Annotated in this window: 48 protein-coding genes and 2 tRNA genes; 29 read left to right on the top strand and 21 right to left on the bottom strand. The window is 60.5% G+C overall.

What is annotated here, in order from left to right; translation table 11 throughout:
* The coding region (locus tag D0T11_RS16235) for an MFS transporter (protein ID WP_245990938.1) at positions 1-404 on the bottom strand (404 nt) is incomplete at its 3' end.
* A gap of 442 nt (positions 405-846) precedes the next feature.
* Here D0T11_RS16235 and D0T11_RS16230 point away from each other — a divergent pair.
* The 3 genes from D0T11_RS16230 to D0T11_RS16220 all read left to right on the top strand — a co-directional run bounded on the left by D0T11_RS16230 (position 847) and on the right by D0T11_RS16220 (position 3,450).
* Complete coding sequence (locus D0T11_RS16230) at positions 847-1,974, top strand: hypothetical protein (protein ID WP_119656853.1); 1,128 nt, start codon at positions 847-849, stop codon at positions 1,972-1,974.
* 2 nt (positions 1,975-1,976) lie between these two features.
* Complete coding sequence (locus tag D0T11_RS16225; RefSeq protein ID WP_119656852.1) at positions 1,977-2,666, top strand: hypothetical protein; 690 nt, start codon at positions 1,977-1,979, stop codon at positions 2,664-2,666.
* 100 nt (positions 2,667-2,766) lie between these two features.
* On the top strand, positions 2,767-3,450 hold the full coding sequence (locus D0T11_RS16220) for a hypothetical protein (RefSeq protein ID WP_147374694.1): 684 nt from the start codon (positions 2,767-2,769) through the stop codon (positions 3,448-3,450).
* 21 nt (positions 3,451-3,471) lie between these two features.
* Here the strand turns inward: D0T11_RS16220 and D0T11_RS22630 are convergent, their stop codons facing one another.
* The 3 genes from D0T11_RS22630 to D0T11_RS16210 form a co-directional block, all read right to left on the bottom strand.
* Positions 3,472-3,624 carry a hypothetical protein gene (locus tag D0T11_RS22630; protein ID WP_182888453.1) on the bottom strand — a complete coding sequence of 51 codons (153 nt, stop codon included), beginning with the start codon at positions 3,622-3,624 and terminating at the stop codon, positions 3,472-3,474.
* A 55-nt stretch (positions 3,625-3,679) separates the two neighbouring features.
* Complete coding sequence (locus D0T11_RS16215) at positions 3,680-5,059, bottom strand: hypothetical protein (RefSeq protein ID WP_119656850.1); 1,380 nt, start codon at positions 5,057-5,059, stop codon at positions 3,680-3,682.
* Between the two features lie 96 nt (positions 5,060-5,155).
* Positions 5,156-5,743: a helix-turn-helix domain-containing protein gene (locus tag D0T11_RS16210; protein WP_147374693.1), complete on the bottom strand. Its 588-nt coding sequence runs from the start codon at positions 5,741-5,743 to the stop codon at positions 5,156-5,158.
* Between the two features lie 343 nt (positions 5,744-6,086).
* Between D0T11_RS16210 and D0T11_RS16205 the strand changes: the two genes are divergently transcribed.
* The 10 genes from D0T11_RS16205 to D0T11_RS16170 all read left to right on the top strand — a co-directional run bounded on the left by D0T11_RS16205 (position 6,087) and on the right by D0T11_RS16170 (position 13,772).
* Positions 6,087-7,964, top strand: coding sequence for an ABC transporter ATP-binding protein (locus D0T11_RS16205; protein WP_119656855.1), 1,878 nt, complete (start codon positions 6,087-6,089; stop codon positions 7,962-7,964).
* Positions 7,965-8,041: 77 nt separating this feature from the next.
* Positions 8,042-8,494, top strand: a complete 453-nt coding sequence (locus D0T11_RS16200) for a DUF4262 domain-containing protein (protein WP_119656848.1) — start codon at positions 8,042-8,044, stop codon at positions 8,492-8,494.
* Positions 8,495-8,595: 101 nt separating this feature from the next.
* Positions 8,596-8,823: a DUF433 domain-containing protein gene (locus tag D0T11_RS16195; protein ID WP_119656847.1), complete on the top strand. Its 228-nt coding sequence runs from the start codon at positions 8,596-8,598 to the stop codon at positions 8,821-8,823.
* Positions 8,820-9,173, top strand: coding sequence for a DUF5615 family PIN-like protein (locus tag D0T11_RS16190; protein ID WP_119656846.1), 354 nt, complete (start codon positions 8,820-8,822; stop codon positions 9,171-9,173). The genes D0T11_RS16195 and D0T11_RS16190 overlap by 4 nt, the downstream gene beginning before the upstream one ends.
* Before the next feature lie 179 nt (positions 9,174-9,352).
* Positions 9,353-9,994, top strand: a complete 642-nt coding sequence (locus D0T11_RS16185; protein ID WP_119656845.1) for a histidine phosphatase family protein — start codon at positions 9,353-9,355, stop codon at positions 9,992-9,994.
* Positions 9,995-10,419: 425 nt separating this feature from the next.
* A complete protein-coding gene (locus D0T11_RS22190) occupies positions 10,420-10,818 on the top strand; it encodes a hypothetical protein (protein ID WP_147374692.1) in 399 nt (132 codons plus the stop codon).
* Between the two features lie 858 nt (positions 10,819-11,676).
* Complete coding sequence (locus D0T11_RS22625) at positions 11,677-11,826, top strand: hypothetical protein (RefSeq protein ID WP_182888452.1); 150 nt, start codon at positions 11,677-11,679, stop codon at positions 11,824-11,826.
* Positions 11,827-11,906: 80 nt separating this feature from the next.
* On the top strand, positions 11,907-12,512 hold the full coding sequence (locus D0T11_RS16180; RefSeq protein ID WP_147374691.1) for a hypothetical protein: 606 nt from the start codon (positions 11,907-11,909) through the stop codon (positions 12,510-12,512).
* A gap of 36 nt (positions 12,513-12,548) precedes the next feature.
* Positions 12,549-13,007, top strand: a complete 459-nt coding sequence (locus D0T11_RS16175; protein WP_119656843.1) for a GNAT family N-acetyltransferase — start codon at positions 12,549-12,551, stop codon at positions 13,005-13,007.
* Between the two features lie 156 nt (positions 13,008-13,163).
* Positions 13,164-13,772: a DUF4136 domain-containing protein gene (locus D0T11_RS16170; protein WP_119656842.1), complete on the top strand. Its 609-nt coding sequence runs from the start codon at positions 13,164-13,166 to the stop codon at positions 13,770-13,772.
* Between the two features lie 209 nt (positions 13,773-13,981).
* Here D0T11_RS16170 and D0T11_RS16165 read toward each other — a convergent pair whose 3' ends face one another.
* Both D0T11_RS16165 and D0T11_RS16160 read right to left on the bottom strand, forming a co-directional pair.
* The gene (locus tag D0T11_RS16165) at positions 13,982-14,968 is read right to left on the bottom strand and encodes an XdhC family protein (protein ID WP_245990937.1); all 987 of its coding nucleotides are present in this window, start codon (positions 14,966-14,968) and stop codon (positions 13,982-13,984) included.
* Between the two features lie 118 nt (positions 14,969-15,086).
* Positions 15,087-15,584 carry a hypothetical protein gene (locus D0T11_RS16160; protein WP_119656840.1) on the bottom strand — a complete coding sequence of 166 codons (498 nt, stop codon included), beginning with the start codon at positions 15,582-15,584 and terminating at the stop codon, positions 15,087-15,089.
* Positions 15,585-15,829: 245 nt separating this feature from the next.
* Here D0T11_RS16160 and D0T11_RS16155 point away from each other — a divergent pair, with 245 nt between their 5' ends.
* Positions 15,830-16,222 carry a HEPN domain-containing protein gene (locus tag D0T11_RS16155; RefSeq protein WP_119656839.1) on the top strand — a complete coding sequence of 131 codons (393 nt, stop codon included), beginning with the start codon at positions 15,830-15,832 and terminating at the stop codon, positions 16,220-16,222.
* Positions 16,198-16,557: a nucleotidyltransferase domain-containing protein gene (locus D0T11_RS16150; protein ID WP_119656838.1), complete on the top strand. Its 360-nt coding sequence runs from the start codon at positions 16,198-16,200 to the stop codon at positions 16,555-16,557. The genes D0T11_RS16155 and D0T11_RS16150 overlap by 25 nt, the downstream gene beginning before the upstream one ends.
* 73 nt (positions 16,558-16,630) lie before the next feature.
* On the opposite strand, the gene D0T11_RS16145 is transcribed toward D0T11_RS16150, so the two are convergent.
* From D0T11_RS16145 to D0T11_RS16135, 3 genes are all read right to left on the bottom strand, one after another.
* Positions 16,631-18,115, bottom strand: a complete 1,485-nt coding sequence (locus tag D0T11_RS16145) for a DUF262 domain-containing protein (RefSeq protein WP_119656837.1) — start codon at positions 18,113-18,115, stop codon at positions 16,631-16,633.
* Between the two features lie 173 nt (positions 18,116-18,288).
* Complete coding sequence (locus D0T11_RS16140; RefSeq protein ID WP_119656836.1) at positions 18,289-20,580, bottom strand: xanthine dehydrogenase molybdopterin binding subunit; 2,292 nt, start codon at positions 20,578-20,580, stop codon at positions 18,289-18,291.
* A 147-nt stretch (positions 20,581-20,727) separates the two neighbouring features.
* Positions 20,728-22,197, bottom strand: coding sequence for an FAD binding domain-containing protein (locus D0T11_RS16135; protein WP_119656835.1), 1,470 nt, complete (start codon positions 22,195-22,197; stop codon positions 20,728-20,730).
* 580 nt (positions 22,198-22,777) lie between these two features.
* Here D0T11_RS16135 and D0T11_RS16130 point away from each other — a divergent pair.
* Both D0T11_RS16130 and D0T11_RS16125 read left to right on the top strand, forming a co-directional pair.
* Complete coding sequence (locus D0T11_RS16130) at positions 22,778-23,896, top strand: fatty acid desaturase family protein (protein WP_119656834.1); 1,119 nt, start codon at positions 22,778-22,780, stop codon at positions 23,894-23,896.
* A 245-nt stretch (positions 23,897-24,141) separates the two neighbouring features.
* On the top strand, positions 24,142-25,095 hold the full coding sequence (locus D0T11_RS16125) for a hypothetical protein (RefSeq protein WP_119656833.1): 954 nt from the start codon (positions 24,142-24,144) through the stop codon (positions 25,093-25,095).
* A 14-nt stretch (positions 25,096-25,109) separates the two neighbouring features.
* Here the strand turns inward: D0T11_RS16125 and D0T11_RS16120 are convergent, their stop codons facing one another.
* A complete protein-coding gene (locus D0T11_RS16120; RefSeq protein ID WP_119656832.1) occupies positions 25,110-25,706 on the bottom strand; it encodes an HD domain-containing protein in 597 nt (198 codons plus the stop codon).
* A gap of 150 nt (positions 25,707-25,856) precedes the next feature.
* On the opposite strand from D0T11_RS16120, the gene D0T11_RS16115 reads away from it, so the two are divergent.
* A complete protein-coding gene (locus tag D0T11_RS16115) occupies positions 25,857-28,562 on the top strand; it encodes a cyclic nucleotide-binding domain-containing protein (protein ID WP_119656831.1) in 2,706 nt (901 codons plus the stop codon).
* Positions 28,563-28,714: 152 nt separating this feature from the next.
* On the opposite strand, the gene D0T11_RS16110 is transcribed toward D0T11_RS16115, so the two are convergent.
* The 4 genes from D0T11_RS16110 to D0T11_RS16095 all read right to left on the bottom strand — a co-directional run bounded on the left by D0T11_RS16110 (position 28,715) and on the right by D0T11_RS16095 (position 32,085).
* A complete protein-coding gene (locus D0T11_RS16110) occupies positions 28,715-29,761 on the bottom strand; it encodes an adenylate/guanylate cyclase domain-containing protein (RefSeq protein ID WP_119656830.1) in 1,047 nt (348 codons plus the stop codon).
* The gene (locus D0T11_RS16105) at positions 29,751-30,149 is read right to left on the bottom strand and encodes a response regulator (protein WP_119656829.1); all 399 of its coding nucleotides are present in this window, start codon (positions 30,147-30,149) and stop codon (positions 29,751-29,753) included. The genes D0T11_RS16110 and D0T11_RS16105 overlap by 11 nt, the downstream gene beginning before the upstream one ends.
* A 184-nt stretch (positions 30,150-30,333) precedes the next feature.
* Positions 30,334-31,710: a sensor histidine kinase gene (locus D0T11_RS16100; protein WP_119656828.1), complete on the bottom strand. Its 1,377-nt coding sequence runs from the start codon at positions 31,708-31,710 to the stop codon at positions 30,334-30,336.
* A gap of 75 nt (positions 31,711-31,785) precedes the next feature.
* On the bottom strand, positions 31,786-32,085 hold the full coding sequence (locus D0T11_RS16095; RefSeq protein ID WP_119656827.1) for a hypothetical protein: 300 nt from the start codon (positions 32,083-32,085) through the stop codon (positions 31,786-31,788).
* Positions 32,086-32,240: 155 nt separating this feature from the next.
* Here D0T11_RS16095 and D0T11_RS16090 point away from each other — a divergent pair, with 155 nt between their 5' ends.
* The gene (locus D0T11_RS16090; protein ID WP_119656826.1) at positions 32,241-34,238 is read left to right on the top strand and encodes a peptidylprolyl isomerase; all 1,998 of its coding nucleotides are present in this window, start codon (positions 32,241-32,243) and stop codon (positions 34,236-34,238) included.
* A 185-nt stretch (positions 34,239-34,423) separates the two neighbouring features.
* Here D0T11_RS16090 and D0T11_RS16085 read toward each other — a convergent pair whose 3' ends face one another.
* Positions 34,424-34,765, bottom strand: a complete 342-nt coding sequence (locus tag D0T11_RS16085; RefSeq protein ID WP_119656825.1) for a cupin domain-containing protein — start codon at positions 34,763-34,765, stop codon at positions 34,424-34,426.
* 180 nt (positions 34,766-34,945) lie between these two features.
* On the opposite strand from D0T11_RS16085, the gene D0T11_RS16080 reads away from it, so the two are divergent.
* Entirely contained in the window at positions 34,946-35,782 is an 837-nt protein-coding gene (locus D0T11_RS16080; protein ID WP_119656824.1) for a serine O-acetyltransferase, read from the top strand.
* A 34-nt stretch (positions 35,783-35,816) separates the two neighbouring features.
* Positions 35,817-36,737, top strand: a complete 921-nt coding sequence (cysK, locus tag D0T11_RS16075; protein ID WP_119656823.1) for a cysteine synthase A — start codon at positions 35,817-35,819, stop codon at positions 36,735-36,737.
* A gap of 207 nt (positions 36,738-36,944) precedes the next feature.
* Here cysK and D0T11_RS16070 read toward each other — a convergent pair.
* The 5 genes from D0T11_RS16070 to D0T11_RS16050 form a co-directional block, all read right to left on the bottom strand.
* A tRNA-Ala gene (locus tag D0T11_RS16070) sits at positions 36,945-37,018 on the bottom strand.
* Positions 37,019-37,059: 41 nt separating this feature from the next.
* Positions 37,060-37,133: transfer RNA gene (locus D0T11_RS16065), tRNA-Ala, on the bottom strand.
* Positions 37,134-37,500: 367 nt separating this feature from the next.
* Positions 37,501-38,352, bottom strand: a complete 852-nt coding sequence (locus tag D0T11_RS16060) for a DUF4397 domain-containing protein (RefSeq protein WP_119656822.1) — start codon at positions 38,350-38,352, stop codon at positions 37,501-37,503.
* Positions 38,353-38,385: 33 nt separating this feature from the next.
* Positions 38,386-41,640 carry a TonB-dependent receptor gene (locus D0T11_RS16055; protein ID WP_119656821.1) on the bottom strand — a complete coding sequence of 1,085 codons (3,255 nt, stop codon included), beginning with the start codon at positions 41,638-41,640 and terminating at the stop codon, positions 38,386-38,388.
* Positions 41,641-41,791: 151 nt separating this feature from the next.
* Positions 41,792-42,517, bottom strand: coding sequence for a C40 family peptidase (locus D0T11_RS16050; protein WP_245990933.1), 726 nt, complete (start codon positions 42,515-42,517; stop codon positions 41,792-41,794).
* Between D0T11_RS16050 and D0T11_RS16045 the strand changes: the two genes are divergently transcribed.
* Positions 42,516-43,934 (top strand): FAD-binding oxidoreductase, encoded by a 1,419-nt coding sequence (locus D0T11_RS16045; protein ID WP_119656820.1) that lies wholly within the window; start codon positions 42,516-42,518, stop codon positions 43,932-43,934. The two genes, D0T11_RS16050 and D0T11_RS16045, sit on opposite strands and share 2 nt — an antisense overlap.
* 140 nt (positions 43,935-44,074) lie before the next feature.
* Here the strand turns inward: D0T11_RS16045 and D0T11_RS16040 are convergent, their stop codons facing one another.
* On the bottom strand, positions 44,075-44,554 hold the full coding sequence (locus D0T11_RS16040) for an acyl-CoA-binding protein (protein WP_119656819.1): 480 nt from the start codon (positions 44,552-44,554) through the stop codon (positions 44,075-44,077).
* 145 nt (positions 44,555-44,699) lie between these two features.
* On the opposite strand from D0T11_RS16040, the gene asnB reads away from it, so the two are divergent.
* The 7 genes from asnB (at position 44,700) to D0T11_RS23610 (ending at position 52,099) form a co-directional block, all read left to right on the top strand.
* Positions 44,700-46,604 (top strand): asparagine synthase (glutamine-hydrolyzing), encoded by a 1,905-nt coding sequence (gene asnB / locus D0T11_RS16035; RefSeq protein WP_119656818.1) that lies wholly within the window; start codon positions 44,700-44,702, stop codon positions 46,602-46,604.
* Positions 46,605-46,707: 103 nt separating this feature from the next.
* A complete protein-coding gene (locus D0T11_RS16030; protein WP_119656817.1) occupies positions 46,708-47,421 on the top strand; it encodes a glycosyltransferase family 2 protein in 714 nt (237 codons plus the stop codon).
* Positions 47,422-47,472: 51 nt separating this feature from the next.
* Positions 47,473-48,810: a UDP-glucose dehydrogenase family protein gene (locus D0T11_RS16025; protein WP_119656816.1), complete on the top strand. Its 1,338-nt coding sequence runs from the start codon at positions 47,473-47,475 to the stop codon at positions 48,808-48,810.
* A gap of 129 nt (positions 48,811-48,939) precedes the next feature.
* Positions 48,940-49,935, top strand: coding sequence for a UDP-glucuronic acid decarboxylase family protein (locus tag D0T11_RS16020; protein WP_119656815.1), 996 nt, complete (start codon positions 48,940-48,942; stop codon positions 49,933-49,935).
* A gap of 20 nt (positions 49,936-49,955) precedes the next feature.
* Entirely contained in the window at positions 49,956-50,366 is a 411-nt protein-coding gene (locus tag D0T11_RS16015; RefSeq protein ID WP_119656814.1) for a sugar 3,4-ketoisomerase, read from the top strand.
* A 206-nt stretch (positions 50,367-50,572) separates the two neighbouring features.
* Positions 50,573-51,691, top strand: a complete 1,119-nt coding sequence (locus D0T11_RS16010) for an acyltransferase family protein (protein ID WP_147374690.1) — start codon at positions 50,573-50,575, stop codon at positions 51,689-51,691.
* Between the two features lie 33 nt (positions 51,692-51,724).
* Complete coding sequence (locus tag D0T11_RS23610) at positions 51,725-52,099, top strand: transposase (protein WP_449547818.1); 375 nt, start codon at positions 51,725-51,727, stop codon at positions 52,097-52,099.
* Positions 52,100-52,155: the final 56 nt, after the last annotated feature.

Below are 52,155 nucleotides of genomic sequence, written 5' to 3'. Positions count from 1 at the left end.
ATATCGGCGATGAAGGCGGCCGTGCCGGTGGGCTTGAAGCCGGTGCTGAAGCCGTGGAGCAGGCGCAGGCCCAGGAAGCCGGCGACGGTGACGGTGAACGGGTAGAAGAAGCCGCAGATAAAGCAGATCAGCGAGCCGAAGACCATGACGGGGATGCGGCCCACGGTGTCGGCGAGCTTGCCCGAGAAGGGGCGCGCCAGGCCGGCCGTGAGCATGAACAGGGCAATGATGTAGCCCTTGTACTCGCCCCCGCCCAGGCGGGTGAGGTAGTCGGGCAGCTCGGGCAGCAACATGTTGAAGCTCATCGAAAAGAGCAGCGACGAGAGGCACATCAGCCAGAAGCCGGCCGTGTGGGTGTACACGCGGGCGGAAGTAGGAGCGGGGGCGGTGGTAACGAGGGGCATGGGGGCCGCGAATGTACGGCGGCGGCGGCCCCGGCCCCCAGGAAACGGCCCGACCGGGCGGATGCGCCCGCCGCCGCCACTGCCTGCTACGGCTGGCAACTGTTTCGCCGGGCAACGCGGCCTTTTCGTCGGGCGAAAGACGGGCCTCAACGGTGGGTAGAGCGGAAAATATTTTTTCTGCCAGCTTGAGAATCTACGGGCAAGTGCGTACTTGGAGCGCCTTAGCCCGCCGCGTAGCCGGCGGCAGCACCGCTATCCTATCCGATTAGCCGGGCGCGATCCACCTCCGCTCCCCGGAACTGCTCCCGCCGTTCCTTTCATCCTTTCCTTTTTATTCTATGAAACAACTTTCCCGCCTCCTGGCCGTGCCCTTGCTGGTGCTACTCGCGGCGGCACCGTGACGGTGGAAGAGCGCACCCGGCCAGCAATCGGAGGTAGAGCCGTGCCGCTGCGCAACGTGGAGGTGAAGTCGCGGCGCTGGTTTACGCTGGGCCAGGCCCGCACCGACGGCAACGGGCGCTTTAGCATCGGGCAGGGCTACCGCAGGGAGGCCAAGGTGTTCGTGGAGTTCAAAACCGAGCGGGCCACCACCCGGGGCATTACGTTCGGGACGCTGGCCCGGCCCTGGGAGCTGGTGCTGCCCATCCGCCACCAGCTGGGCTCCTACACCGGCAGCCAGATGCAGGGCCTGCGCTACCACTTCAGCTACCAGGCCGACGCCACCACCAAAGGCGCTTTGAGCTGGACGGCGGCCACCCTCTTCAATACCGTGGACGATATGTACGCCTACTGCGCGGCCAGCGGTATTCCGACCCCGCCGGCCAACCTGAACATCATGCTCTTTTCCCGCCTGACGAGCAGCGCCGCCACGCCCATGCTGCGCTACCTGACCGAAACCTCCCTGGTCTCGCAGATGATTAGCCAGACCCTGACGCCCGCCGGCCAGGTGCTCAAAGCCGTTGTTCAGCGCCAGCTGCCCGACATTACGTGCCGCTACGAAGGCAATGGCGAAGCCCTGCTGACGGACGAGCTGGATGAGACGTTTTTCCACGAGCTGGGCCACAGCGTGCACTACCGGCAGGCGGGCAACCTGTACTGGACGGGCTACATCACCCTGATCGTGGAGGCCGCCGCGAAAAGGCTGCTCGACAACTCCCGCACCAGCATCTACGGCCGCAAAACCGATAACGGGGCGGGTCTGATTGCCGTGAGCGAAGCGTGGGGAAACTACGTTGGAAACACCTTTGCCGCGCGGAAATACGATGCTATCAACTTGAATATCGCAAGGTTCAACCGTGACAGATTAGAATTTCAGACTCCGAATGACGACCCGGATGATGATGACAGATGGATCGTGTACGGTATGTTTCACGACATGACAGATAATACCACAGAGCCACCTGCTACCGGGGTCACGGATAACGTGAATTCGTATACGACGATCCAGCTCTATCGGGCCATGCAACCTGATGTGATGGGCGTGCGGAAGTACCAGCAACGCGTGCTGTCCCAGAATAATAACCGGCAGGCCTCGGAGATGGAGCAACTCGTTACTTCTTACCGCTGGTAGCCATGCGATACTTCCTGTTAACTCTGCTCTTACTGGCCGGCTGCGGAGAAAAGCCCGAGAACGAGTACACCGACTTCATCTTCCAACTGCCCTTCCAGATAACGGCTCGGGATACGGTGGCTGTGGGCGACACGCTCTGGCTCACGGCCGACTTTTCCGACCAGCTGCGCGAGTTCTACAGTGGCAACACCTACCCTGTCACCCCGCAAAATTTTGAATTGCGCAGTAAGTTAGGCTTGTATAGGCTGGCTATTACAGAGAAGAATCTGGCAAATCAACCCTCTGCTACAGGGGATTTTACTTTCATAAATAAAATAGGACAACTGGTAGACAGAGGTACAACCAACAGCCCTATTATTTATAGTTATATAAATGGCCGTTACTACCTCAGAGTTGGCTTAGTTCCAAAAAACAAAGGAGTCTTTTGCGCCAGCTTCTTGGATGGATGGGGGAGTCGTAACCGCGATGAATCTCCGCCTGACTTATCTTATTTGGTGCCAGGCCGCACGGCTGATGGTGGCAAGCGATATGCGAACTTCAACACCTTTTACTATTATATCAACGAGGGAAAAACGAACTTCTATTTGTTTAGGCAGCATTGCTTAGCTCTCTCGCTCAGTCCTGACCCGGCTATTAGAAAGGGCAATATCAACGCCGAGCAGGAGGCTTCGTTTACGTTCGTGGTCAAATGAGCGAGTCGTTGCAACCGGCCCCACTACGTGCCGTCGGGGGCGTAGCGGGGCACGGGGGCAGGACAATGGAGCAACTCGTTACTTCTTACTTATGGTAGCCATGCGATACTTCCTGTTAACTCTGCTCTTACTGTCCGGCTGCGGAGAAAAGCCGGAGAACGAGTACACCGACTTCATCTTCCAACTGCCCTTTCAGATGACGGCCCGCGACACGGTGGCTGTGGGTGATACGCTCTGGCTCACGGCCGACTTCTCGGACCAGTTGCGCGAGTTCTACAGTGGCAACACCTACCCCGTCACTCCGCAGAATTTTGAGCTAAAAACGCTGTTAGGGCTATTTGAGTTAACTTTGCCCGATAGAAGCATAGGAAATCAACCTTCAGCGACGGAGTATTTCACTTTCATCAACAAAACGGGCAGTCTGACCAATCTTGGCACCACGTTCAGCCCCGTCAGCTATGTTTATACGAGCGGACGTTACCAACTGAGGGTGGGCTTGGTAGCCCAACGGCGGGGTGTGTTCTGCGCTAACTTTCTGGATGATTGGGCAGGTCGAAGAGGCAAAGAAGCCGTGCCTGATCTTACTTATTTAGTACCGGGTCGTACACCAGATGGTGGTAAACGCTACGCTAGATTCGACGGGTTCTACTACTATATAAATGAGGGAAATACAAATTTTTACTTATTTAAACAACATTGCTTAGCTATTTCAGTCGTCAATAATCCCTCGGTAGGTAATATCAATGCTGAGCAGGAGGCTTCGTTTACGTTCGTGGTCAAATGAGGTAGTCGTTGCAACCCCCCGCTACGTGCCGTCGGGGGCGTAGCGGGGCGCGGGGGGCGGCACTACCGATACGGGGAATGACCCGCTGCTACCTGCTGGTTGGACGTGGCGCGGGCTCCAGGCGGCAACGTCCGGAGCCCGCGCCGTGTAGGGGGGCGCTACCGTTTCGCGCATCGGGAAACGGTAGTGTCCGTCCCGGGGCGGGCAGCAGCAGGGCTACGGCACCTGCTCAGATGCCTTCCTCGGGCGCTACCACCGAGTCCATCATCTCGCCCGGATTCGCAGCGGCTGGCTCCGGCGTTACTCCGGCCGGGTCGGCAGAGTCCTGCTCGTCCAGCTGCACCGTATCGGGCTGAATATCGAAGAGGGTGGGGGCGGCGGCTTCCAGGTTTTGGTCGGTGTTCTCGTCGGTGGCGGTAGCGGATTGCTGGGGGCGTACCGGCGGCTCTCCGAACCACTGCCGGGAGTAGCGCTGCACGGCCACCGCCCCCATCCCCACCAGGGCCAGCACCAGCAGCACCAGCGCCACCCGGGGCCACTGGAGCCGCCACGCGGCGGCCGGGGGCGTGGGCCGGAGCCGCGKGGTGGCGGGCCGGGTGGCGGGCGCGGCGGCGAAAACCGGGGCCGTAGTGGACCGCACCGGAGCAGGTGGAAGGGCGGGCGGCGCAACGGGCACAAGGGCGGGCGCGGCGGCCACGGGTGGCGCCTGGAGCTGCTGCACCTGCCGGCCCAGCTGCTGCATCCGGGCCTCCAGCTCCCGGTTGCGCGCTTCGGCCTCGGTCCGGGCGGCGTCGATGGCGGCGGCCAGCGCGTTTTTCTCCTGCGTTTCAGCGCTTAGCCGGGCTTGCAGGGCCACTACTTCGGCGGCGGCCGAAGGCGTGGCGGCCAGCTGCTGGCGGAGCTGGGCAATGCTCTGCTCCCGGGCCACTTCGCGGACTTCCATCTGCTGGCGCTGCTGCTGCAATTCGCCCAGCACCTGCCGCCGCAGCTGCTCCAGCCGTAGCTGCTCGGCCGCCTGGTTCGCGGGCGGCGGAGTGGGGCCGTAGGGCGGGTCGGCGGGTACGTCTTCGGCCCCCAGCCAGGCCCAGAGCTGCCGGCCTTTCTGCTCCCAGAAACCCGATGGAGCCTGCTCATAACCAGTTTCGAGCTCTGGGTCTTCCTCAGTCAGGCTATCGGCCCAGCGTTGCAGCACGGGCGCGGTCAGCGGTGCCTGGGCCGGCAACGCCCGCAGCGCTTCGGCCAGTTCCGGGGCCGGCACCACTGCCCAGCCAGCCGCATCAGCAACTACTAGCGCAGCGTTGGGCGGCACGAGGAAGCTGGCAATGGTGGCTCCTGCCACGGCTGGCAGCTCGGGCCACGTGCCCAGCCACTGAGCCAGCGCCGCTTGCTGGGCCGGCCGCGCCGCCGGAGCAGCTGCCGTGGGCCGCAGCACAGCCACCCGGCCCGGCAGCACCACTACGGCCGGCAGCAGAGCGGCCGTTTCCCCCACCGTCAGGTTAGCCAGCAGCAGACCTTCGGTTCCCGCCGCCTCCAGGGCGTCGCCCACGGCCGCAAACCAGTGGGCGGCGGCAGTATCGGGGAAGGGCGCAAAGGAGAGGCGGTGGAGCATGGGCAGGAGGGCGAAGCGTTGCTGCGCCCCCGAAAGAAGACAACCAACAAGGCCGGCAAAGTACGAACCCCAGGCCGAAGCCGCCCCCGGCCCGCGCTATTGCGCGCCGCTGAGAGCGGCCTGCTCGGCGGCCAGGGCGGCGGCCCTGGCCCGCAGCAGATGCCAGCGGGTGGCGGCTGCTGCCGGCAGGGGGCGGGCCTGCCGGGTCAGCCAGCCCAGCAGCCAGGCCGCGTGGTCGGGGTTGTCGGGGTCGGGGGGCACGGCGGCGGCGGCCTCGCGCAGGGCGGGCAGGGCCTCGGCCCAGTGGGCGGCCACCCGGGCGCGGGCTTCCAGGGCGGCCAGTTCCCGCGCCACTTTCGCCGCCTGCTGCCGGCACACCCGCCGCCGGAAGTCCAGCTCCGCCGCCTCGGGCGCGGGCAGGCCGGGCGGCGGGGCCGCCGATATTGGGGTCACCGGAGTCGGAGATGAGGGAGCCGCGTCGGCCGTGTCGGCGGGGGGCAGATGCCGCAGCAGCGGCAACAGCGGCAGCAGTGAAGTAGCCGTCAGCTTCCGCCGGCCGATTTCAACGGAATGGACGAAAGCGGGACTCACGCCCAGGTACAGGGCCATTTTGGATTGAGTAAGCCCAAACCAGGCCCGCACGCGGACTACCAGGTTGGTCGAGGACTGGGAACGACGGGGCATAGCAGCTTGTACAAGTATTTTATGATTTCCGAAAATACTTGTACAGTAACGATGGACTGGGTGTACAAGTATTTTTTGTTTTTGGAAAATACTTGTACAGGATTGGGCGGAGGTGGCGGGGTACGAAGAAGCCCCAGCGGCTGGGGCAGTAGGGTGCGGGGCTTGCCCCCGCCCGGCTTCGGACCAGACATTCGCGGCATTCTTCGCTCAACGACGGGCAGGGGCAAACTCCGCACCCTACAACCGGCAGCACAGCGGTAAGCGGGCCATGCGGCTTTCTGCGGCCGCCTGCCAAAACGGCCGCCCCCGCACCCCGGCCCGAAGTGTGCCGTACACGGGGCCTATGGCTCGTTCCGATTCGTTTCTCTCCACCATCTCCGCCAAAAAGCCCCGCGCCGACGGCAAACCCGGCCTCTCGGTGCGGGAGCGGTTTTCGGCCCTCAAAAACCTGCCGGCCTTCCTGCGTCTGATCTGGCAGACCAGCCCGGCCCTCACGCTGGGCAACGTGGGCCTGCGCCTGCTGCGCGCGGCCCTGCCCGTGGCCATGCTCTACGTGGGTCAGCTCATCATCGACTCCGTCATCGGCCTCAGCCGTCTGCCGGCCCCCGAGCGCGTGCTCACGCCGGTGCTTACGCTCATTGCGTTGGAGTTCGGCCTGGCCATTCTCTCCGATGCCCTGGGCCGGGGCGTGGCCCTGCTCGACTCCCTGCTCGGCGACCTGTTCGCCAACCAGACCTCCATCCGGCTCATGGAGCACGCCGCCGAGCTCGACCTCGACCAGTTCGAGGACAGCACGTTTTACGACAAGCTGGAGCGGGCCCGCCGCCAGACGCTTTCCCGCACCGTGCTCATGTCGCAGGTGCTCAGCCAGGCCCAGGATGCCATCACGATGGGGTTTCTGGCCGTGGGTTTGGTCGCGTTCAACCCCTGGCTGCTGCTGCTGTTGCTGGTGGCCGTGGTGCCGGCCTTCCTGGGCGAGTCGCACTTCAATGAGCGCAGCTACTCGCTGGTGCACGGCTGGACGCCCGAGCGCCGGGAGCTGGACTACCTGCGCCAGACCGGGGCCTCCGACGATACGGCCAAAGAGGTCAAAATCTTCGGCCTCGCGGGCTTCCTCACCGACCGTTTTCGCACGCTTTCCGACGATTTCTACGCCAAGAACAAGGCCCTGGTGGTGAAGCGCGCCGGCTGGGGTGCGTTCTTCGCGGCCGTGGGCGCGGCGGGCTACTACGCGGCCTACGTCTACATCATCCTGCAAACCGTGTACGGTCGCGTCAGCATCGGCCAGCTCACGTTTCTGGCCGGCTCGTTTGCCCGCATGCGGGGCCTGCTCGAAGGGATACTGAGCCGGTTCAGCTCGGTGGCCGAGGGCGCGCTCTACCTCCAGGATTTCTTCGACTTCTTCCGCCTCCAGCCCCGCATCCGCCGCGACGATGCCCGGCCGGTGCGCCCCTTCCCCAACCCCATTCAGGAGGGCTTCCGGTTCGAGGACGTGGGCTTCCAGTACCGCAACGCCGAAAAGTGGGCGTTGCGCCACCTGAACTTCACGCTGCAAGCCGGCGAAAAGCTGGCGCTGGTGGGCGAGAACGGGGCCGGCAAAACCACGCTCGTCAAGCTGCTCTCCCGCCTCTACGACCCCACCGAGGGCCGCATCCTGCTCGACGGCCACGACCTGCGCGAGTACGACCCGGCCGAGTTGCGCCGGGAAATCGGGGTCATCTTCCAGGATTTCGTGCGCTTCCAGCTCCCGGCCGCCCAGAACCTGGCCGTGGGCCGCATTGAGGAGCAGCACAACCGCCCCCGCATCGAACAGGCCGCCGCCCAGAGCCTGGCCGACTCGGTTATTGCCAAGCTGCCCGAGGGCTACGACCAGATGATTGGCCGCCGCTTCAACGGGGGCGTGGACCTGAGCGGGGGCGAGTGGCAGAAAATTGCCCTCGGCCGCGCTTACATGCGCGACGCCCAGCTCCTGATTCTCGACGAGCCCACCGCCGCCCTCGACGCCCGCGCCGAGTACGAGGTGTTCCAGCGCTTCAAGGACCTCACGCTGGGCAAAACGGCCATCCTCATCAGCCACCGCTTCAGCACCGTGCGCATGGCCGACCGCATCCTGGTCATCGAGAACGGCCAGTTCCAGGAAATCGGCAGCCACGAACAGCTGCTGGCCAAAGGCGGCCGCTACGCCGAGCTGTTCCACTTGCAGGCCGCCGGGTATCGGTAACGGGCTGGTTGGTAGAGTCGGGAAATGTGGGTAAGTTTCGGTAGGATAGGTACTGGGCAGTGAATCAAACAAAAACTATGACTGACGAACAAATAAGACAACACCACAACAATATTGATGAGAACATCAGAAAGTTTGGTTATAACTCAACTTTCGTATTTACCGACGATGGGCCTTCCTTTTGTTATTCGACTGGTGTTTATAGAAATTTTGCTATACCAGAAATATTTATTTCGTCTCTACCTAAAAACTTGTCACATGAACTCATTGAAAATTATGTGAACAAGTTTAAAAATAGGAAATGTATTCCACTGAATGAAAAAATGCATGACATAACTGATAGGTTCCCAATTTACTTGATAGAAGTGTCAAAAGAAAAATTGGCAGAATACACTCTTTCAAGTGCTAGATTTTATGGAAATGAGAAATTTGAATATGTACAATTAATCTATCCAGATGCAAAGGGGTATTTCCCCAATGACATCGGATACGATTATGACCAAATGATAATGGGGGAGTTTGAAAATTGAAAATTTGTTAACTGCTACGCCGAGCTATTCCACCTCCAGACCACCGGATGCCATTAGACAATTCGTGTTTTAGCCGTCGTCATTTAGTCACTCTCACGCGTATGGAAACTTCCCGCATCACCGTTCAGGCCGATATCTGCCACGGCAAGCCCTGCATTCGCGGGATGCGCTACCCGGTGTCGCTGGTGCTGGAGCTACTGGCTGCCGGCATGAGCCACACCGAAATTCTGACTGATTATCCGGCCCTGGAAGAGGCCGATATCCGGGCCTGCCTCACGTATGGGGCGCGGCTGAGCAATCTGAAAACGTTGCCCTACGCCTCCTCGTGAAGTTTCTGGTGGATGCGCAGTTGCCGGTGCGGGTGGCACACCTGCTGCGCTACCGCGGCCTCGACTGTCTCCACACCGACGACCTGCCCCACGGCGACCGGACCACCGATTCCGAGATTCGCCAGCTGGCTGCCGAAACCGGGCGCATCGTCATCACCAAGGATGCCGATTTTCTGCACAGTTACCTGACCAACCGCCAGCCCCGGCAGTTGCTGCTCATCACCACTGGCAACATCAGCAACGCCGAATTACTACAGTTGCTTGCTGACCGCCTGCCGATTATTCTGACGCTCTTTGCGGAGTCCAGCTTGATTGAGCTAAATCAACATCTGCTGATTCCCCGCGAATAAACCGTTCGGAAAATCAGCAGCCCCTCGTGGCTACTGGCCAAAGGCGGCCGCTACGCCGAGCTGTTCCAGTTGCAGGCCGCCGGGTATCGGTAGGCGCCGGTAGGCCGAACACGCGCCGGGGCGTTGCGTATGCAGCTTGCGCCGGGCCGAATGGCTGGCAGTATTTCCCCGCTTTCTTCATGGCTGCCACTCCCGAAGCTGACCCGACCGAAGTCGTGAAGGCCACTGCCCCGCTGCTGTTGCTGCCCCAGCACCTGCCGGCCCCCACTGCTGCGCCGGCCCCCGAGCCGCCGCTGCGCGTGGTCATCATCCGTCACGGCGAGAAGCCGGAGCAGGGCGACAACCTGTCGGTAGCGGGCCTTAACCGGGCGCTGGCCCTGCCCACCGTTCTGGCCAGGGTGTTTTCCACCCCGCCCCGCCACACCTTCGTGCCGGAAATCGGGATTGGGGGCAAGCGCACCACCCGCATGCGGATGCTCCAGACCGTAATGCCCTACGCCGTACAGCACAACCTCACCATCGATACGAACTACGAGGTGGAAAGCTCCCGGCAGTTTGCCAAACGCCTGCGTCGGCTGCGGGGTAATGTGCTGGTGGTATGGGAGCACCACAACATCGTGGAAATTGCCCGCGACCTGGGCCTGAAGGACGCGCAGGAATGGGACAGCGACGACTTCGACAGCATCTGGACCATCACCTTTGAACGGCTGGGCCGCGTGAAGGACCAGCGCCCCGCCAAAGCCAAGAAGCCCCGGCTGACCATCAGCCGCCAGGGCCTGAACCCCTCCGGCGAATTTCTGGACCACCGGGCGGGGGAGTAGCGCCTCTTTGCCGGTCGGCGCACCAGCTATTCGCTGGAATACGCGGTGTTTTCTGGTCATCAAAAGCGGCCAGTGCCAGGAAACCGGCAGCCACGAGGAGTTGCTGGCCTAAGGCGGCCGCTACGCCGAGCTGTTCCACCTGCCGGCCACCGGGTATCGGTAACGGGTTGGCGAAGTCGGGGAATGTGGGTAAGTTTCGGCAAGCGTACCAACGGTGGTGTGCTTGCCGAAACTGGGGTGGCGCTGAGTTGCGGGAATACAGATATTATACGTAAGCCTAAAAGACGGCACAACGACAAATGAATATAGACTTTAATAATATATTTCAACACGTAATTCCAATAGATGACTTTGGACTGAAATAGCGTTTTACAGAAGAGGGATATGACAAGTTGCCCGGCCAACATCTTGACCAATTAAAGCCCTTGGACAACGAAGCTGCTAAATTTTTGTGGGACTATATTGCAAAAGCAAACTTGCACAAAGATGCTCCATTTAAAAAAGATTTTTTTCGAACAATTGACAAGGCAATAATTTTAGAAGATAACGAAAAAGAAATTAAGAAATGGCTTTATCAAAGAGGACTTGCGTTTGATAAACCCGTTTTCCTTTCTTGGCAACCGACAGATGCAATGATAGTTCCTTGGAAACTTTTAATAAAATACTTCGACAGCTTTTATTATGGTTCATCGGATGATCTAACTGTAATTGACCAAAGTTTAAACTGGGCATTGCTGTTTTACCACGAAGATGAAATTTATTTTGGAGCTAACAAGGACTTTAAACCAAGCGAAGCATTTGCAAATATTGATTTCATCTGGTAACTACAACGCCACGTTGGACAAAAAGTCTACCTATAACAGGGGTTTGATAAAAAAAGCGAGTTCAGTGCTGGTAGACAGTTTTGTGCTTCGAAATACGCTTCTTCGCCAAGTTTCAAAACGTTGTATGCGATTTGGACGTTTAGCTCTGAAATTTAAGCAGATGAATAAAAAAGATTTTACATAGAAAAAATCCTTGTATAGTTATCAAATTAGATTATGAGCACAGATCAAATTTCTAACATTTTTGATAGCCCGAAAGAGTTTCCAACAACCTTGATTGAGAAATTTTCGATTGAAAATACTTTAAAATATTGGAGGCAATAACTTAGTTACAAGGCCGCTGATTGCATTATGAATAATATTATCAATTTTGGGTAACCGATAATTATTTCGTTAAAACGTATCCATTCACAGATGCGGCGTGGGAATGTTTTGAAGCTTTTGATGCTGGGAAATACTATAGAACCAGTGATGATAGAAATATTAGTCCTGAAGTAAAATACACAAGGCCGCTTGTTGAAGAATTGTTGAGGAAAAGAATGTTGATAGAATAAACTGCATACAACACGAGTCTTGCGTCAGGAGGGCCGATGTGCACACCCGAAGTTCTGTGCTACTGTCAAATAGTAGTAATAAATTGACGCTTTGTGCTCCGAAACCCGCCCGAGCGCAGAGTCCTAAACCATTGGCGGCGATATTTAAAATAATTATAGCAGTTTCGTGAACGGTGCCCCCGGTTGTAGAGACGCATATTTGCGTCTCGTTGTCCACGCCGTTGTTACGTCGTCGTTCAACGCCGAGACGCAAATATGCTGCACCGTTCACGAAACCGCTATAAGTGCATCACGCCCGCCGCGCATGAAGCCCACGTTCCGCTTCCTCCCCAGTCTCGCGGCCGCAACCGACCATCAGTTGCTGGCGCCGCTGCGGCATCAGCTGTTTCTCAAATTCCCCAAACACGCCCTTATAGCCGAGCTGTTCCAGTTGCAGGTCGTCGGGTACCGATAGAAAATTACCGTAGCCTGTGTGCAACCAGACGCCGAGAGTAGTGCTCCGGAAGAAGAACTCGCAATCAATCTATTGGTACTATGAAAAGACTGCTTCTCTTTACTTCTTTGGTGCTGGGCCTGCCCGCGTGTGGTGACCTGCTTTGTTCCGATTCCTGCGGGTGTAACCCGCCGCCAAAATCCTCCAATTACGATATCACGGGCACTACGGTGGTAGCCATTGCGAATGCCGGCGGTTCGGTGGCCGTATTGGGAGCAGCCGAATCGGTTTCCCGCGGCCAGTTTGCCTTGCGTTTGGGGCTCGAAACCCGCCTGGTGGCCGCTCAGGAGTATCGGGCCGGCTGGGGAGCCGCGGCCTACGCGTGTTCTCCGGTTGGGCCGGCATTCACGGAGCGGGTCACGGCCATCACCGTCACGAGCAGCAATGCATTGGATGCCCAGCACCCCGCCGGCAGTGCGCTCAACGACGTTTTGAGTGTGTATGACCTGTCGGGAAACGGAGGGACTTACAGTCTGCTCAGCGACTATGTGCAGCAACGGGCGCAACAACCGGAGCTGTTGCTGGAATTGCGGCTGGCCAATGCCGCCACCGCCAGTACGGGGCCGCAGCAGTTTACGGTGGTTTATCAGCTCAGCAACGGCGAACAATACACCGCCCAAACCGTACCGTTGATGCTCACCCAATAAAGCGACGAATCGGGTGTCGGCACTTTATAAAAACAAATGGATTTCACGTTCCGCTTCCTGCCTGATATCGTGCCTGCCCAAAGCAAGCTGCTAACTACCCTGCTCGCCGCTGCCCTCGAAACAGACGAAGTTGAACTCCTGGCCGACCTGCGCTACCAGCAGCAGCGCCAGCCAGTGCAGGCGTGGCTGGTGGAGCACGCGGGCCAAGTGGTGGGCGGCGAGCTGGGCTACGAGCGGAAGCCGGGGCACTACTACAGTTGGCTGGGCGGCGTGCTCCCGGCGTTCCGGGGGCAGGGGCTGGCGGCGGAGCTGCTGCGCCGCCAGCACGCCTGGGGCCGTGCGCAGGGCTACCGTGCCGTGCGCACCCACACTTACAACCACTGGCGCGGAATGCTGCTGCTGAACCTGCGCCACGGCTTTGATATCATGGGCACCACGCAAAGCGCGCGTGGGCTGACCATCGTGCTGGAAAAGGACCTGACGGCAGCCGAATAACCCCGCCAGGAGCCAGGCTGCCGGTTCCGCTGGAGTCGCGGATTTGGATAGCACTTCAGGTTGAAAAAAACAGCATTTTTTACCCTGACAATCAATCGACAAGCGCCCTGAGTTTCGTAGTTTAGTGAGTACGACTCACTTAGTTTCTCAGGGCTTATGAAATGGACGTTTACGCTAGCGGCGGGGCTTAGCCTGCTGCTCTCGGGTTGCCTGATGTCGCGGGAGGCGCGGGTGGAATCGGATTACAGCTACGCCGGCCAGTTCCGGCGCTACCGCACCTACGAATTCATCAGCGGCGACGGCCTCAACTCCGATACCAGCCGCCTGGGCGGGGCCGTGCGCGACGCTATCCGCACGCGCATGAAGGTGCAGGGCTACCACGCCTCCCGCCGCCGCCCCGATTTACTGGTCAACTTCCGCCTCTTCGAGGGCGACATGCACTTCCGGGGGTACGCCCAGGACGATTTTACGACCTGGGTAAAGAACGGCAACAGCGAGGAGGACAATACCCCCAAGGAGGACCGCAAAGGCTACCAGCCCGTGCGCCTGCTGCTCTCCGAAGGTACCCTGCTCGTCACGCTCATCGATAACCGCACCAATCGGGCCGTCTGGAACGGCTATGCTTCCGGCGTGAGCGTACCCTCCGGCCCCCAGGGCGAAGTGGTGCTGCGCCGTTCCGTACGCTCCATCTTCGACCAGTATCACATCTTCACCGCCGGCTACCTCAACGGCCAGAACAATGCCGGCACGGACTACGAGGATTGAAACCCGCTGTCGAGACGCGACACTTCGCATCGCGTCGTTGAACGGCCGGTAGTGGTTCAGCTGAACAACATCAGGCTGAAACGGGGGGATGGGTTTGGATAGGTAACAGCAGCAACGACGAGACGCGAAGTGTCGCGTCTCGTCTACAGCGTTTCCCAGGCAGTAAAAACGGCCAGTCGGTGTACTACGCGGGCTGGCCGTTGTGGGGTTTAGGGCGTGTTCCGCTCCCGGATTAGCTCGGCGGCAATGCTGATGGCAATTTCCTCCGGCGTGCGGCTGTGAATGGCCAGGCCGATGGGGGCGTGAATGCGGGCCAGGGTGGCTTCCGGTACGCCCTCTTCGCGGAGTGTGTCGAGCATTTCCGTGATTTTGCTGGCGCTGCCCATCACGCCCAGGTAGCGTACCGGCAGAGCCAGCAGTTGGCGCAGGGCCAGCAGGTCGGTGCGGTAGCCAAACGTCATCAGGATGACGTACTGGCGCGGGCCGGCCACAATTTCGCGTTCCAGCGTTTCGTAGCGCACGATGCGCTTGTGGTGGGCGAAGGGGTTGAAGAGGTGGGTGTTCAGGCCGGGCCGGTCGTCGAGCACCGTGAGCTCAAACTCCAGGGCGGCCAGCACCCGCGAGAGGGCCAGGGCCACGTGGCCGCCGCCCACGATGGTCACGTGGTCCTGAAAACCCAGTTGTTCCGTGTAGTACCAGTCGGGGCCCAGGTGCAGGGCGTAGGCGGGGACCTGCGGTTCCGCGGCCAGCACTTCCACGCGGTGCGCGGCCGACAGGCGGAGCTGACCGGGAATGTGGGCGCGCAGTAGTTGCTTGAGCTCCAGAATAACGGGCAGGTCGGCAGAGTGCAGGGGCAGGACCAGAATCCACTGCTCACCCGAGCAAATCAGGCCGGAGCGGTCGGCGGGGGCTTCGCGGCGGTGCACCTGGTGGCGCACCACGGGCGCGGCCGCGTCCTGGAGCAGCAGGCCCCGGGCCTTCTCCACGAATTTATGCTCCATGATGCCCCCCCCGATGGAGCCGGCCATGCTCACGGCCGTCACGCTCATCTTGAACCCCTGCCGCCCGGGGCTGCTGCCCACGCTGTTGAGCACGCACAGCAACGCTACCGGAATACCCGCGCGCAGGTTGGCCGTGGCGTGTTGCCAGACGAGCATATCGCGCGGAGCCGGCGGGGAAGCGGTAAGGATATCCACGGGAGAATAACCAAGCAGAGTGAGCGGTAGTTCTTGCTCCGGCAATATAGTGGAAATTGGATGTTTAATTGACTTTTACGGGTGCGCTTTCCGCACTGATTCTGCCCCGGCGCGTTGCCTAGAGCCAGGCCGCGCTCAGGGCGTAGTACACGGCCATAATGCCCGAGAACAGGGCGCTGGCCACGAAGCGCCACTCCGGGGCCACCCGGTTCTGAATGTAGTAATTCACCAGCAGCGCCACGGGCGCGTTGAGCAAAAAGGAGCGGGTAGCCAGCGGCAGTAAATCCAGGGTTATCTGCTCACTGTGGCCGCTGCACAGGCGCAGAAACACGAAGTGGCGGGCAATCCAGAGGGGGTTGAAGTAGAGCAGCGACAACGATGCCCGGCCCCACTTGCGGCCCCAGCCGGCCTGGGCATGGGAGGGCAGGCGGTGGTCAATCCAGCGGAAGTAGGCGGGCACTTCCACCGAGTAGAGCAGGCCCCCGATGAGGGCCATGCCCAGCAGGCGAAACCAGGAAAATTCGTGGAGCAGCAGGGCGGCCACGGTGTCGCCGGCGGCGTAAATCAGGAAGCCGCGGACGGTGTCGCGGAGTTGGGATGAGCGGGTGAGTTCCAAGCGAAGGGTGGGGGTAGTCGTAAATTCGGGGGTGCAAAAGTACGAGAACCTTTGCCCGCGTCATAGGGGCGGCCCAACAAATCGGCCCGCGCCGTGGGTTGCCGCCGAAAAACCCGGTTCGGGGGCGCCGCCAACTGCCCGCCCGCGCCGGCCCGACTCCTTCCGTAAAGCCCTGAGCCGCGGCAGAAACGCAAAAGAGGCTGAAGCTACAGGAGCTTCAGCCTCTTTTTTTGTTAGCTTGCTTTATGACCAAGTCCGATCATGTTCTGCACTGGAAAGAAACCGCTGAAGATGATTGGCTGGCCTCGCAAGACCTGTTTCAGACCAAGCGGTACTTGCAGTGCCTGTTTCTGGCGCACCTCACCATTGAAAAGCTCTGCAAAGCGCACTGGGTGAAAGACAACGTGGACGACCACCCACCACGCATTCACAACCTGGCGCGGCTCCTGGCCGCCACCGCCGTGGTGCTCACGCCTGTCCAAGAGGTGCTAATCGTCGAGTTGAACGGATTTCAAATGGCCGGGCGTTATCCTGATTATCAGCGTAGCGTTTATAATATTGCCACCGAAGCCTACACCCGGCAACTGCTGCACGACACCGAACTCTTCCGCCAATGTTTACTCAGCACACTGCCCTAGAACTGGTCCAGCGTTTTGCCGCCGAGGCGCAGCAGCTAGACCTGCGGCTGCAAAAAATCATTGTATTCGGTTCCTACGCCCGCAATGAGCAGCGCGAAGAATCGGATATTGACGTGGCCCTCGTGAGCGAAGATTTCACCGGCGCCGCGCCGATTGATGTACGGCCCCTGGCCCATTTGCTGGCCCGGGCGCCCTTCTTCTATATCGAGCCGCATACCTTTTCGCCCGAACAGTTCACCGACTGGAACCCGTTCGTGCAGGAAATCAAGCGCACCGGCATCGTCATCGGCGAATGGGAGCCCACTACCCCCGAGAACCGCACCCTGCAACGGTAATGCCCTGAACTGCGGCGGAAACGAGAAGAGGCTGAAGCTACGGGAGCTTGAGCCTCTTTGCGTTTAGAAGATATTATGAAATAGCGAGTAATTGAATGTCTTCCTCAAGCTTGGATAGAAGTTGCAGTTGGAAGACAGGAAACATTTCTGGTGCTAGTGTTTGTGGTGATGTTGTGCCACTATACTTTTTAAAAGTCTCTCCAATTTTTTTGCGCTTAGACCGTATTCTGCTCTTATCTCCATGGTCTACGTCGTGCTCAATCTCGGTGCGCAAAGCATTTACATCGATAAATGATTGTGGAACTTTTTCTCCTAAGCGTTGGCCAATACTTTCCTTGAATAGAAAATATAGATTGTCTATCAGTAGCTTGTAATCAGTAAGATTTTTGATAGGTTCTCCAAGTATTTTTAATGCTTGTACAGTCTTGTTAGTTGCTTTGAATAAGTCTTCTCCATGTAGAGAAGAAAAGGCTGCATTGGAAATTGCGATTCTATTGGAAATAGAATCGGACAGAGCGCGAATATTAGTATCAATTCCGCTTTGAGTTATTTTCGTTGGTCCAAATAAGCTAGCAAGAATTGGGTCTGATTGGAGAATCTTCCGCATCAAAACATCTTGCCTAGTACTTGCGCCAGATTTTACGTTAGCACTTATAGAGCGCTGGAACTTGAGGTAGTCCATGTCATTGCCACCTTTACCCAACTCAATTTGCTTAACTAAGCCGGTAGTGAAGTTTTCAAAAAAAGCTTTTATTCTAGGTTCTTGGCCTTTTGCTTTTCCTGTAGAAATAAATCCAGCAATAAAAGTTGCATAAGATTGGATTACAGTTCTGTTTTTTAAAAGAGGACTGCGTTCAGGAAATACCTTATCAAGATAATTAAAAGTATCAGTAATCCTTTTTCCGACAGCTGACTGAACTGAGAATTCCACATTTGCTTTAAATACTTTAAATATATCCTCATATCTAATACCGCTCGTTATGCCCTCGATTTCAAGTGTTACAACTTTTGTTGCAATATCAAAATAAGAAAACCTGTTATCTGAAATAAAAACCTTGTTTTTAAAAAATGAAGTATTTGATATTTCCTTGCAAAAGTTTCTTAATTTGCTGTGAACAGAGTTTAGCTTCTCACTACTAGTTAATGGTAGTCCTTCTTGTAAGCGTTGGAAAAACTCCTTTAATTCTTCATCTTCTGCTCCTTGTATTTCGTCAAAATCTATTTCAAAATCATCAAAATTATCTGATATGCGTGGTGGTAAATCTTTGTAATAAGAATCGCCAAATTTTTTTGCAGATTCTTCAGATAGAGCTAGTTCATTGTTGAAAAATTCGATGATGGAACTAAGTCTTTGCTGACCATCAACTACTTCATATTCATCTTCAGCAGTTTTTAGTAAATAAAATTTCGGTAGTCGCCATCCTTTAAGGATGCTATCAATTAGCTTTTGCTTTTTTTTGATATCCCAAACTTCATCTCGCTGCCAATCAGGTATATCATAACGGTCGCGGCGTTTGTATACTTTGTCGAGTGCCCTGCGGCCGGAAATCATTTTCATTTTGTGATTGGATTAAATTGAAAAGTGGGCTATTTGAGAAACTGATGTATCAAATGGAAATTTCATCAGCAAGATAAAGTTAATTGCCAAATAATTTTATCTTAATATTTTGCCGCGACACAGGATTCTACTTGTTCCTTCACTCGCTGAAAACCCCACAATCCACACCCCCACTAACCCCGCGCCACCGCAGCCGCTTTCCCCGCCCCTACAAACTCCGGGTACAAGTTCACCAGCACCTTTTCCGGCGTCATCGGAGCGGAGAAAGAAATGGTGGAATCAGGGTTGAACGCCCGCACCGCGTCGCGGAGGGCGAAGTAGGTGCCGATGCCGTACATGAGCGGGGGCTCGCCCACGGCTTTGGAGCGCAGTACGGCCCGCGGGTGGCCTGGCGTATCGAGGAAATGCACGTCGAGCACCGGGGGTACCGAGTACAGGTCCGGGATTTTGTAGGCGTTGAGCGAGTTGCTCAGCAGGCGGCCTTCGTCGTTGTACACCAGCTCTTCCAGCGTCATCCAGCCGATGCCCTGCACCGTGCCGCCCTCAATCTGACCTAAGTCTACCTGGGGGTTAATGCTCTGGCCGAAATCGTGGGCAATCTGCACGGCGTCCACGGTGTAGGTGCCGCGGCGGCAGTCCACGGTTACGGTGGTCAGGGCCGTGCCGTACACGTGGTAGGCGAAGGGGTAGCCCTGGTTGGTGGTGGCGTCGAAATGCAGGTCGGGGGTGGCGTAGTGGGCGTTTTCGCTCAGGCTCACCCGCTGCCAGTAGGCCGCCGACACCAGCTTTTCCCAAGTCGAGTCGGCGGGTTTGCCGGCGGCCAGCACCTGCTCGTTTTCAATGTGCAGGCCCTCGTAGTCCAGGCTCAGCTCGGTGGAGGCCAGGCGCAGGATTCGTTCGCGCAACGCCCGGCAGGCCAGCTCGGTGGCTTTGCCGTTGAGGTCGGCGGTGGCGGAGGCGGCCGAGGGGGAGGTGTTGGCCACGCGGGTGGTGTTGGTGCTTTCCACCTTGATGCGGTGCAGCCCAATGCCCAGGGTGCGGGCGGCCACCTGGGCAATTTTGGTGTTCACGCCCTGGCCCATTTCCACGGCCCCGGTGCTCACGCCCACCGTGCCGTCGGTGTAGATGTGGACCAGCGCCCGGGCCTGGTTCATGGCGGTTTTGGTGAACGAGATGCCGAAGCAGATGGGCATCACGGCCAGCCCCTGCTTCTGCCAGCGGTGGGCCTGGTTGAACGCGTCCACTTCGCGGCGGCGGGCCGGCAAATCGAAGCGCTGGGCGGCCGTGTCCCAGGCTTGTTCGGCGTGGCACAGTTCGGCCGGCTGGCGGTAGGGAAACAGGTCGCCCTCGCGCAGCAGGTTGCGGCGCTGAATTTCGGTGGTGGCCACGCCCAGCTGCTCGGCCGCGCAGGCCAGAGCCGACTCTATCACGAACATGCCCTGAGGCCCGCCGAAGCCCCGGAAGGCGGTGTTGGGCGGCAGATTGGTGCGGCAGCTGTAAGCCGTGGCCGTCACGTTCGGGATGAAGTAGGTGTTGGTGCTGTGGAACAAGGTGCGCTCCAGCACGGCCGGCGACAGGTCGGCCGCCGCGCCGCCGTTCTGGTAGAACGTGGCCTCGTAGGCCACAATTTTCAGGTCGGCATCGAGCCCGATTTTGAAGTCGGACGAATACGGGTGGCGCTTGCCGGTCATGCGCATGTCGGCCATCCGGTCGAGCACCAGCTTCACCGGGCGGCGGGTGAGGAAAGCGCCCAGCGCAGCCAGCGCGCCCCAGGGCGTGGCCTGGTCTTCCTTGCCCCCGAAACCGCCCCCGAGGCGGGTTACGTCCACTTCCACCTGGTGCATGCCCAGGCCCAGCACGTGGGCCGTGTGGCGCTGCACGGCCGTGGGCCCCTGGGTGGAAGAGATGATGCGCACCCCGCCCATTTCGGTGGGGAAGGCGTAGGCCCCCTGGGTTTCGATGTACAGATGCTCCTGCCCGCCCGACTCGGCCACGCCCTCGAACACGTGGGCGCACCCGGCCCAGGCCGCCGCCGAATCGCCGATGCGGAAGGTGCGCGGCGGCACCAGCAGCTCGCCCTGGGCGGCGGCCACGCGCGGGTCGGTAAGCACGGGCAGCGGGTCCACGTCTACCCGCACGTGGGCCAGGGCGGCGTGGGCGGCGTGCTCCGATTCGGCCAGCACCAGGGCCACCGGCTGACCCCGGAAGTGCACGTGGCCCTCGGCCAGCAGCGGCTCATCGGGCACGATGCCGCCAATCTGGTTGGTGCCGGGAATATCGGCGGCCAGAATAACGCGCACCACGCCGGGCCGCAGCAAAGCCGCCGAGGCATCCACGGCCAGCAGCCGCCCGTGGGCCAGCGGCGACTCCACCACGGCCGCGTACAGGGTGCCGTGCTGCTCGGGCACGTCGTCGAGGTACTGCGATTCGCCGCGCACGTGGCGGATGGGGTCGAGGTGGTTCACTGCTGTAATTATGAATTGAGAATTATGAATTGGGCCGGGCGATGTAGAGACGCGACACTTCGCGTCTCGTCGTTGCTGATGTTGTTTAGCGGGGGCAGTTCCGGCCGTTCAACGACGAGACGCGAAGTGTCGCGTCTCTACAGCCGTTTAATCGGTCAGCAGGCCCAGCTCCACAAAATGGGCCTCCAGCAGCTGGTGCAGCAGCAGGCGCTTGTAGTGGGCGGTGCCGCGCACGTCGCCAATAGGGCTGATTTCCTGCTGGGCCACCTCCTGGGCGCGGCGCAGCGTTTCTGTGCTCAGCGGCTGGCCCACCAGGGCGGCAGCGGCCCGGGGCAGCAGCATGGGCACCGGTCCCACGCCCCCGGCCGAGAGGCGGGCGGCCCGTACCACGCCATCTTCCAGGCGCAGCCAGGCGGCGGTGTTCACGCTGGCAATGTCGAGGTGGGTGCGCTTGGATACTTTCTCGAAGTTGAAGTGGTCGGAAGCGGCGGCGGGGGCCGGGAAGCGGATTTCGGTCACCTGCTCGTCGGCCGTTTTGGCCAGCTGCTTGTAGCCGAGGTAGAGGTCGGCCAGGGGCAGGGCGCGGCGCTGGCCGGCGGCATCTTCCAGCTCAATTTCGGCCCCCAGGGCCAGAAACATAATGGTGAGGTCGCCGATGGGGGAGGCGTTGATGAAGTTGCCGGCCACGGTGCCCATCTGGCGGATGGGCGTGCTGCTGACCAGTTTCAGGAACCGCGGCAGGGCCGGCACTACCGCCAGCATCACCTCCGATTCCAGCAGCTGCTGGGCCGTGGTGGCCGCGCCCAGCCGAATTACGTCGCCGTCGCGGCGAATACCGCGCAGCTGGGTTTGATCGAATACCAGCTCCACCGGAATAGCCCGCACGTGCTCAGGCTGCTGAACCAGTAAATCGGTGCCGCCGCCCAGGATGCGGGCACGGGCGGCGGCCGGGGCATCCAGGGGCTTGGCAACGGGGGCGGCCGTGGGAATAGTAGCCTCGGAGCCGCCGGTAGTGGCGGCCGTGGCCGCGTCGCGCAGGGCCTGGAGCCGGGCGGGCATGGCGGCAAAGTAAGCGGGCACGAACTGCTGGTCGGCCAGCCAGCCCACGGCTTCGGTGGCGGGACGCGCAGTTAGCTGCTCGTGCAGGTGGGCGGCGGCGCGCTCCAGGCTCTTGTAGCCGGTGCAGCGGCAGATGTTGCCATCCATAGATGCCAGTACCGACGTGGGCGTGCTGGGCCGGGCGCTCAGGGCGTGGCCCGTGAGGCTCATCACGAAGCCTACCGTGCAGAACCCGCACTGGGAGCCGTTCTCCTGCACAATGGCCTGCTGCACCGGCGTGAGCGTGCCCCGGGCCGCATTGATGCCCTCCACCGTAACCACATGCTTGCCGTGGGCGTTGCCGAGCGGGGTCAGGCAGGAAGTCATCGACTGGTAGCGCACCACCGCTTCCCCGGCCGGCAGCTCACCCACCAGCACGGTGCAGGCCCCGCAGTCGCCCTCACGGCAGCCGATTTTGGTGCCTTTCAGGTGCTGGTTGTAGCGCACGAAGTCGAGCAGGGTGCTGCCGGCCGGCTGGTCGGTGCGGATGAGCTGGTCGTTGAGGTAAAACTGGAGCATGAGGCAGGTGTTGGGCCGGAAACGAAAAGGAAAGTTACGGGATTTTCCGGCGCGGTGCATAACAATTTGGTAACGTAAGAAGGGTGGCCGTTCGGTTGGGCGATAAATAATCTGCGCCGCAGAGCAGCCAATGCGCCGCCGGAATTCAGCTGCCGTTGCCGAGTCGGGGGACAGCTCCAGCGTAGCGTTGACTGCGCCGCAACGTGGGGTGAACCGAGCAGCTGCGGTAGCTTGTCGGGGCTGGTTCACGGAGGAAAATAAAAAGGCCCTGCTGGCGGGAAAGCGTCGGCGCGCGCCAAAGGGGCCAGCAGGGCGGGTTAGCGGGTGGCCGTGTGCTGGTTAGGCCGGAGTTGCACCGGGGCCGGCAGCCGACGATGCGGACCAAAAGCCAGGACGGGCGGGGGCAGGCCTCGAACGAAACCCCGCCTCTGCCGGTTAAAGGCGCACGACTGCGACCCGGCGAACCCGGCGGGCAATGCCGTATCTTGGCGCGGCGCAACTGCCGGCCAACTCAAAAAAACAGAATAATTACATTTGTGGAAGAGCAGCCCCCGCTGCTGCACCGCATAACGGTATCCGCATGACCAAACCTCTGAAGTTCACCAACGTCCAGCGCTCCACGTTTTTCGCCACGGCTCGGGAGCGGGCCGATGCCTATTTCAAGGAGCGCAACCTTTCGCGCCACGCCAACGGGGCCATGTGGGCCAAGACCATCTTTTTCCTGACGGCGTTCGTGGTGACGTACGGCCTCATTATGTCGAACCAGTTCAGCGTGCCGGTGATGGCCGCGCTGGCGGCGGTATTGGGGGCCATCTGCGCGTTCATCGGCTTCAACGTGTGCCACGACGCCATGCACGGTTCGTTTTCGGCCAACAAGCACGTCAATAAAGGGCTCGGGCTGGTGTTCAACCTGATCGGGGCCAGCCCCTACGTGTGGAACATCACCCACAACGTGGTGCACCACACCTACACCAACATTGCCGGCCACGACGAGGACATTGAAGTGGCCCCCGGCCTGATCCGGCTCGATGAGCAGGAGCCGGTGCGCTGGATTCAGCGGTTTCAGCACTGGTACGCGTTTCCGGTCTACGGGCTGGCTTCGCTTTCCTGGGTGCTGCGCAAGGATTACGTGAAGTTCTTCCAGCCCAAAATCGGCCAGCAGGTGGCCAACCACCCGCGCCGGGAGTATTTCAACCTGTTCTTCTACAAGGCTATTTATTACGTGCTGTTCATTGTGCTGCCGCTGGTAGTGCTCGATATCACGTGGTGGCAGTTCATCATCGGGTTCGTGGGCATGCACTTCGTGGAAGGGCTGGTGCTGGGCCTCGTGTTTCAGCTGGCCCACGTGGTGGAAGGCACGGCCTTCCCGCTGCCCAACGAGCAGGGCGACATGCTCGAAGCCTGGGCCGTGCACCAGATGCGCACCACGGCCAACTTCTCGCCCAACAGCCGCCTGGCCAGTTTCCTGTGCGGGGGCCTCAACCGGCAGATAGAGCACCACCTGTTCCCCAAGGTCTGCCACATTCACTACCCCGCCCTGGCCCACATCCTGCGCGCTACGGCCCACGAATTCGGCGTGCCCTACCTGGAAAACGAAACGTTCCTCGGGGCGCTTAAGTCGCACCGCCGGATGCTGCGCCGGCTGGGGGCCGGTGCCTATGCCGAAGCGCAGAAGCCCCGGACGCGGGTGGCGGCGTAGATACGTTTCGAACAAAGAAAAACGAAAACCAGAACGGTCATCCTGAGCGGAGCGAAGGATCTTATCACCTCGGAACGAGTCGTTGCTACGGTTGTTCTGAGGTGATAAGATCCTTCGCTCCGCTCAGGATGACCGTTCTGGTTTTCTGGCGGCCTCTTACCTGTCAACGGCAGAATTGCTACTTTCGGCCCGGTTTTGGTCGTGCGGCCGGCCGTCTGAGTTACTTCCTCTTCTGCTTTAGCTACATGAATACTTTCTTCTCGCTCCGGGCGGGGCTGGCGCTGGCGGGCGGCGCGGCGGTGCTGTTTTCGGCCTCCTGCACGGCTCCGCGGGCCATTGTGAGCACGGGCAAAGTCACGCCCCGGGGCGAGTTCCGGGTGGGGGGCAACGTCTCACTCAATCTGCCTACCGAAACCATCGGCCGGGCCGGTGCCACGCTCAAATCGGCCGCCCAGGATCTGGCCGATAAGGCGGCCAGGGACACCGTCAACTACAACCAGACGGTTGAGAATCTGCAAGTAGCCGCCATTGCCTACGCCCTCGACCCGGTGCGGCCATCGTCGGATCTGTACGTGCGCTACGGGGTGGTGGAGCGGTTCGATGTGGGCTACAAGTACGCCTTTGGCTCCCACGTGTTCGATGCCATGTACCAGTTTCTGGGGCCAACGGGCACGCCCGAAAACCCGGGCAGCCGTGAGGCGGGCGTCACCTACGGCAGCATCGGGCTGCAATACGCCACCCAGCGCTCCAAGCTGCCCAGCATTCCGTTCCTCGACGACGTGAACTCCCTGCTCGGCTTCCGCGCCACCCGCCACGATCTGATCGTGCCGCTGGTATTCAGCAAGTCGCTGGGGCCGGAGGAGGAAATCGGGGCTATTTCTTACGGGGTGGTGTACGCGCACAGCTTTCTGCGCTACGGCCTCACGCCGGGCCAGCTGTATAATGGCCCCGGTAGTGGTTTCGTGCCGGGCAGCAAAGTGCCCGATTTGCCCACAACCCGCCGCAACTTCAGCTCCTTCGGGGCCTTCTTCAACGCCAAGCTGGGCTACCGCTACGCCTACGTGATTCCGGCCCTGTCCGTCTACTACCAGAACTACGGCGAATACCAGCTGCTCAACAATAAAACCGCCAAGCTCAGCGGCTTCACCTTCATCCCGAGCCTGGGCCTGCAATTCCGCATCCCCAGCACGCGGCGGTAGAGTCACTCACTCACTCACTCACTCCCCGCAAGCCGGGCTTTCACTTCCGCCAGGCGGGCCTGTTTTTCGGCTTCGCGGCGGGCGGTGGCGGTGGGCGTCCAGTAGTGGTGGGTGCTCAGGAAGCGCACCTGCAACTCCAGCCAGGCCGTTTCGTCGGGCATGAGGCCGCGCAGGGCCAGTTCCTCGAACAGCGTCTGGCTGATGGGCCAGAAGTCGGCGGGGCGACCCAGGTAGTCGAGGTCGGCGTCGCAGAGGATGCGGGCCAGGTGGGAGTTGCCGGGCTGCTGGGGCATCTGAGTGGCCAGGATGAGCTGGCTGATGCGCTCGATCTGGGCGGGGCAGTAGCCGAAGCCGGGGAGCACTTGCCGGGCCAGGGCGCAGCCGGCGGCCTCGTGGCCTTGGTAGGTGGTCAGGAAGCCGGCATCGTGGTAGAGGGCCGCCGTGCGCAGTACCAGCAGGTCTTCCGCGCCGGTAATGCCCTCGGCCGCCGCCAGCCCCAGGGCCTGCTCCGTCACGTCGAGCGTGTGGTGCAGGCCGTGGTAGAACAGGGTGGGCGAGAGGTGCTGCCGAAGCTGGTCGAGCACGTAGGTTTCGGCGCGAAGACAATCCATTTTAGGAAGCGGTTAGCTATACTACATTTCAGGCGGCAAGCTACGAGCCGCAAGCTACAGGTCGCCGGCTATACTGGCAGCTTGTGGTTGAAAAATTGGGCTTGCCACTTGTAGCTTGTAGCTTGCGGCGTATAGCTTGTAGCTCCAAAAATGACTTTACTCGCCCGTTGGCAGCACCTATTGGGAATCCGGCCGGCGGAAGGCCGCACGGTGGGGCTGTTTTTTCTGCACAACTTCCTGCTCGGCATCGGCACTATTCTGGTGTACGTGGCGGCCAACGTGGTGCTGCTCGAAAACCACCCCGAAACCAGCCTGCCGCTGGCCTACGGGGCCTCGGCGCTGCTGATGCTGGCCGCCGGGCAGGTGTACGCCCACTACGAGCACCGGCTGGGCCTGCAAACGGTGGCCGTGCGGGTGCTGCTGGTGGTCGTGGTGCTGATGGGGGTGATTGGGGTGCTGGTGGCTACCGGCGAATCGGTGGCGGCGGCGGTGGCCATCATGGCCGGCTACCGGGTCATCTACCTGCTCACGAATCTGGAGTTCTGGGGCGTGTCGGCGGTGGTGTTCGATGTGCGGCAGGGGCGGCGGCTGTTCAGCGTTATCAGCTCGGGCGATATGCCCGCCAAGGCCCTGGGCGCGGTGCTGGCCGTGCTCGTGCACCACCACGCCGAGCTGCTGTGGCTGTTGCTGCTGGCGTTCGGGGCCTACGTGGGGGCCTTGCTGGTGGTGCGCGCCACCAACCGCACGCATGCCGTGGAAGTGCGCTCGGCCGCCCGGGCGGTGCGGCAGCAGCCCGTAGCTGCCCCGCTCCGGCGCTGGCTGGGCAGCAGCCGGCTGGTGCTCACCATGTGCTTGAGCCTGCTCGTGGTGGCGGCCGTGACCACGGGCATCGAGTACGCGTTTTTCATCAACGTAAAGGAGCGGTTCCACGACCAGGCCCTGGTGATGCGCTACGTGGGTACGGTGCTCACGCTCACCTACCTGCTGGCTATGCTCCTGAAGCTGGCCGTGACGGGCAAAGCCCTCGACCGGCTGGGCGTGCGGCCGGTGCTGCTGGCGCTGCCCCTCGTGCTGCTGGCCGGCCTTGGGTTCTTCGGGCTGGGCGGGGCGCKGGGGCCGGGCGGGCTGCTGCTCTACGTCTGCGGACTGTTTCTGGTGCAGGAAGTGTTGCGCCGGGCCTTCTTCGACCCTGTGTTTCTGGTGCTGTTTCAGCCCCTGCCCGCCGAAGAGCGGTTACAGGCTCACACCCTGGTAAAAGGTGTCTACGAACCCTTGGGCATGGGTCTGGCCGGCTTGCTCCTGTTGCTCACGCCGGCCGCCAGCCTGGGGTTCACGGTGAGCTGGATGGCGGTGCTGTTGGTGGTGGCCAGCGGGCTGCTCTACCGTACCTATCAGCACTATCTTGGCGAGCTGCACCACGCCGTAAGTCCGCGCTTTGCGGCTTCTGAGCCAGCTCCAACCCCCGCTCTGCCCCAGGCAATTGCTACCTCATGGGTAGCTGGTCTGGAATCAGCTCCGATAGCGGGGGCCAATGTGCAGCTGTTGGTGGAAGCGCTGGCCGCTAAAACCTCCCGGGCCGCCGCCGCCGAAAAGCTGCGACAACTCGGGGCCGCAGCCTTGCCCGTATTCAGCGCTACCTTACGCACCCATCCGAATCCGGCCGTGGTGCGGCGGGTGGCGGCCCTTTGCGGACATCTGCCCCAGCCTGCCAGCCGCCGGGCACTCCTGGCCCTGGCCCGGCAGTCCGACCTGACGAAGCGCGAAGCCGCCCTGCGCGCCTTGCGCCACCTGCCTGCCAACCCAGCCGACGAGGCCGCGTTGCGGGAGCTGGTACAGCAAGAGTTGCTCCTAGCCCGGGAGCTGCTGCACGGTCAGGCCGCAGGTAGTATGCCGCCACTGGTGGAGGCGCTGAACTACGAGCTGCATCGCGTGGAACAGCGGTTATTCGGGCTCTTACAACAGTTGTATCCGCCCCAGCCCATCCGCGATGCCCAGCGCCACGTAGCCCACGCCGCCCGGGAGCGGCAGGCCAACGCCCTCGAAATCCTCGACAACCTCATCGACCGGCCCACTTACCAGGGCCTGCAAACCCTGCTCGAAGTGGGGGCCGCCGCCGCCAAAGCCGCCCGCTTCGACCGGCTGCTGCCCGCCGCGCCGGTGCCCGCGCCCATCCTGGCTACTATTGTGGAGCGGGGCGAAGCCGGATTTACCGACTGGACGGTGAGCCTGGCCCTGGACCAGTGGCCGGCGGACCGCATCGATTTTCTGCTGCTGCTGCCCCACTTGCTCTCCGAAAGCCGGCTGCTGCGCGAAAGTGCCGTGGCCGCCCTGGCCCGCTGGGCCGAAACCCGTCCGGCAGCCTACCAGGCCGCTCTTCGCCAAAACGCCTTCTTAGCCGATTTACTTATGCGCCACGCCGCTGCCCCCGCCCACGTTTCCGCCGCCGACCGGGTGGCCGTTCTCCAGCAAACGGCCCTGTTCGCCGAAACTCCGGCCAGCGTGCTCAGCGCCATTGTGCCCATCATGCAGGAAGTGAAGTTCGGGGCCGAAGAGCCGATTTTCGCCAAAGGCGACTTAGGCACCTCCCTGTTCATCGTGCACGCGGGCGAAGTGGGCATCTTCACCGGCTCCCGCCAGCTGGCCACCTTCCGGGCCGGCGACTTCTTCGGCGAGCTGGCCCTGCTCGACGCCGAGCCCCGCTCGGCCGCCGCCGTGGCCCAGACGCCCACGCTGGCCTTCCGCCTCGACCAGGAGGATTTCTACGACGTGATGGAAGAGCGCCCCGAAGTGCTCCGCAACATCCTGCGCGTACTCTGCCAGCGCCTGAGAAAGCAGAACGAGACGGGGAATGGGTGAGTGGGAAAATGTATATGTTAAAAGTGTCATCCCGACGCAGGAGGAATTGGGGTCAAACCATTGAACGACGCTGTTCAACGGCTTAGCCCAGATTCCTGCTGCGTCGGAATGACAACTTGCTAACTTCTCAACTTGCTAACTCCCAAACTTCCCTACGCGACCACCTCGTAAATCATCACGGGTTCCGACTTGTTTTTGAGCACGACTTCCTGGAGCGGGCGGCACTGGAACGACTCCTTGAGGCGCTCGTAGATGGCTTCCGTGACGATAATCTGGCCGGGCTGGGCCACGGCCTGGAGGCGCTGGCTCACGTTCACGTTGTCGCCGATAACGGTGTAGTCGAGGCGCTTGAGCGAGGCCGAGCCGATGTTGCCCGATACCATTTCGCCGGTGTTGATGCCGATGCTGACCTGGGGCTGGTAGGGGCGGCCGTCGGGGAGCCTGTCGTGGTTGGCCTGCACGGCGGTGCGCGCGGCCAGGGCCGCGTCCACGGCCCGGTCGAGGTGGTACTCGTCGCGGAACACGGCCATCACGGCATCGCCCATGAACTTGTCGATGTAGCCGCCCTGGGCAATGATTTCCTTCACCATCTGGTCGAAGTAGCGGTTGAGCATGGTCACGATATCGGTGGGCGGCAGCACTTCCGACAGGGAAGTGAAGCCGCAGATATCGATGAAAACCACCGTGGCCTGCACCGTTTCGCTGGCCATGAGCGTGTTCTTGAACTCGGGCCGGCCCACGAAGTTGAGCACCGTTTCGTCCACGTACATGCGCAGGATGTTGTTTTCCTGGATGGCCCGCAGCGTCTGGCGCAACTGCTGCACGTGGCGGGCCGTTTTGTCCATGGTCAGCTCCAGGTCCTGGAAATCCACGGGCTTGGTCACGAAATCGAAGGCCCCCCGGTTCATGGCCGTCCGGATGTTGTGCATGTCGCCGTAGGCCGACACCATCACGGTTTTGAGTACCGGGTTGGTTTCCTGGAGCCGGCTGAGCAGCTCCAGCCCATCCATGACGGGCATATTGATGTCGGAGAGGATAATGTCGAGGTCGGGGCGCTCTTGCAGGGTGTCGAGGGCCTGCTGGCCATCGTGGGCAAACACGAACTCGTACACATTTTCCCGGATCTTGCGGCGGAATTTCTGCTTGATAAGCAGTTCCAGGTCGGCCTCATCGTCTACTACCAGAATTTTAGTTGTCATGGTCGGTGAGGTAGAGCAACTTCTCTTTCAGGGCCGAGAAATCGACGGGTTTGGTTAAAAAATCGTTGGCCCCGAGGGCCAGCGCCTGCTGGCGGCTGGCCTCGTCGCCGTAGGCAGTCAGCATCATCACCTGGGGCGGGGCGGGGGGCGGCGGGGCATCGTACTCCTGGCGGATGTGGCGCAGCAGCTCCAGCCCACTCATGCCGGGCATGTTGATGTCGGACAGAATCAGGACTACTTCCGAAGCGTGCCGGTGCAGGTACTCCAGCGCCTCCTCGCCCGAATAAGCGAAGGAAAACGAGAACACCCCGCTCCTGATTTCGCGCCGGAACCGCTGCTCAAACAGAGCCCGCACGTCGGCCTCATCATCCACTACCAGTATTTTCATGCGAGTAAAGGTATCGGGTTGGCGGTTGGAGTGGTCAGCACGACGTCATTCCGAGCGAAGGTGGAGCCGGAGCCGAGGAATCTCGCGTGCTGACGTTGCGCCAGCCGCCTGATCAAGCGTAAGGGTATTGCCCGCGAGATTCCTCGGCTGCGCTCGGAATGACGTTCCTCTGGCAACTGGCAACTCACCCCGGCAGCTCCATGATAAATTCGGTGCCCCGGCCTTCCTCAGTTTCGACGTTGAGCGTGCCGTTGTGGCCCTTGGTGATGATGTCGTAGCTCAGCGACAGGCCCAGGCCGGTGCCCTCGCCGGTGGGCTTGGTGGTGAAAAAAGGCTGGAAAATTTTCTGGCGCACGGCCTCGGGAATGCCCGTGCCGTTGTCGCGCACGCGCACTTCCACGCCCCCGCCGGGCAGCGGGCGGGTGCGCACGCTCACGGTGGGCACGTAGCCGTCGGGCTGGGCTTCGCGGCGCTTCTGCACGGCATAAAAGGCGTTGGTCAGCAGGTTGAGCAGCACCCGGCCCAGGTCCTGACTCACGGCCTCCAGAAGGGGTAAGTCAGGGGCAAAGTCGGTGAGCAGGGTGGCGTTGAAGGACTTGTCGCGGGCGCGCAGGCCGTGGTAGGCCAGGCGCAGGTACTCGTCGGCGAGCTGGTTGAGGTTGGTGGGCTGCCGCTCGCCGGTACTGGCCCGGGAGTGCTCCAGCATTCCGCGCACGATGCTGGCCGCCCGCTGCCCGTGGTGGGTAATCTTGGTCAGGTTCTGGCGCAGATCATGCAGCAGCTCGGCTTCCAGGGCCAGGTCGCGGTCGGGGCGCTGCTGCTCCTCTTCCAGCTCCGTAAGCAGCTCGGTGCTCACGTCGGAAAAGTTGGTTACGAAGTTGAGCGGGTTCTGAATTTCGTGGGCGATGCCGGCCGTGAGCTCGCCCAGACTAGCCATTTTCTCGGCCTGAATCAGCTGGTCCTGGGTTACTTTAAGTTCCTTCAGGGCTTCGCGCAGCTCCTCCGTTTGCTGGGTGAGCGAGGCCGTGCGCTCGGCCACCATCAGCTCGAGGGCGGCATTCTGCACCTCGATTTTGCGTTTGGCTTCCTCTTCGGCCTCGCGCTCCAGCCGCTCCTTTTCCAGGTGTTTCTTCTGGTTGCGGGCAATAAATCCGAAGGTAACCAGCCAGATGATGGCAAAGCCCTGGGAGTTACCGAAAACGTTGTCGTACTGCTCCAGCAAGCGGTTGCTGATGAGCGTCGAAATCAGCTCGATGAGAGAGTAGAGCAGGTAGGGAGCAATGGCCAGCAGCAGCGTGCGGGCGGGTCGGTAGGTTTGCACCCGCACCAGCACCAGGGCCACCACGGCCAGCAGGAACAGCATGTACAGCTCGTCGAGCTGGTCGGTTTTCCAGCCGATAAGCTGAGAAAACCCGTACAGGGCCACCCCCGGCACCCAGATGTAGCCCAACACTTGGTTCAGGCGGGGTATGCGGCCGGGCAGATCCAGAAACTGGCGCAACGTCCGCACCACGAAAATGGCCACCAGGATGCTGATAAAAACAGACGCATTCAAGTTCATAGCGGGACGGGGCAGAGGGGAAAAGGGGCGGGGTTTGGTGGCTGGAAGCGGGCCGCGTTGCGAAATCAAGTATATCTATTTCCCGGCATCTTTCGGCGAGCTGCCGCCACTGAACAGGCGGGGCAGGGGAACGGCCAGAAACAGCACCGGATTATCGGTGGATGTGCCCTTCTTTTTGTCGCGGCGTGCCAGAATGCCGGTCATTTCGCCCAGCCGGCCCACTAGGGTGGGTAGCGTGAGCTGCACCGTCAGTACTTTCTGCGGCGGCGGCGGGGCGGGCAGGAGCGGAGGAGGAACTTTCTGGGCCTGCGCCGGGGCCAGGGCCAGCAGCAGCGCGGCCGTCAGGAGTAGGAAAGGGGTACGGTATAAAAGCATAGCAGGGAAGTAGCAGGTCGTAAAGATGCGAGGATAAATGAGTCCGACGCCGCCGGGCCTGCCTGCCGGGCATTGCGTGGCACCTCAGGCCGAACAGATGCTTTTTGCTCGTCAGGCGTTGCCTTCGGAGCCAGAGCCGCTACCTTCGGCCGACCATGACCTACTCCGCCCTTCTGCGGGCCGCCGCCCTGACTGCCCTGACCGGCGGTGCGCTGCTCCCGGCCTGCACCCCGCGTCCGGGGGCTTCGGCCGCCGCCCCGACTCCCGCGCCCACCAATCAATTCGCCCTCGACAGCACGCTGCGCCGCATTGCCACGTTGCAGGACGAGCGCCGGACGGCCGCGCTGCTGCCGTATCTGGCCCGGCCGGAAGCAGGCTACCGCGAGGCCGCCGCCGAAGCCCTGGCCTCGGTGCAGGACAAAGCCGCCATCCCGCGCCTGCTGCTGCTGTTGCAGGAGGAGCCCGCGGCCCGGGTGCGGCAGCTCACGGCCTACGCCCTGGGCCAGACGTCCGACTCCACCGCCGAAACCGGCCTGCGCCAGCACCTGGCGGAGGAGTCGGACGCCACGGCCCGCCGCTACGTGCTCGAAGCGCTGGGCCACTGCACCTCCCGCGCCGGGCTGGCGGCCCTCACCCGGTTGCCGCCCGCCCTGGCCACCGACACCGCCGCGCTGAGCGGGCAGGCCTGGGGCCTCTACCGGGCCGGGTTGCGGGGCCTGACCTCGGAGGCCGCCGTGGCCCGCTTGGTGCAGCTGCTGGCCGCTGCTCAGCCGGCCAGCGCCCGGCAGGCCGCCGCCAATGCCCTGGCCCGGACCCGGGGGCTGAACCTGGCCCCCTACGTTGCCGCCCTCACCGCCGCTGCCCGCCAGGATGCTCACTACGCCGTGCGCAGTGCCGCCGCCCAGGCGCTGGGCAAGGCCGCCACCGAGGCCAGCGTGCCCGCTACGCTGGCCGCCCTGGTCCGCCGCGACCCGGATTACCGGGTGCGCATCAGCGCCCTCCGGGCCATGACGGCCGCCATGTACGCGCCGGTGAAAGAAGCCGCCTGGGCGGCCCTCACCGACGACAATGACCAGGTAGCCCTCACGGCGGCCGAGTTTTTCCTGGCCCACGCCGCCGACGAGCCGGGGCCGGTACTGCTGGAAAAGGCCAACCGCCTGGCCCCGTGGCGGGTGCGGGCTACGCTGCTGGCCGCTGCTCTGCGCCAGACCGGGGCCGGCCAGGAGGCCATTCGGGGGGCAGTGCAGGAGCGCTACGCGGCTTCGGCCAACGCGTATGAGAAGGGGTATTTGCTGAAAGCGCTGGGCGAAGATCCGGCCGCCTTCGATTTCGTGCGCGAAGCTACCTTTGCCCCCGGCCAGTCCGTGGTGGTGGGCACCTACGGTCTGGAAGCCCTGGTGGCCCAGCGCCACCGGCCCGGTTTTCCGGCCGCCCGCCAGCCCGATTTCGCGCTGGCCCTGCGCCGGGGCGTGCTCAGCGGCGACGTGGCCCTGATGGGAATTGCCGCCGAAGCCATCCGCGACCCCAAGCTCGACCTGCGCCGGCTGCTGGCCAAAACCGATTTCCTGGTGGCCGCCCGCCAGAAACTCACCCTGCCCCGCGACCTGGAAGCCTGGCAGTCGTTGCAGCAAACCATTGATTACCTCCAGCAACGCAAGCCTACGCCGGTGCCGGTAGCGGCGGCGGCCACTCACCCCATTCCGTGGGATGTGGTAACGGCCATTCCGGCCGGGCAGCGGGCCGTAGTGCACACCAGCAAAGGCGACGTGGTGCTGCACCTGCTGGTGAACAAGGCGCCGGGCTCGGTGGCCAGCTTCGTGCAGCTTACCCGGCAGGGCTTCTACGATGGCAAGAACTTCCACCGCGTAGTGCCCAATTTCGTGGCCCAGGGCGGCTGCCCCCGCGGCGACGGCTGGGGCAGCTCCGACTACAACCTGCGCTCCGAATTCGCCGACCTGCACTACGGCGCGGGCGCCGTGGGCCTGGCCTCCGCCGGCAAGGATACCGAGAGCTGCCAGTGGTTCATCACCCACGCCCCCACGCCCCACCTCGACGGCCGCTACACCATCTTCGCCCAGGTCGTACAGGGCATGGACGTAGTCAGTCGCCTCGAAATCGGGGACCGGATTGACAAAGTAGAACTGCTATTCTGAGCTGTTAGCTGATAGCGTTCATTCGAAATTGAGACGGCCAGACGGCCAATAGCTACTTCAGAGTTAACTGAAAAACGAGACCCCGCTCCGGCAACTGCCAGGGCGGGGTCTCGTTTTTTCAGCTAACAGCTAACAGCTAACAGCTAACAGCTAACAGCTAACAGCTAACAGCTAACAGCTAACAGCTATTTGTCGTCGCGGCCGTGGGCCTGGGCGGGGGGGGTGGTGGCTTCTACGGCCGAAAACGCCTCCAGAATCTTGTAGGTGTGCGAAGCACCTTTGGGCACTACCCAGGAGTTGCCGGGCTCCAGCACCACCATCTGGCCTTCGAGGTGGAGTTCGGCGCGGCCCTTGAGTACGTAACCTACGGTTTCGTAGGCGCTGGCCGATGCTTCTTTGGGCTCGCCGGGCTGTTCGTTTTCCCAGAGACGCATGGCTACGTGCACGCCGGAAGCCAGGTATTTTTCGCCCTCAGGACCCTTGGGGGAATGCTGCGAATCTACTTTGGTGATGGTGGTATCAGCCATATCAGGGGATCAAATGAAAGTGAAAAGAACTAAGTTACTCTCCCGCTAACGCAGCCCCCGCGGCCGGGGTTGCTGCCCGCCGCGCCCGGTGGCGGCCCCCGAAACCTTCATCCCGGTCGGGTGGTTATCTTTCATCCGGGTCCGTTTGCCAGCTGGCCAACTGCCGGAGTAGCTCCGTTTATGTCTGTCTACGATTCCGATTTTCTGTCCGAGCTGGCCCTGGCCCACCAGGCTACGGCCGCGCCCCTGCCCGCCGCTGGCTTCTGCCAACTTGCCGACCACCTATTGGAACTGCTGTTTCCTGAACGGGCCGCCCGTCCCCTGCGCGACGCCGACGCCTTGTCGGCCACGCTCCGCCTGCTCCAGGACGAACTCGCCGACTTGCTCCGGGCCGTGGCCTCATCAGCGGAAGCTGTCGCGCTGGCGGCAGCTTCCATCAAGGCCCTGCCGGCCCTGCGCCAGACGCTGCTGCTCGATGCCGCCGCCATCGTGGCCGCCGACCCAGCGGTCCAGGGCCTGGCCGAAGTGGTAACTACTTATCCGGGCTTTTATGCCACGGCCCTGCACCGCTTCGCCCACGGCCTGCACCGGCGCGGGGTGGCCCGGGTGCCGCGACTGCTCAGCGAGTACGCCCACCAGCGCACCGGCATCGACATTCATCCCGGAGCCAGCATCGGCACTTCCTTCTGCATCGACCACGGTACGGGCCTGGTTATCGGCGAAACCTGCGTCATCGGCACTGGCGTGAAGATTTTTCAGGGTGTTACGCTCGGGGCGCTCAGCGTGGGCAAGCACCTGCAAGGCATCAAGCGCCACCCTACCATCGAAGACCACGTTGTTATCTACGCCGGGGCGACCATTCTGGGTGGCAGCACCACGGTGGGCAGCCACAGCATCATTGGCGGCAACGTTTGGCTCACCGAAAGCGTCCCCTCCCATTCGCGCGTCTACCACAAGGCCCAGATTCACGTTACCCGTTCCCAGGACCCTGCCCAGGACATCATGTTCTCCATTTAAGGAGCCGGGTACCTCACGTTTAAATCCTCCAAAAATGAAAGCCACCACCATTCTCGACACCATCGGCAACACCCCCCTGCTGCGACTCAACCGCCTGTTCGCCCACCGCCCCGACGTGGCGGTGTGGATGAAGCTGGAACGCGCCAACCCCGGCGGCAGCATCAAGGACCGCATCGCCCTGAGCATGATTGAGCAAGCCGAAAAAGACGGCCTGCTGAACGCGGATAGCCTCATTGTGGAGCCTACTTCCGGCAACACCGGCGTGGGGCTGGCCATGGTGGCCGCCGTGAAAGGCTACAAGATTACGCTCGTAATGCCCGAGAGCATGAGCATTGAGCGTCGCCGCCTGATGACTGCTTACGGAGCCAACCTCGAACTCACGCCCCGCGAGAAGGGCATGAAGGGCGCCATCGAGAAGGCCCGGGAGTTGGTGCGCGAAACCCCGAATGCCTGGATGCCCGGGCAGTTCGACAACCCCGCCAACATCCAGGCCCACGTAGACCATACGGCCCAGGAAATCCTGCGCGACGCGCCCGAGGGCTTCGACTACTACATTACCGGCGTGGGCACGGGCGGCCACCTCACCGGCGTGGCCGAGGTGCTCAAGCCCCAATTCCCGAACCTGAAAGTGTTTGCCGTGGAGCCCGAGCTTTCACCCGTCATCAGCGGTGGGGTACCCGGTCCGCACCCCATCCAGGGCATCGGGGCCGGCTTCATTCCCGAAAACCTGCACCCGAGCGTCCTCGATGGCACCATTCAGGTCAGCCAGCAGGAAGCTTCGGACATGGCCCGCCGCGCCGCCCGCGAGGAAGGCGTCTTCGTCGGTATTTCTTCCGGGGCCTCGCTGGCCGCCGTTGCCAAAAAGCTCGATGAAATTCCCCAGGGTGGCCGCATCCTCACCTTCTGCTACGATACCGGCGAGCGGTACCTTTCCGTAGAAGGGTTGTTTGCCTGATCACGGATTAGCGCGGATTTTAACGGATTGCACGGATTTTGTGCCCGGGTAGGTTGGAGCAGGGCTTCCTCCTGCCCCGGGCACAGGCGGGGGCCGGTTAGCTTCCCGAAAAAGCAATAAAAAAAGGCCACCTCATGCGAGGTGGCCTTTTTTAGCTGTTCACAAAATCGGCAAAATTTGTTAAAATTTGCGCTAATCTGTGAGGTGTGGAGAATATCGGAGTCGAACCGATGACCTCTTGCATGCCATGCAAGCGCTCTAGCCAGCTGAGCTAATCCCCCGTAAGCGTAGTACACCATCTGCCCAGAAGGCAAAGTAGGAGTGGAGAATATCGGAGTCGAACCGATGACCTCTTGCATGCCATGCAAGCGCTCTAGCCAGCTGAGCTAATCCCCCCTGTGGTACTCGAAACCCATCCGCCGGTTGCGTTTGGTCTGGCAAAAGTACGGCGGCTTTTTGAATCCGCAAGCCCCGTACAAAAAAAAAGTGGGCTGGCAGTAGCATTAGCCCACTTTTGAGGAGCTAAGTTGTTGAAGCTTAGCCGACGATATGCTACGCTTCGGCTGGCCCTGCCCGTCGCTGCTAACCCGGCTTTCCGGCGTGGTTTCCAAAAGCTCCGGGGAAAGCACCAGGGAGGGTAGGTGCCTTCCCCGTTGTGGGGATAATAAGGAAATTTTTGGCAGCTAAGAGGACGAAACGAAAGAGCATAAGAAAAGGCCGGAGAAAATCTCCGGCCTTTTCTACATCCTAAAAAGGAACTTAGTTAGTTGTGCTGCACCACCGAAATGCCTAGGGGCGTAGTGGCGTTGCCAGCAATGCCGCGCACGTAAAGCGTGTAGCTTTTGCCGGCGGCAAAGGTAAGACCCCGCTGCGTACCGGCAATCGGGGTAGTGGCTACGCTACGCACGTCCAGGGTGTAAGTAGCGGCCGGTACTTCCGTAAAGTTGGCGAACGTAGTGGTGGTCGTACCAACCGTAGCATTAACTGCGCGGTAAGCCCGCAACGGAACGGCCGAGAACAGCGGGGCCTGGGTCAGGGAGTTGTAGATACCGTAAGTGCCCGTCGACGCCAGGTTAACGAACCGCACCCGGGCATTGGTGGCAACCGCCGGGGCCGACAGGTTATCGAACAAGCTCAGCGTACGGATGCCACCCTGATCCGAAGTACCGGTGACGGGGTACACATAAGCCCGGGTAGGCGCGTCAGTCAGGAACACGGTGTAGTTAGTGCCGCCCTGGAAAGGCAGCCGCGCGGTGATGGGGCGCGCGGCGGTGAGAGGGGCTACCCCCGCCGCCGTGGCGGCCGCTGGGGTGGCCGGGATGTTGGCCGGGTCGTTGAATACGAACAGGCGCGAACCCGCGTTCACCGGCGAATACGTAGCTACCGGGCTACCCAGATACGGTGTAACGGTGCCGAAGGGCAGGTTTTCGAGGGTCGTTGTCACCCCCTGTGAGCCGGGGGACGCATTTACCACGAGTACCTGCGCCTGGCCCACGGTAGAAACCGTAACCGGGCTTGGGGTGGGATAAGTGGGTTCGTCACAACCAACCAAGGCCCCGGCTACCGAGGTAGCCAGCGTTAGTTTGGTGACAAGCGAAGCAAAAGAGAATTTCATGGAAGAAGGCGTTAAGCTGAACCTACTGATGGATTAAAACAGGTAACGAACGCCAAACTGGGCCTGCCAGCGCGAGCTGAGCTGGTTGATCTGGTAGGCCGTTGCGGCGGGCGTGCTCACGCCGTTGCCGTAGCTGAACGTAGGACGACCGGTCGTGCCGTTCTCCAGGCCCTGGTAGCGCAGCAGGCCGTAGTTGCCGTTGCTTACCGAGTAGTCGCGGCCCCATTCTTTGTTGAGCATGTTGCCGAAGTTGATTACGTCAACCGACAGCTGAATGGTGTGGTTTTTCGCGCCGATTTTGGTATAAATGTCCTGCAACAGGCGAACATCGACCTGGTGCTGCCAAGGAGTGCGGGCACCGTTGCGGGCCGCGTACTCGCCGCGGTGCTTGCTCAGGTAGCTATCGTTCTCGATGAACGTGTTCAGGTCGCCCCAGATCTGGTCAATCGTCCGACGGTCGTTCACGCCGTCCGTTACCAGTACAATCTCGCTCTGGCTGCGGGGAATGTAAATCAGGTCGTTCGAGTTGTTCGTGAAGTTGCCGCCGTCGCCGTTCAGGTCGCCGCCGAAGTAGCTATACGAGTAGGGCGAACCCGACTGGCCGTTGTAGAACGCCGAGATGGTGGTGGCAAAGTGGTTGGCGTACTCCTTCCGGTACGAGAGCGAACCGATGACGCGGTGACGCAGATCGAAGTTGGAGTAGGAAACGGGCAGGTTGTTGGGGCCGGCTACGTGGGGGTTGAATTCCCAGGTAGAAACGGCCGTCGAGCTGGAGCCCGAGTAGAGGTCGCGCGACTGGCCGTAGGTGTAGGCCGTGGAGGCGAACAGACCGTTGTTCAGCTGCTTTTTCAGCTCACCCGTAACGCTGTACTGGTAGCCTTTGCTGGTGTTGGTCAGCAGAATCACGTTGTTGAAGTCGCGGCTGTTGCGGAAGCGGGCCGAACCGGTCGGATACACCGGGCGACCATCGCCCTGCAACGTACCCACCGGGTTCGACAGGTTGATGTCCTGGGGCAGTACGTCGTTCAGCGTCTTGGAGTAGATGCCTTCCACGGTGGCTACGATGCCCAGGGGCAGGCGGTAATCCACGGCGAAGTTGGTGCGAACCAGCTGGGGGTTGCGGAAGTCGTTATCCGTAACGGCAATGCTGCCCTTGGCCGCCGTTGCCGGCGTTCCGCTGATCTGGTCGCGCACGGTGCCGTAGCTGCTGCTCAGGCCCAGGCCCGCTGCCGGCCGAACCGTGCTGTTGTTGGTGTCGTAGGTCGCGAAGTCAACCCCCGTGTTGCCGTACTGGTTGGAAATCCACACGTAGGCCGGCCGGCCGGTGAAGATGCCCACGCCACCGCGCAACTGGAAGGTCTGGTTTTTACGCACGTCCCAGTTGAAGCCGATGCGGGGCGAGAACTGCAGGCGCGACTTGGGCAGGCGGTCGGTTTTCACGTCGTAAGCGCCGCCGTTAGCCGTTGCTACGGCAAAGGTGGAATCTACGCGCGGGTTGTAGGAGGGCTTGTCGAAGTACACGGGCAGATCGACGCGCAGGCCGGTGGTCACGCGGAAGTTGTCCGTTACGCTGTACTCATCCTGGGCAAACAAGCCGAACTGGGCAGCCCCGAACTTCGCCGTGGGCTTACCGCCGGGCAGGGCAAAGTTCTGGCGGTAGCGGAAGCCGGAGCCGGCTACCGTATTGTTCAGGAAGGCCTCAACGCTCGGGAAGTTGTAGCGGCCCTGGGTGCTTTGTACGAACAGGTTGTCGAAACGGAAAATTTCGTTGTTCGTACCGAAGGTCAGCACGTGCTTACCCGCGAAAATGTTGAAGTTGTCGTTGATTTCCAGGATGTCCTGGTCCAGACGGTTGGCAACCGAGCTCAACTCCGAACCGGCGAAGATGGAACCGTTGTTGGAGCTGATTTCGATGGACGGGAACAGGTTGCCGTTCGGCGTGCGGCTGTCGCGGATGGTGGAGTAGCCGATGAGCAGGTTGTTGGCGTAGCGGTTGCCAAAACGGCTCTTGAGCTCCATCACCGTCGAGTTGGTCTTGCTCAGGAACTGGTAGCCGTTGTTGCCGAACCGGAAGCTGGTCAGGTTACGCGTGATGTTGTCGTCCGAGGCATCCACGAAGTTGTGGCGCAGCGTGAGCTGGTGGTTCTGGCTGATGTTCCAGTCCAGGCGGGCGAAGGCCTTGTTGCTGCGGCGCTCGGCATTGATTTCACCGAAATCACCGGCATCGTAGCCATATTCGGCCAGCTTGCTGGAAATCTGCTGCAACTGCTCGGTGCTAACGAAACGCACCAGGTTGGAGTTGGCGTTAGGCGAGGCAATATCGGCGGCGCTGCCCGTCTGAAACAACAGCGGAGACGTACGACGGGTAATTTCACCGTTGACGAAGAAGAACAGCTTGTCCTTGATGATGGGACCACCCAGGCGGAAACCCGTCTGGTAGTCGTTGAACTTGTCGAGCTTGGTCCGCTCGCCGGCCGCGTTGGGCGTGGGGCTTTTGCCGGCCGTGTTCTGGTTGCGGCCAAAGCCGAAAACCGAACCCGAGAAATCGTTGGTACCGGAACGCGTAACGGCGTTGATGCCGCCGCCGCTGAAACGGCCCTGGCGCACGTCGTAGGGCGAGAGTACTACCTGAAATTCCTGAATGGCGTCCAGCGAAATCGGGTTGGTTCCTGCCTGCCCGCCGGGAGCACCGGTGCTGCCCAAACCGAACAGGTCGTTGTTCGAGGCACCATCAATCTGGATGTTGTTGAAACGCCCGTTCCGGCCCGACAGCGAGTTGCCGTTGGCCTGGGGCGTCAGGCGCGTGAAGTCCTGAAAGCTCCGCGAAATCGTGGGCAGGCGCTCAATCTGTTCCCGCTGCACGTTGGTGGCGGCCCCGCTCCGCTCAGAGTTCAGGGTAGGGTCCTGGCGGCCCCGAACAACTACTTCACCCAGTACCTGCTCCGTTTCGCTCAGGTTGATGTCCAGGCGCTGATTCTGACCCAGCGTCAGGAAGATATTCTCCCGTACGGCCTCCTTGTAGCCTACGAACGTGATGCGCACGGTGTAGGGACCACCTACGCGCATGTTCTGGATGTTGAAACGGCCCTCCGAGTTGGTGGGGGCAACATATTGCGTGTTGGTGGGCGTGTGCACGGCAATAACCGTTGCACCCGGCAGCCCTTCACCCGTCTTGTCGGTAATGACACCGTTCATGGCGGAAGTGGTACTACCTTGGGCCCAACCCAGGTGCGCCGACATGACTGCCAACGGCACCAGAGCCACGGAGGCGTAAAGGTTGCGTTTCATAAAAAGGGGGGGATTGGTGAAAAAAGGGGCTTTTTGTAAGCGTGAAAAGCGGCGCAAAAGTACTCAATCCGTCCGCAGCCTGCGTTACCGGAGTATTAAGATTTAAGGAGCCGGATTCGCGCGTTTTCCGCCGTAAAGGTAAGGCGGAAATTCACAATCTGGGTCGCACGGCCCGGATGAATCGGCTCAGGTAATAATCCGATTCCAAAGCGTTTTCGATAACGCCTAATGAGCTGGAAGAGTGGATGAACTGGACGCTCTCGGGCGACGCTTCCGTGACCATGCCCACGTGCGTAATCGTGCTGCTGCCAGGTGAAGCTCCGAAAAATACCAAATCGCCGGGCTGCAAATCCTGGGCCCGGATGGGTGCCCCCCAAACGGCCTGCTCGTTGCTGGAGCGCGGAATCTCCACCTCGATGGCCGCGAACGATTCGTAGAGTAGTCCCGAGCAGTCCATGCCCAGGCGGGTGGTGCCGCCATATTTATAAGGCGTGCCCTGGTAGGAGCGGGCCGTTTCAATTACGGAAGCCACTTTGCCCGACACGCTGGCCGGTACTGGCCGGCCGGTCGGCCGACGGGCGATAATCTTGGTTTTACCCGCCGCCGTCGACGTTTTTACCTTCGATTTGACGGTAGGCCGGCTGGTGCCGCGCCGGCGCGCGTCGGCCTTGATGCGCGCCATATCCCGGGCCGAGTGATACTTGCCGTTGTGGTAGTTCACTTTGCTGGCCCCGCAGGCCGTGAGCCAGCCCAGCAGCAGCAGCCATAAAACCTGGTTGAGGGGCCGTTGCCACTGCCCCGAATGCCGTACCTTCGTAACGTGTTCCCGCATCGGGACAAAGATACGCGTCGTCGTCGTTTTACTCTTCTTCTGCATGGATTTTCAACTGCTGACTCCTGCTGTAGTAACCGAATTTGAGGCTATTGTCGGGGCCGAACACGTACTGACTGCCCAGCGTTCCGAGGCCGACGTGTACGCCGGCTACGGCCGCGACCATACCGAGGACCTGCATTTCGCGCCCGAGGTGGTCGTTCGTCCCGCCAACGCCGAACAGATCAGCCAGATTGTGCGCCTCTGCCACCAGCACCACGTGCCCGTTACGGCCCGGGGCGCGGGCACCGGCCTGAGTGGCGGAGCCCTGCCCATTTACCAGGGCGTCGTGCTGAGTACGGAGCGGCTCAACAAAATCATTCAGATTGATGAGCGCAACCTCCAGGCTACCGTGGAGCCGGGCGTCATCAACGAGGTGTTTCAGCACGCGGTGCAGGCAGTGGGCCTGTTTTACCCGCCCGACCCGGCCAGCAAGGGCAGCTGTTTTCTGGGCGGCAACCTGGCCCACAGCAGCGGCGGCCCCAAAGCCGTGAAATACGGCACCACCAAGGATTACGTGCTTAACCTGCAAGTGGTGCTGCCCACCGGCGACATTATCTGGACGGCGGCCAACACGCTCAAAAACTCCACCGGCTACAACCTCACCCAGCTCCTGGTGGGCTCCGAAGGCACGCTGGGCATCATCACCCAGGTCGTATTCCGTTTGCTGCCCTACCCCAAGCACACGATTCTGATGCTGGTGCCCTTCCGGCAGGAGGAGCAAGCGGCCGAAGCCGTATCGGCCGTGTTCCGGGCCGGCATCATTCCCTCCGGCATGGAATTCATGGAGCGCGAGGCCATTGCCTGGTCGTCGGAGTACCTGAAAATCCCGCTCACCCTGCCCGAGGATATCAAGGCCCACCTGCTTATTGAGCTCGACGGGCAGGACTTGGACCAGCTCTACAAGGAAGCCGAGCAGGTGTACGGGGTGCTGGAAACCTACGACGTGGGCGACATTCTGCTGGCCGACAACGCCACCCAGAAGGACGAACTCTGGCGCATCCGGCGCAACATTGGCAATGCGGTGCGCTACAACTCCGTGTATAAGGAGGAAGATACCGTGGTGCCCCGGGCCGAGCTGCCTACCCTGCTCAAAGGCGTGAAGGAAATAGGGGCCCGCTACGGCTTCAAAACCGTCTGCTACGGCCACGCCGGCGACGGCAACCTGCACGTCAACATCATCCGCGGTAACCTCGACGACCAGATGTGGAACGTGGGCCTGCGCCAGCCCATCACCGAAATCTTCGAGCTCTGCGTGAAACTCGGCGGCACCATCAGCGGGGAGCACGGCATCGGCCTAGTCCAGAAAGGCTACATCGGCATTGCCCTGAAAGAAGCCAACCTGAACCTGATGCGCGGCATCAAGCGCGTCTTCGACCCCCACGGCATCATGAACCCCGGCAAAATCTGGATCACGGATTGACGCTGATTAATCGTGATTTCGCTGATTTTTTTCGGCGGGCACAAAAGAAGAGGGCCGCTCCTGTTTGGAGTGGCCCTCTTCTTTTTATGCTGACTTAACCAATTAATTAAAACAAGCAGTAAATCAGCAAAATCACTGATTTACTGCTTGTTCTTGAGTTCATCCTCGCCGCCGTAGGGCGTGCCGTCGTTCAGGTCGCCCTTCAGGCCGCCCTGGCTGCTTTTGCCGGCATCGTGCCGGGCCTGGGCGGCGGGGCTGGCCTGAGCCGTGCCGGGAGCTCCCATTGGCTCCGAAGCGGAGCCCGTAGCAGCCATTGCGGCGGTAGCGGGGGAAGTTTGGGCCGCTACTTCATCGGCTTTGGCAATGTACTGGCGCTTGGCGTCGTCCTCGCTGGTGCCTTTGAGTTTGCTCCAGGCATCCCACTGGCCCTGCGAAAGTCCCTGGGGGCCGTCGGGGTTGTCGGGCGTGTCGTCGCCCACTTGTTCGCCTTTGGCGTCGTGGTCGCCCTCGGTGGCTTGCTTGTAGAGGCCGTAAAGGTCGGTCATGTGGGCGGCGGCCAGCTCGCCGGGCAGGCTATCAACGCGGGCAGCGGCGGCTTCGAAATCTTGCTGAAGGCTCATCGTAAGTGAAGTAAGTATGGTGGTAAGATGGGAGGGAGGGAAGGGGTGGTGAGGCTTGTACTAGCGGAACCCGGGTTTGGTTGCCAGCACGGATTGTAGTTTTTTAGCAACTCAAGTCCCGATAGTTCGTACTTTTGCCCGCCTTATGTGTGGAATTTCCGGAGTATTCGCTTTTACCGACGCGGGCCGCAACTCGCTGGCTTCGCTACGTGCCTCAACCGACGCCATCGAAAGCCGCGGGCCTGACTCGCAGGGCCATTTCGTGTTCGATCGGTGCGGGCTGGGCTTCCGCCGCCTCGCCATTCTCGACCTCTCGGCCGATGGCAACCAGCCCATGACCGACGAGTCGGGCCGCTATACCATCGTTTTTAACGGGGAAATCTTCAACTTCAAGGAGTTGCGCCAGAAACTGGTGGCCAAGGGCCACACGTTTCATTCCCAGACCGACACCGAAGTCGTCCTGCACCTGTACATGGCCGAGGGCCGCACCTTCCTCAAAAAGCTCAACGGCTTCTTCGACTTCGCCATCTACGACAAGGAGGAGGACTCGCTGTTCCTGGCCCGCGACCGGATGGGGGAGAAGCCCCTGCTCGTGTACCGCGACGAGGACAAGCTGCTGTTCGGTTCCGAAATGAAATCGTTGCTGGCCCTGGGTATTCCGCGGAAGCTCGATTACGCCTCGTTGAGCCACTATTTGCAGCTCAACTACATTCCCGGGCCGGCCACCATCTTCAAGGGCGTGAAAAAGGTGCTGCCCGGCCATTACCTCTATGTGAAAGGCCAGAAGGTAGTGCGCAAGCAGTGGTACAAGATTCCCTACGACGCCAAGAAGACCGATAAAAACAAGCTCACCTACGAGCAGCAGCAGGCCAAACTGGTCGGTTTGCTCGACGACGCCACCGCCCGCCGCCTCGTGGCCGACGTGCCGGTGGGCGCCTTCCTGAGCGGGGGCATCGATTCGAGCGTGGTGGTGGCCCTGGCTACCCGCCACACCCAGCACCTGAACACGTTCAGCATCGGCTTTGCCGACGAGCCCTTCTTCGACGAAACGAAGTACGCCAAGCTGGTGGCCGAGCGCTACAAAACCAACCACACGGTTTTCTCGCTCCGCAACCAGGACCTCTACGACCACATCTTCGACGTCCTCAATTACCTCGACGAGCCGTTTGCCGATTCCTCGGCCCTGGCCGTGTACATCCTCAGCAAGCGCACCCGCGAAAAGGCCACCGTGGCGTTGAGCGGCGACGGCGCCGACGAGCTGTTTGGGGGCTACAACAAGCACATGGGGGAGTTTCAGGTGCGGCAGGGCGGCTTCAAGGCTGAAGCCGTAACGGGCCTGAACCTGCTCTGGGACGTGCTGCCCAAGTCGCGCAACTCCTACTTCGGCAACAAGGTGCGGCAGTTTCAGCGCTTCTCCCGCGGCATGCTCAGCGGCCCCAAGGACCGCTACTGGGACTGGGCCACGTTCGCCTCCGAAAAGGACGCGCGCAACCTGCTCAGCACTGCCTCCCGCCGCAAAATCAGTAACAAGCTCGCCGACCGCCGCCGCCGCGACCTGCTGGCCGACCTGCACGCGGGCGGCGACCTGAACGAAGTGCTGCTCACCGATACCAAACTGGTGCTGCCCTACGACATGCTCGCCAAGGTGGATATGATGAGCATGGCCAACTCGCTGGAAGTGCGCCCGCCCTTCCTCGACCCCCACGTGGTTGAGTTTGCCTTCTCGCTGCCCGTGAGCAGCAAGATTGACGCGAAAATGAAGAAGCGCATCGTGCAGGACGCGTTTCGGCCCATGCTGCCCGAGGAGCTCTACAAGCGCCCCAAGCACGGCTTCGAGGTGCCCCTGCTCAAGTGGTTCCGCGGCGAGCTGCGCCCCCTCATTGAGGACGACCTGCTGTCGGACGCCTTTATTGAGGCCCAGGGAATCTTCGACGTGGAAGCCATCCGGGGGCTCAAGAAACAGCTGTTCAGCACCAGCCCCGGCGACGTGCACGCCCGCATCTGGGCGCTCATCGTGTTTCAGTGGTGGTGGAAAAAATGGATGGTCTGAAGTTGAACTGCCGGCTATCAGCTGCTGGCTGTCGGCTTTGTTAGCGCTATGTCTTGAAGCAAACCGTAAAGGCTGCTAGCTATCCGCTACTGGCGAACAGCTTATGAAAATGCTGTCCATCATTATCCCGGCCTACAACGAGGCGGCCACTATCGAGCTGATTCTGGACCAGGTGAGGGCCGTGGAGCTGATCGGGGGCTTTGGTAAGGAAATTATCATTGTCGATGACTGCTCCCAGGATGGGACGCAGCAGGTGATCCGCCAGTACATCGACCAGCACCCCGACCTGCCCATCAGCTACCACCGGCACGCGCAAAACCAGGGCAAGGGCGCGGCGTTGCACACGGGCATCCGGGCGGCTACCGGCGACTACGTCATCATTCAGGACGCCGACCTGGAGTATGACCCGGAGGAATACAACGTGCTGCTGCGGCCCGTGCTGCGCGGCCAGGCCGACGTGGTGTACGGCTCGCGCTTTATCGGCGGCAAGCCCCACCGCATCCTGTTTTTCTGGCACAGCGTGGGCAACCGCTGGCTGACCATGCTCTGCAACGCCTTCGCCAACCTCAACCTGACCGACATGGAAACGTGCTACAAGCTGTTCCGGCGCGACATTGTGCAGGGGTTGCACCTGGAAGAAAAACGGTTTGGCTTCGAGCCGGAAGTAACGCTCAAAATGGCCCGGGTGCCCAACGTGCGCATTTATGAAGTGGGCATCAGCTACTACGGGCGCACCTACGCCGAGGGGAAAAAAATCGGGTGGCGCGACGGATTTCGGGCCATCTACTGCATTCTTAAATACGGACTGCTTCAGTAGCGTACCTTTGGGGCCGCAACCGGGCAATCTGAATCAACTGAACTTTACCATATGAAAATCGCAGTAGTAGGCACTGGCTACGTGGGCCTGGTAACGGGAACCTGTTTTGCTGAGGTAGGCATCGAGGTGATCTGCATCGACATCGACCAGCGTAAAATCGACAACCTGCATAAAGGCATCCTGCCCATTTACGAGCCGGGCCTGGAGGAAATGGTGTCGCGCAACGTGGCCGCCGGCCGCCTGAACTTCTCCACCAAACTCAGCGAAGCCATCAAGGATTGCGACGTGGCCTTTATTGCCGTGGGCACCCCCCCCGGCGAAGACGGTTCCGCCGACCTGAAATACGTGCTGGCCGTGGCCCGCGAAATCGGGGAGAACATGACCACCTACGGCGTCATCGTGACCAAGAGCACGGTGCCGGTGGGCACGGCGGCCAAGGTGCGCCAGGAAATTGAGAATGCCCTGGCCAGGCGCGGCGAAACCATTGAGTTCGACGTGGCTTCCAACCCCGAGTTTCTCAAGGAAGGCGCCGCTATCGACGACTTCCTCAAGCCCGACCGCATTGTGGTGGGCGTGGCTTCCGAGCGGGCCGAGGAGGTGATGAATCGCCTTTACAAACCCTTCCTGCTCAACGGCCACCCGATTATCTTCATGGATATTCCGTCGGCCGAAATGACGAAATACGCGGCCAACGCCATGCTGGCTACCAAAATCTCGTTCATGAACGACGTGGCCAACCTCTGCGAAATCATGGGGGCCGATGTGAACATGGTGCGCCGTGGCATTGGCTCCGATGCCCGCATCGGCACCAAATTCATTTATCCCGGCATCGGCTACGGCGGCTCCTGCTTCCCCAAAGACGTGAAGGCGCTCATCAAAACGGCCCAGGAAAACGGCTACCAGATGCAGGTGCTCCAGGCCGTGGAAAGCGTGAACGAAGGCCAGAAGGAAGTGCTGTTCAACAAAGTGAAAAAGCATTTCGGCGGCGACCTGAAAGGCAAAAAAATGGCCGTCTGGGGTTTGTCGTTCAAACCCAAAACCGACGATATGCGCGAGGCTCCCTCGCTGGTCATCATCGAGAAGCTGCTGGCCGAAGGCTGCGTTGTGACGGCCTACGACCCGGTGGCCGTGGAGGAAGCCAAACACTCGCTGGGCGACCGGATTACCTACGCCCAGGACCAGATGGACGCCCTGCTCGACGCCGACGCCCTGCTCATCGTCACGGAGTGGCCCGAGTTCCGGGTGCCCAACTTTGAAGTGGTCGGCCGGCTGATGAAGCAGAAAGTTATCTTTGACGGCCGCAACATCTACGACCTGGCCGAATTGCAGAAGGCCGGCTTTGCCTACCACTGCATCGGTGTCAAAACCGACCATCAGGAGCCGGCCTAACCCTAAATTTGTCAGCCTGAGCGCAGCGAAGGACCTTATTACGGTTGCGCTTTTCAGGATTATTCCATAGCCGAGCGGCGCGGACGTGATAAGGTCCTTCGCTGCGCTCAGGATGACAAAAACCCACCCATGACTACTTCCGAAGAAAAAAAGCGCGTACTCATTACCGGCGGGGCCGGTTTTCTGGGCTCCCACCTCTGCGACCGGTTCCTGGCCGAAGGCTACCATGTCATTGCCATGGATAACCTGATTACCGGCGACCTGGCCAACATTGAGCACCTGTTCGGCAAGGAGGATTTCGAGTTCCACCACGCCGACGTGTCGAAATTCGTGTTCGTGCCCGGCAAGCTGGACTACATCCTGCACTTCGCCTCGCCCGCCTCACCCATCGACTACCTCAAAATCCCGATTCAGACCCTGAAAGTCGGCTCGCTCGGCACCCACAACCTGCTGGGCCTGGCCCGCGTGAAAGGGGCGCGCATGCTGATTGCCAGCACCTCCGAAGTCTACGGCGACCCCGAGGTGCACCCGCAGGTAGAGGAGTACTTTGGCAACGTGAACCCCGTCGGCCCCCGTGGCTGCTACGACGAGGCCAAGCGCTTCCAGGAGGCCATCACGATGGCCTACCACAACCACCACGGCCTGGAAACGCGCATCGTGCGCATTTTCAATACCTACGGCCCGCGCATGCGCCTCAACGACGGCCGCGTGCTGCCCGCTTTCCTGAGCCAGGCGCTGCGCGGCGAAAACCTGACCGTCTTCGGCGACGGCTCCCAGACGCGCTCCTTCTGCTACGTGGACGATTTGGTGGAAGGCATCTACCGCCTGCTGCTGAGCGACTACGCCCTGCCCGTGAACATTGGCAACCCCGACGAAATAACCATCAAGGAGTTCGGCGAAGAAATTGCCAACCTGATGGGCGTCGAGTTCCAGCCTACGTTCCAGGAACTGCCCCAGAACGACCCCCTGAAGCGCAAGCCCGACATCACCAAGGCCCGCGAAATCCTGGGCTGGGCTCCGAAGGTAGACCGCGCCGAAGGCCTGCGCCGGACCCTGGAATATTTCAAGGAGCACATCACCGAAGTAACCGCCGGTAAGGTGGACAATACCCCCCGTAGTTTCTGATCCGCAATATGGCACCCTCCATGAAAACCCCTTACCTAATAACCTTTCCCAAACTCGGTGATCCGGCTATCGGGTACATCTCGGTTGGTGAAGCGGGAAAAACGCTGCCGTTTCCGGTTGCCCGTACTTTCTGGACGTATTTCACGCCCGAAAGCATCGTGCGCGGGCGGCATGCCCACCACGTAACGGAGCAGATTCTGATTGCAGTGGCCGGCCGTATCATCGTGACCACGGAGATGCCGGATGGGGAAATCCAGAACTTCGTCCTGGACTCGCCCCACGTGGGCTTATTCGTGCCGGCCAATGCCTGGCACACGATGCAATATTCGCACACGGCGGTGCAACTGGTATTTGCTTCTACGCCCTACGATGAGCAGGACTACATTCGTAAGCACGAAGATTTCCTCCGCATCTGGGGGGGGGCGCAGTAACTGGCCGGGAGCCAACAGCCGGTTCAGGCCGGTGGGCACTCATTAACGGGAAGACAGTTGTTCTGAGCCGGTCAAGGAATAGTGCCTCTTCGGAAATTATCCACCGATACTGACCCGGGAACGAAATCCGTGGGTCAGTTTTCGGGACACTCTTTGACTTCGTAAACAGCTTCTTAGGACAAAGACAGCAAATTAAAACAGATGAAGTGAAGAAAGCATATCTTGGCGCATTAACTGGGATTAGAGCTGTTGCGGCTTACATGGTATTTTTTCACCATTTCAATCCTTGCAAGAATAGTACGGGTACGATCGGCCTCTTCCTTGAGCGCGTGTGCGAACAATGGCACGTTGGTGTCACCATATTTTTTGTGCTGTCAGGCTTGCTAATTAGCTTGCGCTATTTTGATAGTATTGAGTTGACGCGCAACTGGGCGGGTCGGTATATGCGCAATCGACTTGCAAGGATATACCCTTTATATTTCTTGCTCTCCGCCGTCACTATCTTTTTCGCTGCTACATGCCCTGATTTAGGCTTAATGCCGGAGTGGCAGACATTCAGCAACCCGGAGCGAGGGATGTTAACTTTTCTTAATCTGAGTTTTTTGAGAGGTTTCTTTTCCAGCTTCAAGTTCTCTGGAATAAGCCAAGGGTGGTCGCTGACGGTAGAAGAGAGCTTCTATTTGATTGCACCTTTTTTATTAATAGGGATCAAATACCGAAAACAGCTGATATGGCTCTATGCTCCCGCCCTGATTATGGCTGGACTATTACTGACAAAAATATTCGCTCCGCTTAATCTATTTGGGTTTTTTGGCTCAGATACTTTTTTGTTCAACTATACCTTTTTTGGGCGTTCCACAGAATTTATAATTGGTATAGCACTTGGTTTGCTGGTAAAGAAAGAGTTATTAGCAAATCACCATGCCGATGGCTTCAAGTGGACACTTGCCGGAGTGACGTGGATAGCGGGTAGTATTTTAGTGTTGGTGTTCTTGGATTCACCTAATGATTTTGATAACGGACTTATAAATCCGCTTAGTATAGCGATAAATAATGCCTTGCTACCAGTAGGCATTGCCATGCTATTTTACGGCCTTATCTTCGAGCGCACTTTGATACAAAAAATGTTGGAGTCTCGGCTTATGGATGCCTTAGGAAAAAGCTCTTACGCCTTCTACTTAGTGCATCTAGGAATATTTAGCTTGTTACTGGACAAATACCTAACTGAAAGTATAGTCGTAAAATTTGTGTTTTTAAATGGGCTTGCATTCTTGCTATATAAGCTCGTTGAGCATCCTATGCATAAAAAGCTGGCGTGGCGTTGATATGCTTTAGCTAAACAAGAAGGTGTTGGTATAATGGAGTGTGATTCGATGCTCCAGACCACGTTAACGTGTGGCAAGTGCGGCAGTGCCGACTTGCGTAAGAACGGAAGCCGCAACGAGCAGCCGAAATACCAATGCAAAACGTGCCGCTACCAAGCTGTATTTGCGCCTGCTGTCGCCCGTAAAGCGGCCCAATACGCGCAGGTAGAGAAATTACTGGTCGAGCGCGTCTCGCAACGAGCCCTCGTGCGCCTGACCGGGGTGGCCCGGCCGACGATTGTCAAACTGGCAAAAAAAAGCGCAGGCCACGCCCCAGTTGTAGTACTCCCCAAAGTTTGGACAGTTTGTGGTGGCTATCTTAGTCAACGCCATGAACCCAAAACGTACCCGTCGCCGCTTCACTGCTGAGTTCAAAGCAGAAGTGGCCTTAGCCGCCCTGACGGAGCGGCAGCCGCTGGCCGAAC

The organism is Hymenobacter rubripertinctus (genome assembly GCF_003583925.1).
In the GTDB taxonomy this organism is placed as follows: domain Bacteria; phylum Bacteroidota; class Bacteroidia; order Cytophagales; family Hymenobacteraceae; genus Hymenobacter; species Hymenobacter rubripertinctus.
The sequence above is the reverse complement of the archived record's forward strand: the minus strand, read 5'-3'. Positions and strand labels throughout refer to the sequence as shown.

What these genes read in the sequence shown, in the direction of transcription:
- D0T11_RS16225 (WP_119656852.1), top strand. Translation starts at nt 1,977, where the DNA reads ATGCGATACTTCCTGTTAACTCTGCTCTTACTGGCCGGCTGCGGAGAA.
- D0T11_RS16220 (WP_147374694.1), top strand. Translation starts at nt 2,767, where the DNA reads ATGCGATACTTCCTGTTAACTCTGCTCTTACTGTCCGGCTGCGGAGAA.
- D0T11_RS22630 (WP_182888453.1), bottom strand. Translation starts at nt 3,624, where the DNA reads ATGCGCGAAACGGTAGCGCCCCCCTACACGGCGCGGGCTCCGGACGTT.
- D0T11_RS16210 (WP_147374693.1), bottom strand. Translation starts at nt 5,743, where the DNA reads ATGCCCCGTCGTTCCCAGTCCTCGACCAACCTGGTAGTCCGCGTGCGG.
- D0T11_RS16205 (WP_119656855.1), top strand. Translation starts at nt 6,087, where the DNA reads ATGGCTCGTTCCGATTCGTTTCTCTCCACCATCTCCGCCAAAAAGCCC.
- D0T11_RS16200 (WP_119656848.1), top strand. Translation starts at nt 8,042, where the DNA reads ATGACTGACGAACAAATAAGACAACACCACAACAATATTGATGAGAAC.
- D0T11_RS16195 (WP_119656847.1), top strand. Translation starts at nt 8,596, where the DNA reads ATGGAAACTTCCCGCATCACCGTTCAGGCCGATATCTGCCACGGCAAG.
- D0T11_RS16185 (WP_119656845.1), top strand. Translation starts at nt 9,353, where the DNA reads ATGGCTGCCACTCCCGAAGCTGACCCGACCGAAGTCGTGAAGGCCACT.
- D0T11_RS22625 (WP_182888452.1), top strand. Translation starts at nt 11,677, where the DNA reads ATGAAGCCCACGTTCCGCTTCCTCCCCAGTCTCGCGGCCGCAACCGAC.
- D0T11_RS16180 (WP_147374691.1), top strand. Translation starts at nt 11,907, where the DNA reads ATGAAAAGACTGCTTCTCTTTACTTCTTTGGTGCTGGGCCTGCCCGCG.
- D0T11_RS16175 (WP_119656843.1), top strand. Translation starts at nt 12,549, where the DNA reads ATGGATTTCACGTTCCGCTTCCTGCCTGATATCGTGCCTGCCCAAAGC.
- D0T11_RS16170 (WP_119656842.1), top strand. Translation starts at nt 13,164, where the DNA reads ATGAAATGGACGTTTACGCTAGCGGCGGGGCTTAGCCTGCTGCTCTCG.
- D0T11_RS16155 (WP_119656839.1), top strand. Translation starts at nt 15,830, where the DNA reads ATGACCAAGTCCGATCATGTTCTGCACTGGAAAGAAACCGCTGAAGAT.
- D0T11_RS16150 (WP_119656838.1), top strand. Translation starts at nt 16,198, where the DNA reads ATGTTTACTCAGCACACTGCCCTAGAACTGGTCCAGCGTTTTGCCGCC.
- D0T11_RS16145 (WP_119656837.1), bottom strand. Translation starts at nt 18,115, where the DNA reads ATGAAAATGATTTCCGGCCGCAGGGCACTCGACAAAGTATACAAACGC.
- D0T11_RS16135 (WP_119656835.1), bottom strand. Translation starts at nt 22,197, where the DNA reads ATGCTCCAGTTTTACCTCAACGACCAGCTCATCCGCACCGACCAGCCG.
- D0T11_RS16130 (WP_119656834.1), top strand. Translation starts at nt 22,778, where the DNA reads ATGACCAAACCTCTGAAGTTCACCAACGTCCAGCGCTCCACGTTTTTC.
- D0T11_RS16125 (WP_119656833.1), top strand. Translation starts at nt 24,142, where the DNA reads ATGAATACTTTCTTCTCGCTCCGGGCGGGGCTGGCGCTGGCGGGCGGC.
- D0T11_RS16120 (WP_119656832.1), bottom strand. Translation starts at nt 25,706, where the DNA reads ATGGATTGTCTTCGCGCCGAAACCTACGTGCTCGACCAGCTTCGGCAG.
- D0T11_RS16110 (WP_119656830.1), bottom strand. Translation starts at nt 29,761, where the DNA reads ATGACAACTAAAATTCTGGTAGTAGACGATGAGGCCGACCTGGAACTG.
- D0T11_RS16105 (WP_119656829.1), bottom strand. Translation starts at nt 30,149, where the DNA reads ATGAAAATACTGGTAGTGGATGATGAGGCCGACGTGCGGGCTCTGTTT.
- D0T11_RS16100 (WP_119656828.1), bottom strand. Translation starts at nt 31,710, where the DNA reads ATGAACTTGAATGCGTCTGTTTTTATCAGCATCCTGGTGGCCATTTTC.
- D0T11_RS16095 (WP_119656827.1), bottom strand. Translation starts at nt 32,085, where the DNA reads ATGCTTTTATACCGTACCCCTTTCCTACTCCTGACGGCCGCGCTGCTG.
- D0T11_RS16090 (WP_119656826.1), top strand. Translation starts at nt 32,241, where the DNA reads ATGACCTACTCCGCCCTTCTGCGGGCCGCCGCCCTGACTGCCCTGACC.
- D0T11_RS16085 (WP_119656825.1), bottom strand. Translation starts at nt 34,765, where the DNA reads ATGGCTGATACCACCATCACCAAAGTAGATTCGCAGCATTCCCCCAAG.
- D0T11_RS16080 (WP_119656824.1), top strand. Translation starts at nt 34,946, where the DNA reads ATGTCTGTCTACGATTCCGATTTTCTGTCCGAGCTGGCCCTGGCCCAC.
- cysK (WP_119656823.1), top strand. Translation starts at nt 35,817, where the DNA reads ATGAAAGCCACCACCATTCTCGACACCATCGGCAACACCCCCCTGCTG.
- D0T11_RS16060 (WP_119656822.1), bottom strand. Translation starts at nt 38,352, where the DNA reads ATGAAATTCTCTTTTGCTTCGCTTGTCACCAAACTAACGCTGGCTACC.
- D0T11_RS16055 (WP_119656821.1), bottom strand. Translation starts at nt 41,640, where the DNA reads ATGAAACGCAACCTTTACGCCTCCGTGGCTCTGGTGCCGTTGGCAGTC.
- D0T11_RS16045 (WP_119656820.1), top strand. Translation starts at nt 42,516, where the DNA reads ATGGATTTTCAACTGCTGACTCCTGCTGTAGTAACCGAATTTGAGGCT.
- D0T11_RS16050 (WP_245990933.1), bottom strand. Translation starts at nt 42,517, where the DNA reads ATGCAGAAGAAGAGTAAAACGACGACGACGCGTATCTTTGTCCCGATG.
- D0T11_RS16040 (WP_119656819.1), bottom strand. Translation starts at nt 44,554, where the DNA reads ATGAGCCTTCAGCAAGATTTCGAAGCCGCCGCTGCCCGCGTTGATAGC.
- asnB (WP_119656818.1), top strand. Translation starts at nt 44,700, where the DNA reads ATGTGTGGAATTTCCGGAGTATTCGCTTTTACCGACGCGGGCCGCAAC.
- D0T11_RS16030 (WP_119656817.1), top strand. Translation starts at nt 46,708, where the DNA reads ATGAAAATGCTGTCCATCATTATCCCGGCCTACAACGAGGCGGCCACT.
- D0T11_RS16025 (WP_119656816.1), top strand. Translation starts at nt 47,473, where the DNA reads ATGAAAATCGCAGTAGTAGGCACTGGCTACGTGGGCCTGGTAACGGGA.
- D0T11_RS16020 (WP_119656815.1), top strand. Translation starts at nt 48,940, where the DNA reads ATGACTACTTCCGAAGAAAAAAAGCGCGTACTCATTACCGGCGGGGCC.
- D0T11_RS16015 (WP_119656814.1), top strand. Translation starts at nt 49,956, where the DNA reads ATGAAAACCCCTTACCTAATAACCTTTCCCAAACTCGGTGATCCGGCT.
- D0T11_RS23610 (WP_449547818.1), top strand. Translation starts at nt 51,725, where the DNA reads ATGGAGTGTGATTCGATGCTCCAGACCACGTTAACGTGTGGCAAGTGC.